Source organism: Micromonospora sp. NPDC050686 (assembly GCF_040654475.1).
Lineage (GTDB): Bacteria > Actinomycetota > Actinomycetes > Mycobacteriales > Micromonosporaceae > Micromonospora.
This window is the reverse complement of sequence record NZ_JBFAID010000055.1, coordinates 1-44,773: the sequence shown is the minus strand read 5'-3', so window position 1 is coordinate 44,773 and position 44,773 is coordinate 1. Positions and strand designations below refer to the sequence as shown.

Sequence of the window (44,773 nt, the reverse complement as noted above, 5' to 3'; positions counted from 1 at the left end):
CCTCGGTCTCGTTGTCGCTGCGTCGCGGTGATCCCGTCGACATTCTTCATCCGCCGGTCCCCCCCGCTCAACAGACGTCTGTTGAGCGGGGCCCTCTCCTATACAGAATGCGTTAACCGGGGCCCCCTCCTTGCACCTGGTAGAAATGCCGGATGGGTGACGATCGGGCGGCGGTACGGGAGCGGGCCGAGGCGGTGCTGCGCCGGTTGGCCGGCGAGCACGCCCGGCTGCGGGAGGACCAGTGGCGGGCGATCGAGGCGCTCGTGGTGGACCGGCGGCGGGTGCTCTGCGTGCAGCGCACCGGCTGGGGCAAGTCCGCCGTCTACTTCGTGGCCACCGCGCTGCTGCGGGAGAGCGGCGAGCATGGCCCGACGGTGATCGTCTCGCCGCTGCTGGCGCTGATGCGCAACCAGGTCGAGTCGGCGGCGCGCGCCGGCATCCGGGCCCGCACCATCAACTCGGCGAACCTGGACGAGTGGGACGAGATCACCGCGGAGATCCACGCCGGGGCGGTGGACGTCCTGCTGATCAGCCCGGAACGCCTGAACAACCCGGACTTCCGCGACTCGGTGCTGCCGAAGCTGGCCGCGACCACCGGGCTGCTGGTGGTGGACGAGGCGCACTGCGTCTCCGACTGGGGGCACGACTTCCGGCCCGACTACCGACGGCTGCGTACCTTCCTCGGCAACCTGCCGGAGCGGACGCCGGTGCTGGCCACCACCGCCACCGCCAACACCCGGGTCACCCAGGACGTGGCCGAGCAGTTGGGCGACGCCCTGGTGCTGCGCGGCACGCTCGACCGGGAGTCGCTGCGGTTGGGCGTGCTCGACCTGCCCAGCCCGGCGCACCGGCTGGCCTGGCTCGCCGATCACCTGGACGGGCTGCCCGGGTCGGGGATCATCTACACGCTGACCGTGGCGGCGGCCACCGAGACCGCCGAGTTCCTGCGCCTCCGAGGCTGGTCGGTGGCCGCGTACACCGGGCAGGCCGAGGACGCCGACCGCCGCGCCGCCGAGCAGGACCTGCTGGACAACAAGATCAAGGCGCTGGTCGCCACCAGCGCGCTCGGGATGGGCTTCGACAAGCCGGACCTCGGGTTCGTGGTGCACCTCGGCGCGCCGCCCTCGCCGATCGCCTACTACCAGCAGGTCGGCCGCGCCGGCCGGGCCGTCGAGCACGCCGAGGTGCTGCTGCTGCCGGGCGTCGAGGACGCGGCCATCTGGCGATACTTCGCCTCGCTGGCGTTCCCGCCCGAGGAGCAGGTCCGGGCGGTGCTCGCCGCGTTGCCCACCGACCGGCCGATGTCCACCCAGGCCCTCGAACCGATCGTCGACCTGCGCCGGGCCCGGCTGGAGCTGATGCTGAAGGTGCTCGACGTGGACGGCGCGGTCCGCCGGGTGCGCGGCGGCTGGCTCGCCACCGGCGAGCCGTGGGTCTACGACGAGGCCCGGTTGCGCCGCGTCGCCCAGGCGCGCACCGCCGAGCAGCAGGCCATGCGGGAGTACGCGGCCACGTCCGGCTGCCGGATGCGTTACCTGCGGGAGTGCCTGGACGACGCCGGGGCGGGCGACTGCGGCCGGTGCGACAACTGCGCGGGCGCCCTGTTCGGCACCGAGGTCTCCGCCGCCGCGTTGACCGCCGCGCAGACCTTCCTCGGCCGCCCCGGCGTGGAGATCGCTCCGAAGAAGCTCTGGCCGACCGGCCTGGAGGCGGTGGGCGTACCCCTGAAGGGCCGGATCCCCCCGACCGAGCAGGCGCTGCCCGGCCGGGCCGTGGGCCGGCTCTCCGACCTCGGCTGGGGTGGGCGGCTGCGCGGTCTGGTCGGGCCGGAGGCGGCGGACGGCCCGGTCCCCGACGACGTGGCGGCGGCCGTGGTCGAGGTGCTCAAGGCCTGGGCGCACGGCGACGACCCGTGGCCGCGCCGCCCGGCCGGCCTGGTGGCCGTCGGCTCCCGCACCCACCCGGCGCTGGTCGACTCGCTGGCCGAACGGATCGCCACGGTGGGCCGGCTGCCGCTGCTCGGCCGGGTCGTCCCGACCGGCCCGCCGGGCGCCGGCGGCCCGCGCGGCAACAGCGCCCAGCGGGTACGCGCGCTGCACGACGCCTTCACCGTCCCGGACGAGCTGGCCGGCGCCCTCGCCGCGTTGGACGGGCCGGTGCTGCTCGTCGACGACCTGGTCGACTCGGGCTGGACGGTGGCCATGGTGGCCCGGCTGCTGCGCCGGGCCGGCGCCCCCGACGTGCTGCCGCTGGCCCTGGCCCTGGCCGGCTGACCCCGCCCTCGGCCTGCCTAACTCGGCCGACTGGCCCGCCCGGCGCGGTGTCGCTCGTGGCACGCCCGCCGTGAAACCTCAGGGTGGGCAGGACGGCCGGACAGTTCCCGGTGGGCGTCGATTGCGACCATCGCCACGACCGGCCGTGGTCGGCGGGACGGGCCGGGCCGCGCCGGTACCGTGAGCCTATGCCCGAGCAGCTCTCCGTCCCGCACCCGCCGGTGGGTGGGGAACGGCCGGCGCCCGCCGACCGCCACCCGGACGACCCGCCGGGCGACGGGAGCCCGCAGCCGGACGGGGTGGACCGGGGCACGCTGCGGTTGGCGCTCACCGTCGGCGGTCTGGTGCTCGCCGTCCTGCTCGGCTTCGGCCTCGGCCGGGCCAGTCCCGGCCCGGATGCGCGGACCGGCGCGACGCCGGCCGGCGCCACGGCCGCCGGGAGCACGTCCGGCGGGGAGCACAGCCACGCGCCGGGCACCGGCGCCCACCAGCACGGCTCGGCCGTCGCCGGCCAGCCGGACCCGGCCGCCGCCGACGGGTTGTCGGTCAGCGCGTCCGGTTACACCCTCGCTCCGGTGAGCGCGGACCTCACCGCCGGCCGGGCCGGCGAGTTCCGGTTCCAGATCCGCGACGAGCGGCGGCGCCCGGTCACCCGCTTCGCCATCGTGCACGACAAGCCGCTGCACCTGATCGTGGTGCGCCGGGATCTCACCGGCTACCAGCACCTGCATCCGGCCATGGCGCCGGACGGCACCTGGTCGGTGCCGTTGACCCTGGCCGAGCCGGGCGTCTGGCGGGCGTACGCGGACTTCACCGCGGTGGCCGACGACGGCCGGCAGACCCCGGCGACCCTCGGGGTGGACCTGGCGGCCCCCGGCGACTACCGGCCCCGCCCGCTGCCCGCCCCGACCACCACCACGACCGTCGACGGCTTCACCGTCGGCTACCGGGGTGTCCCGGAGGTCGGCACGGCGGTGCCGCTGGCCTTCACGGTCCGCACCGGCGACACCCCGGCCGCGCTGGAGCGTTACCTCGGCGCGTACGGGCACCTGGTGGCGCTGCGCGAGGGCGACCTCGGTTACCTGCACGTGCACCCGGAGCCGGCGCCGGCCGGGGACGCGGTGACGTTCTGGCTCACCGCCTCGGGGCCGGGACGCTACCGGCTCTATTTCGACTTCCAGGTGGCCGGCGTGGTGCGTACCGCCGAGTTCACCGTCACCGTGAGCTGACTCGGCGGTCAGCTCGCCCGGCGGATCGGGCGGCGGGCCAGGTAGCGCAGCAGGTCGCGGATGTGGTGCTTCTCCTCGGCCGGCACGGTGGGGTCGGCCAGCCGCTCCAGGATCACCCGCACGTCCGCCTCGACCGGCGAGTCGTCGGCGCGGCGGCGCGGCGGGGTGCCGGCGTCGGGCAGGCCCAGCGCCCGGAACGCGGCCGCCACCGGCAGGTCGAGGGCGGCGCAGAAGCCCCGCACCTTGGCCAGCTCGGGGTAGTCCTGCCAGTCGCCGGCCAGCCAGCGGAAGACCGTCGAGCGGCCGACGCCGGTGTGCGCGGCGAGGTCGGTGACCGTCCAGCCACGCTCGCCGCGCGCGTCGTCGATGGCCCGACGTACGAAACGGGCGAAGGCCATCTGCGGCGATACCTCTGCGGCTGCCATGTCCCTGTGGGATCTTCCCTTTTCGGCCGACCGGACGGTGCGCCTACGAGACTAGTACGGCGTCTCCTTCGCGCAATTGCCCGATCATCCCATCCACTGGACATCGACGCCGTTTGGCCAGGTGTTTGCTTGTCCCGCGTCAACTAGTGTCGGTGGCGACGCCCGCAGGCCGATCGAACCGCGGAGGAGCAGCATGGCCGAAACGACCCGCCCGCTGCCGCACCGCCCGGGTGCGGTGAGCCTCCTCTTCGTGGGGAAGGCCGCCGTCTTCGCCGCCGGATTCTGGAGCTGGCTGCTCGTGCTGGTGCTGGCCGGTGGCCCGGCGACCGGCGCGGCGGTCTTCGCCGCCACCGGCGCCGTCGCCACCACCCTCGTCGGCGTGATCCTCGGGTGCCGGCTGGCCCTGCAACGCAACGCGGCGGAGCGGCACGCCGAGCTGAAGCGGCTGCTGGTCGACATCTCCTGGAACGCCTTCACCGCCGCGGGCAACGCCGACGCCCCCGCCAAGGTGGTGCCGTTCCCGACCCTTTCGCCGGAGGGCGACCGGCCCGCCGAGCGGGCCCCGGGCGAGCGGGTGTCCGCGTTCGACCGGAGCCGGGACCGCCGCCGCTGACCAGGCGGGCTCCGGGGCGGCGACCGCCGCCGCTGACCAGGCGGCTCAGCGCGGCGCGAGCAGCGTCTCCAGGCGTGGGGTCAACTGCCACTGCTCGACCAGCGTCCGGTATTCCGCCCGCTGCTCCGGGGTCGGTGCCGCCCCGGTACGCCGGGCCCGGATCAGCAGGTTGCGCGGGGTGTGCTGGGAGTCGACGAACTCCACCACCTCGGCCCGGTAACCGTGCAGCCGGAGCAGCGCGGCGCGTACCGAATCGGTGAGCACGTCGGCGAAGCGCTCGCGCAGGATGCCCTGCCGGGTGAGCAGCTCGTACGGCGCGGGGGCGGGCCGGGAGCGCAGCTGGGCGGCGAGGTCGTGGTGGCAGCAGGGCGCGGCGAGCACCCAGCGGGCGCCCCAGCGCACCGCCCGGGCCAGTGCCTCGTCGGTCGCCGTGTCGCAGGCGTGCAGCGCGAGCACCAGGTCCGGTGCCGGCTCGACCACCGCGTCGGCGATCGTGCCGGCGACGAACCGCACCCGGTCGGCCCAGCCCAGCCGCTGCGCCAGTTTTGTGTTGCGCCGGCGCTGGTCCTCGCGGACGTCCACCCCGACCAGTTCCACGGCCAGGCCCCGCTGGGCCAGCCAGCGGTACGCGGCGAAGGTCAGGTACGCGTTGCCGCAGCCCAGGTCGACCACCCGCAGCGGCCCGTCCAGGTCGTCCGGCAGGGTCGCCGCCAGCGCCCGGAGGAACGCGTCGACCTGCCGCCGCTTGGCGGCCGACCCGCCGATCTCCGCGAAGAGCGGGTCACCCGGGTCCAGCAGCCAATCCTTGGCCCGGTCGTGCTCCTCGGCGGCCGGCGCCGGCCGGTCCGCCGCCGCCCGGTGGACCTGCGCCTCGCCGGACTTGGTCACCCGGAGTTGCAGGGTGGCGCCGGTCGTCTCCACGTGCCAGTTGCCGAACGGCTCGGCCAGCAGCGCGTCCACCGCCGCGTCGGCCTCCGCGCCGGGGGAGACGTTGCGGGTGTACGGGCGGCTCCCGTCCGAGGTGGAGATCTGGATCCGGGGCCCCGCCTTCAGGGTCACCGGCCGCAGCTCGGCGCGGACCACCGAGGGGCGCTGCCCCTTGCGGCGCCCGGCGGCCACCGCCCGGGTCAGGGCGGGGTCGAGCAGCAGGGCCCGGACCTCGGTCAGGGCGGCGTCCAGTGGTTCCGGCATAGCTCCATCATCCTTCCCGGCTGACGGCTCGCCGTCGCCAGCCGCAGGTGGGTGCGGGTCCCGCCGCCTTTGCACTGCTGCAGCGGAGGCAACACCGCGCGGCCAAAAGTGTTGCGCCGGCTGAAGCAGAGCAAAGCCTGCCGGCTCGGCAGCCCGGCGTCGACGTTCCGCGAGCTGCCCGGCGTCCGCGAGCTGCGGGTCGGGGCCGGATCGCGTCCGGCGGCCACCGGACGCAGAGTGCGACATCCCCCGTACCGGAGCAGCCGGCACGGGGGATGTCAGGATGCGTGGGAGATCAGTCGGCGGTCGACGCCTCGGCCGGCGTACCCGCACCGGAACCGCCACCACGACGGCGCCGGCGGCGGCGCGGCTTCGGCGGCTGCCCGCCCTCGGCGGACCCGGCGGCCGGCTCGGCGGCACCCGCGTCGGCGCTGACCACGGCGGTCGGCTCGCCCGCGACGACCTCGCCGGCCCGGCGGCGACGCCGGCGGCGCGGGGTACGTCCGTCCTCCTCGCCGGCGGTCTCGACCGGCGCCTCGGCGTCCGGGGCGTCGGTGCGGGTACCGCCCTCACCCCGGCCCCGACCCCGGCCCTCGCCCCGACCCCGGCCCTCGCCCCGACCCCGGCCCTCGCCCCGACCCCGACCCTCGCCACGGCCGCGGCCTTCGCCGCGCCGGAACCGGCCGCCGCCGAGGTCCTCCTCGACCTCGGCGGAGAGCCCGGCCCGGGTGCGCTCGGCGGTCGGCAGGGTGCCGGTCACCTCGGTGGGAATGTCCAGGTCGGTGTAGAGGTGCGGGGAGGTGTGGTACGTCTCCGGCGGCTCCGGCATGTCCAGGCCGAGGGTCTTGTCGATGATCCGCCAGCGGGGCATGTCGTCCCAGTCGACGAAGGTCACCGCGACGCCGCTGGCGCCGGCCCGACCGGTACGCCCGATCCGGTGGGTGTAGGTGTCCTGGTCCTCGGGGCAGTCGTAGTTGATGACGTGGGTGACGCCGCTGACGTCGATGCCCCGGGCCGCCACGTCGGTGGCGACCAGCGTGTCGATCTTGCCGGCCCGGAACGCCCGCAGCGCCCGCTCCCGGGCGCCCTGCCCGAGGTCACCGTGCACCGCCGCCACCGCGAAGCCCCGGAAGTCGAGATCCTCGGCGACCCGATCGGCGGCCCGCTTGGTGCGGGTGAAGATCATGGTGAGCCCGCGCTCCTCGGCCTGGAGGATCCGCGCCACGATCTCGACCTTGTTCATCGAGTGGGTGCGGTAGGCCAGCTGCTTGGTCCGCGGGTTCGGGCCGGTCTCGGCGGTGTGCCCGGCGTGGATCGTCATCGGGTGGCGCAGGAAGCGCCGGGACAGGGTGACGATCGGGTCCGGCATGGTGGCCGAGAAGAGCATCGTCTGCCGGTCCTCCGGCAGCATCGCCAGGATCCGCTCGACGTCGTCCAGGAAGCCCAGGTCGAGCATCCGGTCCGCCTCGTCGAGGACCAGGGCGTGCACCCGGTCCAACCGCAGGTGCTTCTGCTTGGACAGGTCCAGCAGCCGGCCCGGCGTGCCGACCAGGATCTCCACGCCCTTGCGGAGCGCCTCGACCTGCGGCTCGTACGCCACGCCACCGTAGATCGGCAGCACCCGGACGCCCCGGGTGCTGCCCGCGGCGGACAGGTCCTTGGCGACCTGGATGCCCAGCTCGCGGGTGGGGACGACGACCAGTGCCTGCGGCACGCCGTCGCTGCCCTCGCCCGGCGCGAAGACCCGCTCCAACAGCGGTACGCCGAAACCGAGGGTCTTGCCGGTGCCGGTCGGCGCCTGGCCGATCATATCGGTGCCGCGCATCGCGATCGGGATCGCGTACTCCTGGATGGCGAAGGCGCGGGTGATGCCGGCGGCGGCCAGGGCCTCGACGGTCTCCTGCCGGGCGCCGAGCGCGGCGAAGGTGGGCGCCTCCGGACGGACCGGGGCGGTGGGGGCCAGTACGGGGCCCTCTGTGAGTTCGGAAATCTGCTCGCTCATCTGGATCTGGGGGTGCCCTCTCGTGGGTGCGCCCCGGCATGTCCAGCAGGGCGCTGTCGGTTTGGCGCGGGCCACACGGTGGGCGGAAACTGCCAACGCCGCACCGGGCCGCACGCGCGCCGGGGGCCGGACTCAAACGATCGGCGCCCACGGCAACTGTTGAATACTACCTGAGCCGCTGGCCAGCGGTCTCGGCCAATGACAACACGCCGTCTGCCGGGCGTGTTCCCTGTTACCTGCGCCACACGCAGGGGTGTCCGGAACGCCCCGCCGGGCGGTAATCTGCGCTCCGTGTCCGCGCTGTCCGAGCACGCCCCCGTCGACCTGCTCGGCCTGGTCGCGTACGGCGAACTGCTCGCCTTCGACCGGCTCGCCGCCGACGCCCGGCTCGCGCCCGACCTGCGCCGACGCGCCGCGCTGAGCGAGCTGGCCGCCGCCGAGATCGGCAACTACCGGCGGCTGGCGGACCAGCTCACCGCCCTGGGCGTGGCGCCCGAGGAGGTGATGGAGCCGTACGTGGCGGCGCTGCGGGCGTACCACGACTCGACCGAGCCGAGGGACTGGCCCGAGGCGGTCACCAAGGCGTACGTCGGGGACGCGATCACCGACGACTTCCTCGGCGAGATCGCCGAGCGGCTCGACGAGCCGTACCGGGGGCTGATCGGGGACGTGCTGCACGAGTCCCGGTACGCGGAGTTCGCCGCGGCGGAGATCAGGGCCGCGATCGAGACCGACCCACGGGTGGCGAACCGGCTGTCGATGTGGGCGCGCCGCCTGGTCGGCGAGGCGCTCTCCCAGGCCGGCCGGGTGGCGGCCGCGGATCGGGGGGCGCTGACCGCGCTGATCAGCCGGGACGGGCTGGACGTGCCGGCGCTGTTCCGGGAGTTGACCAGCCGGCACGCCGCCCGGATGGCGGCCGTCGGGTTGAACAACTGAGCAGCCGTCCCGCAGCGACCCGGTCGCCGCGGGACGGCGGCCGGGTCAGCGGACGGTGAAGCCGACCGCCCGCGGGGACGCCTCCGCGATCTCGACGTAGGCGACCTTGCCGACCGGCACGATCACGCGCCGGCCCTTCTCGTCGGTCAGGGACAGCGTCCCCTCGCCCTTGGCGATGGCGTCGGTCACGATCTGCTCGATCTCGGCCGGCGACTGCGCGCTCTCCAGTACCAGCTCACGCGGCGCGTACTGGACGCCGATCTTGACCTCCACTGTGCCTCCTCATCCGGGCGAAAGTGCCGCCGTGGAAAAGGCTATCCGATCTCGGCGCAGGATGTTCAGGCTGACTCACCCTGCAGGGGGAAGCTGGCGATGCCGCGCCAGGAGAGCGCGGCCACCAGCGCCTCGGCCTCCGCCTTCGGCACCTGCCGGCCACCGGCCAGCCAGAACTGGGCGGCGGTCTCCGCCGCGCCGACCAGCCCGGAGGCGAGCAGTTCGGCGTGCGCCCGGCTCACCCCGGTGTCCGAGATGATGGTGTCGGTGATCGCCGCGATGCAGCCCTGCTCGACCCGCTCGACGCGCTGGCGCACCGCCGGGTCGTTGCGCAGGTCCGACTCGAAGACCAGGCGGAACGCCTCGCTCTCGTGGTCGACGAAATCGAAATAGGCGCGCACCGAGGCGCTGACCCGCTCCTTGTTGTCGCTGGTCCCCCGCATCGCGTCGTGCACCTTGGCCACGATCGCGTCACAGTGCGTGTCCAGCAGCGCCAGGTACAGCTCCATCTTGCCCGGGAAGTGCTGGTACAGCACGGGCTTCGAGACGCCGGCCCGTTCGGCGATGTCGTCCATCGCGGCGGCGTGGTACCCCTGGGCGACGAACACCTCCTGCGCGGCCGCGAGCAGCTGCTTGCGACGTGCCGAACGCGGCAGTCGGGTGGGCCGGCCGGCGGTCTGCGCACCGTTCCCCACAGCGGTCATGGGAACCTCCGAGTTTCTTCGTACGAGCCGGCATCAATCACCCGAACCGGTCAGGGTAGGTGGACCCGTCGCGGAATTGGCCCGCCGCTGTAACTTATCGCCACTGTCACCACACGGTAGCCTCAGCGGGGGCTACCAAGGAGCGCGCGGTGAGTGATTCAGGGCAACCCGGAGCCCCCACCCCGGGAGAGCAGGGCGACGGCACGGGTCGGCAGGACGACCTGGTCCGCCCGGTCAGCGGCTGGGAGCCTCCGGCGGCCGGCTGGACCCGGGGCGGCGACGTCGGCCAGCCCGAGGAGTCGGCGCCGCCCTGGCGGCAGACCGGCCCGGCGGGTGGCTGGGCCGCCTCGTCACCGCGCCACGGCGACCTGCCGGCCGCGCTGCCCGGCCCGCCCGCGGCCACCGCGCCACCGGCCCGGCTCAACGGCCGCCCCCACGTCAACGGCACCGATCACGGCGACGAAATGCCCCCGACCCGCCCCGCCCCGGTCAGCGCTCCGCCCGGGCTCAGCGCCCCGCCCGGGCTCAGCGCCCCGCCCGGGCTCAGCGCCCCGCCCGGGCTCAGCGCTCCGCCAGGGCTCGGTGCGGAGCCGTGGCCGGCCGCCGATCCCCGGTCCGCCGCCGAGGCGTACCGGGAGACGGCCGAGGCGTACCGGGACGGTGGCGGGGACCGGCTGGCCGTTCCGGCGCAGCGCCCGGCGCCCCCGCTGGAGCAGTCGGCCGACCCGACCGCCGGCCCCGCCCGGCACTCCTCGGAGGACCCGCCCGCCAACCGTCCCACCCGCTGGGGCGACGGGACCGTGCCGTCCTCCGCCCCGCCGGCCGTGCAGATCCCACCGGTGGGCACCACCGCCTCCGGCTTCGAGGTGCCGCCCGGCTTCCACGCGCCCACCGTCGACCGGGCCGCGCACGACCGGGCCGCCGTCGACCGGGCCGCGCACGACCGGGCCGCCGTCGACCGGGCCGCGCACGACCGGGCCGCCGACCCGGACGCCGAGTCGCCCGCCTGGGCCGACCGGTTCGCCGCCGATCCGTCCCGCCCCGATCCCGCGCCGGCCCGCCCCACCGAGGAGCCGTGGGCCGCCCCGAACTGGAACCGGTCGAGCTGGGGCGAGGGCTGGGCCCCCGCGTCGTGGTCCGGCGAGGACGAGCCTCCGACCGGGCGCCGGGCCCGTCCGGAGCCGGCCCCCGGGTACGAGCCGCCGCGCGCCGAGCCGGAGCGGCCGTACGAGCCGGTCCGGTCCGAGGCCGGGCGGCCGTACGAGCCGGTGCCCGCGGAGCCCGCGCGGCCGTACGAGGTGCCCCGCACCGACGAGCCGGGCCGGCCGGCGGCGGCGGAGGCGCCGGCGGGGCGGAGCGGGGCGTCCACGGTGGACCGGCCCGCCTGGGCCCGCTCGGCGTCCCGCCCGGCCCCCGCGCCGGAGCCGCCCGGCGACGACCGCACGGTTCGGCCGATCCGGCGCCGGGCGGCCGGGGAGCCGGTCACCGCGCCGCCCGCCGACGCCACCCGGACCGACGGGTCCACCGCCACCCCGCCGCCCGCCAGCGGTGCGTCCGCATCCGGCGACTTCTCCGCCGCGCTCGACGCCGTTCGCGCGTCCGCCGCCGGCGACCCGTCCGACCCGGAACGCCCTTCCGCCCCGACCAGCGCCCCGCCCCACCCCGCCCGCCCTTCCGCCCCGACCAGCGCGCCGCCCTACGCCGGTCGCCGGTCCGCACCGGAGCCGGCACCCGCCCCGCAGACCGTGGCGGACGCGCCCCGCCCGGAGTCGACCCCGGCCGTGCTGCCGCAGCGCGTCCCCGCCGAACCGGACGTGCCCGTAGTGCCGGAGCCGCCAGCCGTGGAGCCATCCGCCGAGACCCCCGAACTCGCTCGCATCGCCACCCACCTTCGTCGGGAGGACGAGCCCGCGCCGCTGCGGGAGCGGCCGGAGGGCTTCGACGTCAACGCCATCCTGGAGGCCGTACGTGGGGTGGCCGGGGTGCGGGACGCGGCGCTGCGCCGCACTCCCGCCGGCGCGCACAGCCTGCGCCTCGATCTTGCCGACGGCGCCGACCCGGCCGAGGTGAGCCGCCAGGTGGCCCGGTTGCTCCAGGAACGGATGGGGCTGGCCGCCGCCCCGCAGAACCTGCCGGGCGCGTCGGCCGCGCCCGCACCCCCGGTCCGCCGCCGGTCCACCGAGTCCCGCGCCGACCAGGGCCGCGGCCCGGCCACCCGGGCCGCCGCCGAGCCGACCACCCCGGCCGCGGAGTCCACCACCGCGGCCGCGGAGCGGACCAGGCCGGCCGTGGAGCCGACCGCCCGGGCCGCGGAGCCGGCCGCCGACCGTCGGCCCGGCCAGCCCGGTGACTGGTACGTCGCCCGGCGTGCCGTCGAGGAGCCGGCGTCGACGACGCCTCCCGCCGAGGTCACCGGTCCGCCGGCCGCCCCCGCCGAGGTGGCCGGGTCGACCACACCTCGCGCCGAGGACACCGGGTCGACCGGCGTCCGGTCCGTGGCCGAGCCGGGCGCGGTGCGGCCGGTCTCCGGCCCGGGCGCCGATCCCGGAGCCGAGCCGTCGGGCCGCCGCCGGTCGGGCGGCCCGCACCGGGGCCGGGCCAGCGTGGCGGAGGCGTTCGCCACGACCGCGCCGGTCACCGCCACCGGCAGCCCGGTCACGGTCGGCGCCTCGTACTCGGGCGGCCAGATGACCACCACGGAGACGGCCCCCTCCCGCCCGCTGGACACCGGCGGCGTGCCCGGGCCGCGGGTGGTGATCGACCATGTGCAGGTCAGCACGTTCGGGCTGGACGCCACGGTCGAGGTGCGCCTGATCGCCGGGGAGGAGACCGCCGAGGGTCACTCCACCGGGCCGGCCGTGGACGGGTACGTGCTGCGGCTCTGTGCGGTGGCCGCCGCCGCGGCGGTGGACGAGCTGCTCGGCGGCGCGCACCACCCCGCCGGCCGGGGGCGCTGCTTCGTGGAGCATGCGGCGGTGGTGCCGTTCGGCAACTGCGAGGTGGCCACAGTGGTCGTGCTCCTGGTCTGCGACGGCTGGGTGGAGCAGCTCGCCGGCTCGGCGCTGGTCGCCGGCGACCAGCGCCAGGCGGTGGTACGCGCGACCCTGGCGGCGATCAACCGCCGGCTCGAGGCGCTGCTGGCCTGACCGGCCCGCGCCACTCGCGCCGGATGCCGGTCCAGGTCGGGCGAACCGGCCTCCTCGACGGGCCGGGACCGGTCGGCGCGGGCAGACTGGGAGGCATGAAGCGCGCCGCCCTGGAGCCCGACCACCTCCTCCCCGCGCACCACGTGCCACCGCCCTGGCCGGGCCGGGAGGTACGCCTCGACGGCACGGTGACCTACGTCCGGGACACCCCGGCCACCCGTTCCGGCGCGGAACCGGCGCTCTACGTGCACGGGCTCGGCGGGTCCGCACAGAACTGGACGGACCTGGCCGGGCTGCTGGCCGACCGGCTCGACGGGCAGGCCATCGACCTGCCGGGCTTCGGCCGCAGCGAGCCGGGCCGGCGCTACACCGTCGCGGCCTTCGCCGACCGGGTGGTCCGCTGGATCGAGCACTCCGGGCGGGGCCCGGTGCACCTGTTCGGCAATTCGCTGGGCGGCGCGGTCGCCGTCCGGGTGGCGGGGCTGCGCCCCGACCTGGTCCGTACGCTCACCCTGGTGTCGCCGGCCCTGCCGTTCCTCGACCCGCGCCGGTCGTTGCAGGGCCGGATGCTGCCGTTGCTGGCGGTGCCGCGCGGGGAACGGCTCGCCGCCTGGCGGCTGGCCCAGATCGCGCCGGAGGTGATGGCCGAGCAGGTGATCACATCGTGCGTCGCGGACGTCACCCGGATCAGTGCCCAGCGCCGGCAGGAGGCGCTGGAGGAGATCAAGGTGCGTTACGAGGCGGCGCACTACGCCGCCGCGTACGTCCGGACCTTCCGCGGGATCGTCTCCTGTTTCCTGCGGGCGTACCTGCCGGGGCCGGGCTCGCTCTGGCGGATCGCGGCGGCGGTGCGGGCCCCGACGCTGGTGGTGGGCGGCCTGGCCGACCGGCTGGTGGACGTACGGGTGGCGGAGCGGACGGCGCGGGTGATCCCGGACAGCCGGCTGCTGATGCTGCGCGGGGTGGGGCACGTGGCGCAGTTGGAGGTGCCCCGGCTGGTGGCCCGCGCGGTGCTGGGTCTGCTCGCCGAGGCGGCGGAGGCGGAAGTCCGGCCGGACATGGCAAGCTGACCGGGATGTCCCCGAATATCCCCCGTCGCGGCGCCGCCGTGCGGCCACCGCTTCGTGAGCATTCTTCCCCCGTCGACCGGGCCCGCGCCCCGGCCGGCCGCTGGCGTCGTTCGCTGCTGCTTGCCGTCGTGGCCGCCACCGCGCTGGCCGGGGCCGGCGTCTCCGCCGCCACGGACCGGTCCGGGGCCGCCGCCCTCGCCGTACCGCCGACGGTGTCGCCGTCCGCCGTGCCGACGCCGGTGCCCGACCCGTTCGTGGCGAGCCCGGCGGTGAGCCCGGCGGGCCCGGCCGTGAGCCCAGCCAGCCCGGCCGTGAGCCCGGCCAGCCCCGGGGTCGGACCGGGCCCGAGCCCTCCGACGAGTCCCGCCGGGGACGGACCGGAGGCGACCCCGCTGGTGGCCGGGGTGGCCGACCCCGCCCCGGTGCTGCGGTTGCCGGGGCCCGTTCCGGCCACCGGTCGCGGCGTCTTCGGGTACGCGGAGCAGCCTGCTCCGGTGCTCGGCAGCTCGGGCGTGCTGCGCCGGTTCCGGGTGGCGGTCGAGGTCGGGGCGGGCGAGGAGGTGCCCGCCTTCGCCGCGGCGGTGCAGGCCGCGCTGGCCGGGCCGGGGAGCTGGGTGGACGGCGGTGGGCTGCGGTTGCAGCGGGTGGGCCCGGCGGTGCGGGCGGACTTCACCGTCTACCTCGCCACGGCGGGGACGGCGGCCCGGATGTGCGCGGCGGGCGGGGTCGACATCCGGGTGGGTGGCCGGCCGTACACGTCCTGCCGGACCTCGGGGAAGGTGGTCCTGAACCTGGACCGGTGGCGTACCTCGGTGCCGCACTTCGTGGCTGCCGGCGTCCCGCTGGACACCTACCGCCGGTACGTGGTGAACCACGAGGTGGGCCACCAGTTGGGGCACCGGCACGAGGGCTGCCCCGGGGCGGGACGGCCGGCGCCGGTGATGCAGCAGCAGACCCTCTTCCTCGGCGGCTGCCGGCCCAACCCGTGGCCCTACCTGAACGGCCGGCGGTACACCGGCCCGCGAGCCTGAGGGGCAAAAGATGGCAATGAGGCGGATTTAGTCCGAATTGCCTGTCATGCTGTTCTCATGCCACCCGTGTCCCCTCCGGGCCCGGCCGTCCGGCCTGACCCGCAGCCCAACCCGTACGTCGTGCGTCGCCGGCTCGGGATGCGTCGGCGCCGTCGCCGCGCCGCGCTGATCGGACTGGCCCTGCTCGGCGCTGTGGTCGGGGTGGTCGAGGTGACCGGGGTCGGCGCAACCGGCGAGCCGGCGGGCGACGAGACGATCGTCGCCCAGGGCGGCGGGGGCGGGGCGACCAACCACCCCGACGCCGTGCCACCGCACCCGGACACCGCCGCCGGCTATCCGGCCACCGGGTCCGGGTCGTTCGTCACCGCGGCCGGCACCTCACCCGTACGGGGCTCCGGCGGGCAGTTGCGCCGCTATCGGGTGGCGGTCGAACGGGACAGCGGCCGGGACCCCGACGCCTTCGCCGCCGAGGTGGACGACGTGCTCGGCGACGACCGGAGCTGGACCGCCTCGGGCGGACTGCGGGTGCAGCGGGTGGCCGACGCGGACACCGCCGACTTCACCGTCTATCTGGCCACCCCCGGCACGTCCGAGCGAATGTGCGCCGAGGGCGGCCTGCACACCGAGGGCTACACCTCGTGCCGGCTGCCCGGCCAGGTGATCATCAACCTGGCGCGCTGGATGGACGGGGTGCCCGACTACGGCGCCCCGCTGGAGGTCTACCGGACGTACGTGATCAACCACGAGGTCGGGCACGAATTCGGCGAGCTGCACCAGGGCTGTCCCCGGCCCGGCGCCCCGGCGCCGGTGATGCAGCAGCAGACGTACGGCCTGGACGGGTGCGTCGCGAACGCCTGGCCGTACGTCGACGGGACCCGGTACGAGGGGGAGCCGACCGAGGGGGTCTGAGTTATTCCCGCTCCCGCATGCCGGGCGGGGTGGCCCTCATCATGGCCGATGGCAGGTGCGGCGAGCGACAATGGCGCGGTCCCACCGCCGAACCCGGGGAGTCCACCGTGTCGTTGCCCCCGCTCGTCGAGCCCGCCGCCGAGCTGACCGTAGACGAGATCCGCCGCTACTCCCGCCACCTGATCATCCCGGATGTCGGGGTCGAGGGGCAGAAGCGGCTGAAGAACGCCCGGGTGCTCTGCGTGGGCGCCGGCGGCCTGGGCTCGCCGGCCCTGCTTTACCTCGCCGCCGCGGGCGTCGGCACCCTCGGCATCATCGACTTCGACACCGTCGACGAGTCGAACCTCCAGCGCCAGGTCATCCACGGCGTCTCCGACGTCGGCCGGTCCAAGGCCGAGTCCGCCGCCGCGTCGGTCCGCGAGATCAACCCGCTGGTCAACGTCGAGATCCACAACACCGCGCTGGACCGGGAGAACGTCCGCGAGATCTTCTCCGGGTACGACCTGATCGTCGACGGCACCGACAACTTCGCCACCCGGTACATGGTCAACGACGCGGCGGTGCTGCTCGGCAAGCCGTACGTCTGGGGGTCGATCTACCGGTTCGACGGCCAGGCGTCGGTGTTCTGGGCCGAGCACGGCCCCTGCTACCGCTGCCTCTACCCGGAGCCCCCGCCGCCCGGCATGGTCCCGTCCTGCGCCGAGGGCGGCGTGCTCGGCGTGCTCTGCGCGTCGATCGGGTCGATCCAGGTCAACGAGGCGATCAAGCTGCTCGCCGGCATCGGCGAGCCGCTGGTCGGCCGGCTGATGGTCTACGACGCCCTGGAGATGAGCTACCGCAAGATCAAGGTCCGGAAGGACCCGAACTGCGTGCTCTGCGGCGAGAACCCGACTGTCACCGACCTGCTGGAGGACTACGAGGACTTCTGCGGCGCGGTCTCCGTCGAGGCGCAGGAGGCGGCGGTCGACGCCACCATCACCGCCCGCGAGCTGAAGGAGTGGCAGGACGCCGGCAAGGACATCTTCCTGGTCGACGTCCGCGAGCCGGCCGAGTACGAGATCGTCCGCATCCCGGGCGCGACCCTGATCCCCAAGGGCGAGATCCTCTCCGGCGAGGCGCTGGCGAAGCTGCCGCAGGACCGGCAGATCGTGCTGCACTGCAAGTCCGGGGTCCGCTCCGCCGAGGCGCTCGCCGCGCTGAAGGCGGCCGGGTTCGCCGACGCGGTGCACGTCCAGGGCGGCGTGCTCTCCTGGATCAAGCAGATCGACCCGTCGCTGCCCGAGTACTGAGCCACACCCTCGTCCCGCCTCGGCGGACCGGCCGGCGCTGGCCGATCCGCCGAGGCGGACTCGCGTTAACCTGCGTTAACGTGTCCGCCGTGGTGGACTTGGACGCGGCCGTCGGCTACGTGGTGGCGCACGGCGACCCGGTGGAACGCGCCCGCCTCTCCCGCCTGCGCACCGGTGCGCCGGTGCCGGCCGAGGTGCTCGACGCGGCGGAGGCCGGGCAGACCCCGGACGGCGGCTGGCCCGCCCTCTCCGACGCCCAGGTCGCCTCCGTCGACGCCACCTGCTTCCGGCTCGTCGAGCTGGACGACCTGGGCGCCCTCGACCGGCCGGCGGCACGGCGCGCGCTGGACTGGCTGGCCGGCCGGCAGTTGCCCGACGGCGGCTGGGACGAGGACGAGCGGCTGGCCGAGGCCGCGCCGGAGTGGGCCCGGCCGGGCGACCCGGCGGCCCGGCTCTACCTCACCGCGGGTGCCGCGTTCTGGCTCAGCGTCGCGGGACCCGCCGACCGGTCCGCCGGCCCGTACGACGACCCCACCGGCGGCCCGTACGCCGGCGTGGTGCGGGCCGCGGCGACGCTGCTCGCCGCGCAGCTCGCGCCCGACGGGAGCTGGCCGTCGTTCCTGGCCACCGGCTGGCTGGCCGCGGCGGTGCTGCACCGCCAGCAGATGTTCTACGAGTCGGCGCGCATCCAGGTGGTGCTCGCCGAGCGGATCCCGCGGCTGTCACCGTCCAACGTGGCCTGGCTGGCCGCCACCCTGCGCCGGATCGGCCTGGGCGACGAGGAGTGGGTGCTGGCCGGGGCGCGCAACCGGCTCGCCGAGACGCAACGCAGCGACGGCGGTTGGGACAGCGACGACGGCCACCGCTTCGACGTGCACACCACCCTCACCGCCATCCGCGCCTGCCGCCCCCGCTGACCCGCCCCCGCGCCGCGCTCCCGGCGCGCGTGGTCCGGCCGCAACTTCCGGGAAGCTGGCCCCTCCCGCGGCCCGGGGGGCCACAACCTCCCTGAAGTTGCGTGGCCGAGCCCGGGGCGGGGCACGGTCAGCGGAGGTGGGCGTCGCCGGTGACGACGTACTTGGTGCTGGTCAGTTCGGGCAGGCCCATCGGGCCGCGGGCGTGCAGCTTCTGGGTGGAGATGCCGATCTCGGCGCCGAAGCCGAACTCGCCGCCGTCGGTGAACCTGGTGGAGGCGTTGACCATGACCGCCGCGGCATCCACCCGGGCCACGAACTCCCGGGCCGCCGGCTGGGAGTCGGTGACGATCGCCTCGGTGTGGCCGGTGCCGTACCGCCGGATGTGCGCGACCGCCGCGTCCAGCGAGTCGACCACGGCGACCGAGATGTCCGCCGAGAGGTACTCGGTGGCGAAGTCCTCCTCGGTGGCCGGCAGCACGGCGGCGGAGTGGGCCGCGACCCGCGGGTCGCCGTGCACGGTCACCCCGGCCGCGGCGAACGCGGCCAGCACCGGCGGCAGGAAGGCGTCGGCGATTCCCGCGTGCACCAGCAGCGACTCGGCGGTGTTGCAGGTCGACAGCCGCTGGGTCTTGGCGTTCAGGGTGATCGCCACGGCCTTCGCGACGTCGGCGGCGGCGTCCACGTAGACGTGGCAGTTGCCCACCCCGGTCTCGATCACCGGCACGGTGGACTCCTCGACCATGGTCCGGATCAGCGACGCCCCGCCGCGCGGGATCAGCACGTCGACCAGGCCCCGGGCGCGCATCAGCTCCTTGACCGAGTCGCGCGAGGTCGCGTCGAGCAGTTGCACCGCGTCCGCCGGCAGCCCGGCCCCGGCGACGGCGTCCCGTAGCACCGCGACCAGGGCGGCGTTGGAGTGCGCCGCGGACGACGAGCCACGCAGCAGCGCCGCGTTGCCGGACTTCAGGCAGATCCCGGCGGCGTCCACGGTCACGTTCGGCCGCGCCTCGTAGATGATGCCGACCACGCCGAACGGCACCCGGATCTGCCGCAGCTCCAGCCCGTTGGGCAGGGTCGAGCCGCGGACCACCTCGCCGACCGGGTCGGGCAGCGCGGCCATCTGGCGCAGCGCGTCGGCGATGCCCGCCACCCGGCCCGCGTCCAGCGCCAGCCGGTCCAGCACGGCCGCGGTCAGCCCGGCCTCTCGCCCGGCCGCCAGGTCCGCCTCGTTGGCGGCCAGGATCTCCGGCGTACGCGCCACCAGCGCGTCGGCCATCGCGTGCAGCGCGGCGTCCTTCACCGTACGGGTGGCGACCGCGAGGGCCGCCGCCGCTTCCCGGGCCCGCCGCGCCTGCTCGACGACACTCATGTGCGCACTCCTTGAGGTGTTTGGCGGGGCCCCCGCTTGACAGACGTGTGTTGAGCGGGGACCCCTGCTTACAGCAGTACCAGGTCGTCGCGGTGGACGACCTCGCGTTCGTAGGCCGGGCCCAGGGCCGCGGCGAGTTCCGTGGTGGATCGGCCGAGCAGCCCGGGCAGCTCCACCGCGTCGTAGTTGACCAGCCCGCGGGCCACCGGCGCACCCTGCGTGTCGACCAGGTCGACCGGGTCGCCGGCGGTGAACGCGCCGTCCACCGCGGTGATCCCGGCGGGCAGCAGCGACTTGCGCCGGCTCACCACCGCCTGCACCGCGCCCGGGTCGAGGTGCAGCCGCCCCCGGGGCGCGGTGGCGTGCGCCAGCCAGAAGAGCCGGGCGGCCGGGCGCCGGCTGCTCGGATGGAAGAAGGTGCCGACGGGCTCGCCGGCCAGGGCCGGCGCGGCCAGCGGCGCGGCGGTGAGCACCACCGGGATGCCGAAGCCGGTGGCGATCCGGGCCGCCTCGACCTTGGTGACCATGCCCCCGGTGCCCACCCCGGTCCGGCCGGCGCCGCCGATGTCGACCCCGGCCAGGTCGGCCTCGCCGCGTACGTCGGTGATCCGGCTGCTGCCCGGCCGGCTCGGGTCACCGGTCCAGAGCGCGTCCACGTCCGACAGCAGCACCAGCAGGTCGGCGTCGACCAGCGCGGCGACCAGCGCGGCCAGCCGGTCGTTGTCGCCGAACCGGATCTCCTCGGTGGCCACCGTGTCGTTCTCGTTGACGATCGGCACCGCCCGCAGGTCGAGCAGCTTGCGCAGGGTCCGGTACGCGTTGCGGTAGTGCGCGCGGCGGGTCACGTCGTCGACGGTGAGCAGCACCTGCCCGACGGTCAGCCGGTGCCGGGCGAAGGCGGCGGCGTACCGGCCGATCAGCAGCCCCTGGCCGACGCTGGCGGCGGCCTGCTGGGTGGCCAGGTCGCGCGGGCGCCGGGGCAGGCCGAGCGGGGCGAGACCGGCGGCGATCGCGCCGGAGGAGACCAGCACCACCTCCCGCCCCTGGGCGGCCAGCGCGCCGAGCGTGTCGACCAGCGCGTCGACCCGGGATTCGTCCAGGCCGCCCGTCGCGGTGGTCAGCGAGGACGACCCGATCTTGACGACGGCCCGCCGGGCCGAGGTGACTGCTTCGCGCACCCGACCATTCTGCGCGCTCGGGTCCGCGACTCCCCTCGCCGTTCCCATACTCTGACAGCTCGTGACACCTGACGAGTACGTCGAGGCGGTGCTGGAGCTGGTCGAGCGGATCCCGCCCGGCCGGGTGATGTCGTACGGGGCGGTGGCCGACGCGCTCGCCGAGCGCTCGGGACGGGCCTCGGCCCGGCTGGTCGGCTCGATCATGGCCCGGCACGGGGGCGGGGTGCCCTGGTACCGGGTGGTGACCTCGGCCGGCCGGCTGCCGCCCGGGCACGAGCGGGAGGCGCGGGCCCGGCTGCGCGCCGAGGGCTGCCCGTTGCGCCCGTCCGGGGTCGACATGCCGGCGGCCGCCTGGCAGCCGGACGAAGGGCTGTGACCGAGGCCATAACATGAGTAGCATTCGGCTCCATGACCGTTTCGGGCCTGCCGCGCCGGGTGCACCTCGGGTACGCGCTGGGCTCCCTGGTCACCGGCGCCTTCGGGACGGTGCCGGGGCTGCTCCTGCTGCCGTACCTGACCGACACGCTGGGCGTCGCGGCGGGCATGGCAGCCCTGCTGGTGCTGCTGCCGAAGGCCTGGGACGTGTTGGTCAACCCGGTCGCCGGGCGGATCTCCGACCGCACCCGGTCCCGCTGGGGGCCCCGCCGGCCGTACCTGCTCGCCGGCGGGCTGGCCCTGGCGGTGCTCTTCGCCTCGATCTTCGCCGCGCCCTTCGGGACCGGGCCGGCCGCCGGGGCGTACGTGGCGGTGGCGTTCCTGGCGACCGCGACGGCGTTCGCCTTCTTCCAGGTGCCGTACGTGGCGATGCCGGCCGAGCTGACCGCCGACCCGGCGGAGCGTACCCGGATGATGGGCTGGCGGATCGCGGTGCTGGCACTGGCCATCCTGGTCTCCGGGGCGGTGGCCCCGGCGGTGGTGACCGGCGGTGGCGGGGGCGTGCCGGGACACCGGTGGATGGGCCTGTTCGTCGCCGCGCTGATCGTGGCCGGCACGGTCGGGGCCTTCCTGGGCACCCGGACCGCGCCCGTCGGGATGGCCGGGGAGAGCGAGCCGAGCCTGCGCGCCCAGCTCGCGGTGGCCGCCGGCAACCGGCCATTCCGTGCGCTGCTGGTCTGCTTCGTGGTGCAGTCGGCCGGGGTGGCGACCGTGCTGGCCGGGGTGAAGTACTTCGCCGACCAGGTGCTGGCCGCTCCGGACACCGGCCCGACCCTGCTCTTCGCCTGCTTCGTCGGCCCGGCGCTGCTGGTCATGCCGCTCTGGACCCGGGTCGGCGCCCGGGCGGGGAAGCGCGCCGGCCTGGTCGCCGCCTCGCTGCTCTTCGCCGCCGGGGCGACCGCCCTGGTCGCCGCCCCGGCGCTGCCGGCCGCCGGGGTGTACGCGGTGGTCGCGCTGATCGGCGCCGGCTACGCCGGCCAGCAGGTCTTCGCCCTGGCCATGCTGCCGGACTGCATCGCCTACGACACCGCCCGCACCGGCCGCCGCCAGGCCGGCGTGTTCACCGGACTGTGGACGGCGGGGGAGACCTTCGGCCTCGCCCTCGGCCCCGGCATCTACGGCCTCGTCCTCCAGTTCTCCGGCTACGTCTCCTCGTCCACCGGGGTCGCGGCGGCCCAGCCGGCCACCGCCCGCCTCGGCGTCCTGCTCGGCTTCACCCTGCTGCCGGCCCTCCTGGTAGCCACCCCGGTGGTGCTGCTCCGCACCTACACCCTCCCTCCCACCCCCACCCCCCGCTCCGACGATCATGGAGTTGTGGTGGGGGAGGAAAGCCGCTGACCGCTACAAGAAGGGCGCCACAAGTCCATGATCGACGAAGAGTGGAGCGCGCTGCCTGAGCGCGGGGTGGCGGCGGGGCGGGTGCTGGACGAGATCCGCGCGCTGCGGGCCGGGGACCGGCCCACCCACGGCGGACGGCTGTTCGCGTACGTCTACGACCCGGGGGTGGGCGGGCTGGACGAGCTGGCGCGGGCCGCGTACGCGGAGAGCGCGCACGTCAACGGGCTCGACCCGACCGCCTTCCCGTCCCTGCTGGCGATGGAGAACGCGCTGGTCGGGGCGGCGGCCCGGCTGCTCGGCGGCGGGCCGGGCACGAGCGCGCCGGAGGCGGTCGGCAGCGTCACCGGCGGCGGCACCGAGTCGCTGATCCTGGCGGTCAAGGCGGCCCGGGACGCCCGGCCCGAGATCGCCGAGCCGCGGCTGGTGGTGCCGGCCAGCGGGCACGCCGCCTTCGCCAAGGCCGCGCACTACCTGCGGGTGGCGCTCGACCGGGTGCCGGTGGACCCGGCCACCCTGCGGCCGGCGGTGGCCGACGTGGCCGCCGCGATCCGCCCGGAGACGGTGCTGGTGGCCTGCTCCGCCCCGTCGTACGCGCACGGCGTGGTCGACCCGGTCGCGGAGATCGCGGCGGTGGCCGCCACCGCCGGGGTGCGCTGCCACGTGGACGCCTGCTTCGGCGGCTGGGCGCTGCCCTGGCTGCGTCGCCTCGGCGAGCCGGTGCCCCCGTTCGACTTCGCCGTCGACGGGGTCACCTCGATCTCCGTCGACCTGCACAAGTACGCGTACGCCCCGAAGGGAGTGTCGGTGCTGTTGCACCGGGATCCCGCGCTGCGCGCTCCGCAGTACTTCGGGTACGCCGACTGGCCCGGGTACACGATGGTCAACCCGGTGATCGCCTCCACCCGCTCCGGCGGCCCGATCGCCGGCGCGTACGCCACCCTGCGGCACCTGGGCGCGGACGGCTACCTGCGGCTGGCGGAGCGGACCCGGGACGCGGTGCGCGGGCTGGCCGCCGCGGTCCGCGCGGTCGACGGGCTGCGGCTGCTGGCCGAGCCGGAGTCGACGGTGGTCTGCTTCACCGCCGACGACCCCGACCTGGACCTGTTCGTGCTGGTCGACGAGCTGGCCGAGCGGGGCTGGCACACCCAGCCCCAGCTGTCGTACGCCGGGCTGCCGGCCAGCGTGCACCTGACCGTGACCGCGGCGGTGGCCCCCCGGGTGGCCGAGTTCGGCCCGGACCTGGCCGGCGCGGTCGCGGCGGCCCGGACGGCCGGGCCGGTGCGGCTGTCGGCGGAACTGCTGGCGCTGGCCGGGGCGCTGACCCCGGAGGCGCTCACCCCGGAGCTGGTCGCCGGGCTGGCCGCCGGCCTCGGCCTGGGCGGCGGCCCGGCGGGCGGGCCGCTGCCGGGGCGGATGGCGGTGGTGAACACGCTGCTCGACGCGGTTCCGGTGGCGGTGCGGGAACGGCTGCTGGTGGAGTTCGTCGGGTTGCTCCAGCGTCCGGCCTGGTGACGGCCGCCGCCGCGACGACGTCGCCCCGGCCGGAGCGGTTCCGGCCGGGGCGAGCGAGCACGGCGGCGGCGAGTCAGTTCGTGGTGCGGACGTCGGCCGCGTTGTCCAGCTGGGTGAGATCGGGCCAGCCCTTGTTCTGCGCGTCGTAGTGGTCGACCCGGACGGCCGTCGCGCCACCGTCGGACGTGGGCCCGTCGACCAGGAAGCGGAACGTCCAACTTCGGCGTTCCCCGGCGGGCAACCCGCCCGTCACGCAGTCGGCCCAGTACGGTCCCACCGCGGGCAGGTCGCGGCACTGCGCGAAGTCCCCGCCGGCCCGCTCGCCCAGCCGGCCCAGGCTGCTGAACCCCAGCTGCGGCACGTCGACCGGGCCCTTGTTCACCACGGTGAGGGTCAGCGAGCCGGTCCGCTTCCCCGCCGCGTCCGGCGTGCCGAGGACCAGCTCGCCGGCCGTCAGGGTCAGATCGGTGAGCCGCCCGTCCGGCCCGAAGGCCGTCGGCCCGCCCGTCTGGGTGAACCGGCCGCCCTGCCACCGGTACGTCCGCCACTGGTCCCGGGTCAGGTACGTCGGGACATCGCAGCAGGGTTGGATGTCGGCCACCCGCACCCGGACCGACCCGCCGCCGGTGACCTCGTACGCCAGGATGTCCCGCTGCCCCTCCCCGGTCCGGGCCACCCGGCCGAGGGTGACGATCCGGCCCGCGGTGTCCCGGTCGAAGGCCACCACCTGCTTCCCGACCGCCTCGCCGTACCGGCAGCCGACCAGGGCCACCGTCTCGTCGGCGCCGTCGGCGTCGACGTCGCCGTGGGCCAGCGAGACCAGGGCCGGCTCGCCGACGTCGTCGTCCGCCTTTCGCAGTCGGACCGCGCCGTCGGCCTGGCACTCGTCGGGGGACCAGGCCGGCAGGGTGACTTTCCCGGCGAGCAGTTGGGCCCGGCTGATCCGGCCGTCCGGCGCGGCCGGCGGCTCCGCGCCGGCGGACCCGGCCGGGGAGCCGGTGGGCGAGGAGGTTGGGGGCGCCGAGGACGGTGCCGTCGACGGGGACGGCGAGCCCGGGCCGGTCGGTGACGGCTCGACGGTCTGCGCGGGTCCCGGATCCGGCGGCCCGGGCTGCCGGTCCAGGGCGGCCCGGCCGGCGACCGGCACGGCCACCGCGAGCACCACGGCCGCGGCGGTGACGGCGATCGCCCGGTGCCGGCGCCGCCGGACGGTGGCCCGGGCGGCGTCCGGCCCGGCCGGCTGGACGGCCGGGACGAGCGCGTCGCGGTACGCGGTGAATTCGGCATCCACCAGCCGGTCCTCGTACTCAGTCACGGTTGTTCACCTCGCTCGTCGCGGCCAACTGGCTGGCCAGCGCCGCTCGTCCCCGGTGCAGCCAGGACTTGACGGTGCCCTCCGCCACGTCCTCCTGGGCCGCGATCTCGGTGATGGACAGGTCGGCCAGGTAGTGCAGCACCACCGCCCGGCGGTGGTTGGCGGGCAGCTGCGCCAGGGCCGCGTGCAGCGCCACCCGGTCCGGGTCGGGACCGGGCACATGCTCCAGCCGCTGCCCGTGCAGGAAGGACTGGGCGGTGCGGAGTCGGCGCCACCGGCTGGTGGCCAGGTTCCAGGCGACCCGGCGGACCCAGGCCACCGGATCGTCGTACCGGGACACCCGGGACCAGCGGGCGAACGCCCGGCAGAACGCCTCCTGCACCAGGTCCTGCGCCTGCGGCAGGTCACCGCAGTAGGCGGTCAACTGGATGGTCAGCGCTCGGAAGTGCGCGTGGTAGAGCTGGTCGAAGTCGACCGTCCCGGACCGCCCGTCGCCGTGCGGCCCGGCTGCGGCCGCACCGGGCGGAGGCTTGTCGAGCCTCGGTTCCCTGGTCACCGTCACCTGATCCTCCCCGTACGCCGCCCGCCCGCGCGGTTGACTCCGGTTACACGCCTCGATGCGGCCTCCGGTTGCGCCGGCCGGGGGTTTCTCGCTGTGGTTGACTGTGTCGGATCGGGGACAGCGGAAGGGGGCCGAGGTGCAGCTGCCGGCGGTGCTCGGCGAGCCGATCCGGTTCGTGCTCAACTGGGGCCGGCGCTACTCGCTGTGGGTGTTCAACTTCGGGTTGGCCTGCTGCGCCATCGAGTTCATCGCGACCAGCATGGGGCGGCACGACTTCATGCGCCTCGGCGTCATCCCGTTCGCGCACGGCCCCCGGCAGGCCGACCTGATGGTGGTCTCCGGCACGGTCACCGACAAGATGGCACCCGCGATCAAGCGGCTCTACGACCAGATGCCCGAGCCGAAGTACGTCATCTCCTTCGGCGCCTGCTCCAACTGCGGCGGCCCGTACTGGGACTCGTACTCGGTGACCAAGGGCGTCGACCAGCTCATCCCGGTCGACGTGTACGTGCCGGGCTGCCCGCCCCGCCCGGAGGCGCTGCTGCACGGCATCCTGCGCCTCCAGGAGAAGATCGCCGCCGAGCAGTCCGGCGTGGGCGGGGTGCCCCGCCCGGACCGGCTGGCCCCGCCGGTGGACCCGCCGGCCCCGCCGGCCCGCTCGGTCGACTCGCTGACCGCGCCCACGGTCCGTCCGCCCGCCGGCTGACCGCCGGCCCGCCTGGTGACCGCCTGCCGGCCGGCCACCCGGGGGGCCCGGCCGACTCGCCGTACCTGGTCGGACGGTCGGCGCAGAGCCACGGTGGCGGGCGGGCACTAGCCTGCCGACCATGAGCCGCTCCGGTGACCTGCGATCCACCCACATCGTCCGCGTCCTCGTCGACGAGTTCGGCGAGTCGATGGCGCAGGACCCGGCGGCGTTCCGGCGCAAGTTCCGCAAGATGGCCGCGTCGCCGTTCGCCTTCTACCGCGGCAGCGCGTCCCTGTTCTACGCCGACCAGCTGGGCGACTTCGCCGACGACCGCTACCTCGACGAGCGGACCAGCCGGGTCTGGATCCACGGCGACCTGCACGCGGAGAACTTCGGCACGTACATGAACGCCTCCGGGCAGCTGGTGTTCAACGTCAACGACTTCGACGAGGCGTACGTCGGGCCGTTCACCTGGGATGTCAAACGCTTCGTGGCCAGCGTGGCGCTGCTCGGCTACGCCAAGGCGCTGTCCGACGGGACGATCAGCGAGCTGGTGGCGACCTTCGCCCGGTCGTACCTGGCCGAGCTGCGGGGGATCGCGGCGGGCGGGGACGACGCGATCGGCTCGATCACCCTGGAGACCGCGGACGGGGTGCTGCTCCGGGTGCTCCAGCGGGCCCGGTTGAACACCCGGGTCGAGCTGCTCGCGGCGCAGACCACCATCGACGCGTACGACCGCCGGTTCTCCCAGCGCGACGGGGTGTACGAGGTCGACGCCGAGACCCGGGAGCGGGTCTGCGCCGCCTACCAGGCATATCTCGCCACCCGCCCGGAGACGGCCCGCCGGCTGCGGCCGGTCGAGGCGCAGGTCAAGGACGTGGTGATGCGCAAGGGGGTGGGCATCGGGTCGGCTGGGCTGCCGTCGTACAACCTGCTGCTGGAGGGGCACACCCAGGCGCTGGAGAACGACGTCATCCTCTACATGAAGCAGGCCCAGGTGCCCGCGGTGGCGCGGCACATCGACGACGAGCGGGTCCGGGGCTACTTCCGGCACCAGGGGCACCGCACGGCCGAGTCGCAGCGGGCGTTGCAGGCGTACGCCGACTCGTGGCTGGGCTTCACCGAGCTGGACGGGGTCGGCCAGCTCGTCGCCGAGGTCTCCCCGTACGCGGCCGACCTGGACTGGGCGGACGTGGACGAGCCGGCGGAGCTGGCCGGCGTGCTCTCCCAGCTGGGCCGGGCGGTGGCCCGGATGCACTCGGTGGCCGACGACGAGTCCAGCCACGACCTGGTCGACTACTCGACCGAGGAGTCGATCGTGGCCGCGGTCGGGGCCGACGACGAGCGTTTCGTGACTCTGCTGGTCGACTTCGCGCACGGGTACGGGGCGCAGACCCGGCACGACCACCAGCTCTTCGTGGACCTGTTCCGCAACGGGCAGCTGCCCGGAATCTGAGCGGCCCGTCAGAGGGTGAAGTCCAGCACCACCTTGATGTCGTCCGGCTGGTGGGCGTACGCCTCGGGGTATGCCTCCACCGGCACCCGGCGGGTGATCAGCGAACCCAGCCAGTCCTGGTCGGCGCGGGCCAGCGCCTCGGCGGCCAGGTCCCAGTGCCGGCGGTTGGCGTTCACCGAGCCGAAGACCACGTTGTTCTCCAGCACCAGCTCCCGGTTGAGCGCCCCGGCGTCGAAGTCGATGCTCCGCCCGCCGCTGGAGACTCCGGTCAGGCAGACCACCCCGGCCGGGCCCGCCTTGCACATGGCGTCCAGCACCACCACCGGCGCGCCGGTGCACTCCACCACGATGTCCGGCTCGAAATCCAACTCGCCGACGGTCCCCGTGTGGTACGTCGCGCCGAGCGCCCGCACCAGGTCCGGTTTCGGGCCGGTGGTGTTCCGGTCCAGCACGTGCACGGCGAGCCCGCGCTGGACGGCCAGCAGCGCCGCCAGCAGCCCGATCGGCCCGGCGCCGGTGACCAGGACGAGCTGCGGCTGCCACTCGGCCCGGCCGCCGATCCGCTCGATGTGGTCCCACGCCTTCGCCACCACGCTCGCCGGCTCCAGCAGCATGCCGACCGGGGCCAGGACCGGGTCCAGGCCGACGGCGAACTTCGGCTGCAACCGCCAGCGGTCCCGGGCGAAGCCGGGCAGCGCCTTGATCCCGTGCTCGGTGTACTGCCCGTTGCGGCACATGTCCCACTCGCCGACCGCGCAGTTGGCGCACGGCACCGGGTCCGGATGCCGGACGATGCCGGCGACCAGGTCACCGCGTTGCAGCGTGCCGCTCGGGTCCTCGATCACCCGGCCGAGCGCCTCGTGCCCGAGGACCAGGGTGTCCCCGCCGGGCGGCGCCTCGCCGTAGTGGCCCTCGATGATCTCGTGGTCGGTGCCGCAGATGCCCACGGCGAGCGCCTCGACCAGGATGCCGCCCTCCTCGGTCGGCGGCTCCGGGTGGTCCCGGGTCAGGCGCAGCGAGCCGGGGACACCGGGGGTCACAGTCACAGCGCGCACGATGCTCATCTTCCCCCGCCCACCGGCCGCCCGCCGGAAAAGCCCGCGAAAGCTCGTTTGTCAGGAGGGGCCCCTCCTTGCACCCTCGGGCGCCGGCCGGGGCGGCGCGCGGGTCGGTCGGGCGGGTGCGGGCCATAGGATCAGCGGCATGACTCCCGAAGAGGTCGGCCGCCGGCTGGCGACGCTGCTCGGGCCCGTCGAGCTCACCCCGTCGGTCTCCGGCGGGCAGTCGTACGCCCGGGCCACCGTCGATGTACCCCCGGCGAGCTGGCGGGACGCGCTCCGTGCGGCCCGGGACGACGCCGAGCTGGGCTGCGACTTCTTCGACTGGCTGTCGGCGGTGGACGAGCTGACCGACGGCTTCGACGTGGTGGCCCACCTGTGGTCGACCACCCACCGGCACGGGCTGCTGATCCGCACCCGGATTCCCCGGGACACCCCGGTGGTTTCCTCGGTGGTCGACCTCTATCCCGGTGCGGCCTGGCACGAGCGCGAGACGCACGAGATGTTCGGGATCGACTTCACCGGCCACGGCGAGCTGCGGCCGCTGCTGCTGCCCCCCGAGTTCGAGGGGCATCCGCTGCGCAAGGAGTTCGTACTCGCCTCCCGGGTGGCCAAGCCGTGGCCCGGGGCTAAGGAGCCGGGCGAGTCCGAGGCCGGTGGCGGGCGTCGGCCGATCCGCCCGCCGGGCGTGCCCGCACCGGGGGAGTGGGGCACCACGCCCACGCCGGCCGGGGCCGGTGGCGCCGGCGAGGGGCCGCGCGGCGGCACGCCGGCCCGCCCGGCCCGGGAGCGCCCCGCCCGGCCCGCGCCGGGCGCCCGTGGCCTGCGTACGCCCCGGCCTGCCGGCGGGGCGACGACCGGCGCGGCCCCGGGACCGGCCTCGGCCGGCGCCCCTGACCCGACGGCCACCGACGCGGCCCCGCCCGCGACCAGTGCTCCTGACTCCGCGCCCACCGACGCGGCGGGTCCGCTGCCCGGCGCCACCGGTGGCCCCGGGGACGGGCCGGCCCGGTCCGGTCCGCCGGCCGACCGGCCGTCGGCGCGCGGGCCGGCCGCCACCGAGCGGGCCGACCACGAGGGAGGAACGGACTGATGCCGACCTGGTTGGAGCTGGTGATCCGGGTCGGTGGCGTGCTCGTCGCCTTCCTCACCCTGCCGCTGATCGTCGGCCAGGCCGAGCACAAGGTGATGGCCCACATGCAGGGCCGGCTCGGCCCGATGTACGCGGGCGGCTTCCACGGCTGGGCCCAGCTGGTCGCCGACGGGGTCAAGTTCGTGCAGAAGGAGGACGTCACCCCACGGGAGGCGGACCGGGCGGTGTTCCGGCTGGCCCCGGTGGTGGCCCTGGTGCCCTACCTGCTGGCCCTGCTGGTGATCCCGCTCGGCCCGAACGACCTGGTCGGCCAGCCGCTGGACATCGGCCTGTTCTTCGTGCTGGCGGTGGTCGGCGTGGGCGTGGTGGCGGTGCTGATGTCGGCCTGGGCGTCGGCCAACAAGTACAGCCTGCTCGGCGGCCTGCGCGGCGCGGCCCAACTGCTCGGGTACGAGCTGCCGCTGGTGCTGGCCGCCGCGTCGGTCGCGATGGCGGCCGGCACGCTCAGCCTGCCCGGCATCGTCGAGGCGTGGCGGCCGTGGTGGCTGCTCTGGCAGGCGCCCGCGATGATCGTGTTCTTCCTGGCCGGGCTGGCCGAGATCCGCCGGCCGCCGTTCGACATGCCGATCGCCGACTCCGAGCTGGTCTTCGGCTACCTGACCGAGTACACCGGCCTGCGCTTCGCGTTCTTCCTGCTCGCCGAGTACGTCGGCATCGTGGTGATCGCCGCGCTGACCACCGTGCTCTTCCTCGGCGGCTGGCAGGGGCCGTTCGCCGACGCCCAGCTCGGCTGGCTCTGGACGCTGCTCAAGGTCTTCGCCGTCTCGTTCGTGATCATCTGGCTGCGGGTGAGCTACCCGCGGCTGCGGGAGGACCAGCTCCAGCGGCTCTGCTGGCTGGTGCTGGTCCCGGTCTCCCTCGGCCAGCTCGTCCTCACCGCCGGCGTCCGGCTGGCGCTGTGAGGAGGGGCCCCTTGTTAACGCCTGCGGTATGGGCGGGGCCCCCGGTCAACACCGCGCTCAGCCCAGCGGGGTGTGCGCGGGGTCGACGCGCTCGGCCGGCGGGGGAGGTGGCGGCGGCGTGCCGTCGCCGAAGGGGCGTCCGCCCAACTCCTCCCGCCCGTGCGGGGTGAGCCAGTTGGACAGGTCGGGCCCGAGCGGGACCACGCCGGTCGGGTTGATGTCCCGGTGCACCTCGTAGTAGTGCCGCTTGATGTGGTCGAAGTCGACGGTGTCGCCGAAGCCGGGCGTGGTGAACAGGTCCCGGGCGTACGCCCAGAGCACCGGCATCTCGGACAGCTTCTGCCGGTTGCACTTGAAGTGCCCGTGGTAGACCGGGTCGAAGCGGACCAGGGTGGTGAACAGCCGTACGTCCGCCTCGGTGATCGTGTCGCCGACCAGGTACCGCTGCCCGGCCAGCCGCTCGGTCAGCCAGTCCAGCCGGTCGAAGAGCCGGTGGTACGCCCGCTCGTACGCCTCCTGGCTGCCGGCGAAGCCGCACCGGTACACGCCGTTGTTGACGTCCGCGAAGACCACCGCATTGACCTCGTCGATCTCGCTGCGCAGCGGCTCCGGGTAGAGCTGCGGCGCGCCCGGGCGGTGGTACGCCGTCCATTCGGTGGACAGGTCCAGGCTCATCTGCGCGTAGTCGTTGGTGACCACCTGTCCGGTCGGCACGTCCACGATCGCCGGCACGGTGATGCCGCGCTCGTAGCCGGGGAACCGCTTGAAGTACGCCTCCTGGATCCGCTCGATGCCGAGCACCGGGTCCCGCCCGCCCGGGTCCAGGTCGAACGTCCAGCTCCGGGCGTCGTGGGTGGGGCCGGCGACGGCCATCGAGAGGGCGTCCTCCAGGCCGAGCAGGCGCCGGACGATGATCAACCGGTTGGCCCAGGGGCAGGCCCGGCTGACCGCGAGCCGGTACCGGCCCGGCTCGACCGGCCACCCGTTCCGCCCGTCGGCGGTGATCCGGGTCGCGATGTAGCGCTGGTCCCGGGTGAACTCGCCGCCCGGCTCGACGTACTTGCCACCTGTCTGCTCGGCCACGCCGCCCCCTCGAAGGTCCCGTCGTCGGTCTCCGCCCCATCTTGGCCGATCTCCGCCCGGCCGGCCCGCCGAGCGCCGGTTACGCTGCCCGGATGATCGACGTGGAGGCGGCGGCCCGCCGGTTCGTCGCGGACGTGTGGAACGGCGGGCGGGAGGAATCGGCGTACGAGCTGGTCGCCGCCGGCTGCCCGGGGCTGGGCGGGACCGGGCCGGTGGCGACGCTGGCCTGGCACCGGGACCGGCGGGCGGCCTTCCCCGACCTGCGCTACAAGATCGTCGACCTGGTGGCGGCCGGTGACCGGGTGGCGGTGCGCTGGCGGGCCGCCGGCACCCAGGCCGGGCAGTTCGGCCCGGTGCCGCCGACCGGCCGGGTGGCCAGCTACTCGGGGGCGACGTTCCTGCGGTTCGACCCGGACGGGCGAATCGCCGACGTGTGGAGCGTCAACGAGCTGTTCCAGACCCTCCAGCAGCTCGGCGTGGAGATGCTTCCTCCGGTCACCGGCCCCGGGGCGTGATCCGGGCCCGTTCGGTGCGCCCTTCTCCCCGGTTGGCGCGGTATCGCCGCAAAGCGCAGGGTGGTGGTCGCGCGCGCCGTGGGCACAGGGCAGGATGAGCGGCATGAGCGAGCGCAGCGGCACGAGCGAGCGCAGCGGCATTCCCGGCGAGGGGCTGGTGAAGGGGCTGGCGGTCACGCTGAAGACGATGACCCGCCGCTCGACCACCCAGCAGTACCCGGACGTGGCCCCCGAGCTGCCGCCTAGGTCCCGCGGCGTGATCGCGCTGCTGGAGGAGAACTGCACCGTCTGCATGCTCTGCGCCCGGGAGTGCCCCGACTGGTGCATCTACATCGACTCCCACAAGGAGGAGATGGCGGTGCCCGGCGCGGCCCGCCCCCGGCAGCGCAACGTGCTCGACCGCTTCGACATCGACTTCTCGCTCTGCATGTACTGCGGCATCTGCATCGAGGTCTGCCCGTTCGACGCGCTCTACTGGTCACCCGAGTTCGAGTACGCCGAGTACGACATCAAGGATCTGCTGCACGACAAGGAGCACCTGGGCGAGTGGATGGGGACCGTCCCGCCACCGCCGGCGCACGACCCGAACGGCGAGCCTGCCAAGGAGGTGTCCGTCGCGGCACGCAAGGCCGCATCGCCGGCGGCCCGGCCGGCCGTACCCCCGGCGGGCGAGGGCGAGGGCGGGGCCTGATGACCGCCGCGGACGTGCTGCTGCTCGCCCTCGGCGCGGTGGCGGTCGGCGCGGGCCTGCTGGTGGTGGCCACCCGGCACCTGGTCCGGGCCGGCCTGCACCTGGTGGTCTGCCTGGGCGCGCTGGCCGGCATGTATCTGGTGCTCACCGCCGAGCTGGTCGCCTGGGTGCAGGTGCTGATCTACGTCGGTGCGGTGGTGGTCCTGCTGCTCTTCGCGGTGATGCTCACCCGCGCGCCCATCGGCGCCTCCGCCGACCTGGACCGGCCCGGCTGGCCCGCCGCGCTGGTCGGTGGCGGTGCCGGGCTCGGCCTGGCCGCGCTGCTGGTGGACGCGTTCCGCTGGTCCCGGGTGGACCTGCCGGCGGCGGGCACCGCCGAGCGCCTCGGCGAGCAGGTCTTCCGCTCCTGGGTGCTGCCGTTCGAGGTGCTCTCGGTGCTGCTGCTGGCCGCCCTGGTCGGCGCGGTGGTGCTGGCCCGGCCGGAGATCGGCCGCCGGCCCGGCGCCGACGGCACCCCGCCCGCGCCGGGCCGCCGCACGCCGCCGGCCCTGCCCCGGGCCGACGAGGGCGGCCGCCGGTGAGGCCGGTCATCCCGTACGTCACCGCCGCGCTGCTGTTCGGCCTCGGCGCGTACGGCGTGCTGCGCCGGCGCAACGCCGTGCTGGTGCTGATGGCGGTCGAGTTGATGCTCAACGCGGTCAACCTGATCCTGGTCACCGCCGACACCACGGTCCGGGCCCAGCTCCCGCACGCCGGGCAGGTCTTCGCGCTCTTCGTGATCGTGCTGGCCGCCGCCGAGGTCGGGGTGGGCCTGGCGATCGTGCTCCAGCTCTACCGGCTGCGGTCCAGCGTGGTGGTCGACGAGGTGCCGCTCGACGAGGCCGCCGTCGAGCCGGTGCCGGCCACCGTGGAGGGGGACCGGTGACCGGGCTGCTGGGCGCCGCGCTGCCGGCCGTACCCTTGCTCGCCGGCCTGCTCGGCCTGCTGCTGCCGCCGTCACCGCGCGGCGCGGCCACCGGCGAGGGAGCGGCCCGCCGGCTGGCGATCGGGCTCGGCGTGGCCGGCGCGGCCGGCGCGCTGCTCGTCGCGGCGCTGCTGGCGCTGCGGGTCGGCGCCCCGGTCGAGACGTCCGCCACCTGGATCGACCTCGGCGGCCTGCGGGTGACCCTGGGGGTACGCCTCGACGGCGCGGCCGCCGTGGTCGCGGTCGCGGTGAGCGCGGTGGCCCTGGCCGTGCAGGTCTACTCGGTCGGCTACCTGCGGCGCGGCCCGCACGACGACGTCGAGGTGGACCACCGCTACCCGCCGTACGCGGCCCAGATCAGTCTCTTCACCGCGGCGATGCTGACCGTGGTGGTCGCCGGGGACCTGATCCTGCTGCTGGTCGGCTGGGAGGTGATGGGCCTCTGCTCGTACCTGCTCATCGCGCACGACCGGCGGCTGCCCGAGGCGCCCGCCGCGGCGGTGAAGGCGTTCCTGGTCACCCGGGTGGGTGACGTCGGCTTCCTGCTCGGCATCGCCCTGCTCGGCGTGTCGGCGGGCAGCTTCCGGATCGCCGACGTGTTGGCGCACGACTACCCCACCGGCACCCTCACCGCCGCCTGCCTGCTCCTGCTGGCCGGGGTGGCCGGCAAGAGCGCCCAGTTCCCGCTGCACACCTGGCTGCCGGACGCGATGGCCGGCCCGACCCCGATCTCCGCGCTGATCCACGCCGCCACCATGGTCGCCGCCGGCGTGTACGCGGTCACCCGGCTCTTCCCGCTCTTCGCCGCCGCCCCGGTGGCGCTGACCGTGCTCGGGGTGCTGGCCGCGATCACCATCCTGCTCGGGGCGTTCGCCGCCACCGCCCAGGACGACCTCAAACGGGTGCTGGCCTGGTCCACGGTCTCCCAGATCGGGTACATGACCGGCGCGCTGGCGGTCGGCTCGCCCAGTGCGGCCCTGTTCCACCTGCTCACCCACGCCGCGTTCAAGGCGCTGCTGTTCCTGGCCGCCGGCGCGGTCATCCACGCCGTGGGCACCACGCTGATGTCCCGGATGGGCGGGCTGCGGGCCGCCATGCCGGTCACCTTCTGGTGCACGCTGATCGGGCTCGGGGCGCTCGTCGGGGTGCCGCCGCTGTCCGGCTTCTGGAGCAAGGAGGGCGTGCTCGCCGCCGCCGAGGCCGCCGCGCTGGACGGCGCCGGGCCGACCCCGTCCTGGCTGGGCTGGCTGGTCTGGCTGGCCGGGCTGCTCGGCGTCGCCGTCACCGCCTGGTACGCGACCCGCCTGCTGCTGCGTACCTTCTTCGGCGCCACCCGCATCCCGCTGGCCCACCCGCACGATCCGCCGGCGGTGCTGCGCTGGCCGGTGCTGCTGCTGGCCGTGCCCGCCGCGCTGCTCGGCCTCGCCGGGTTCGTCCAGCCGTTCGCGCACCGCCTGCGCTACCCGGCGGAGCCGGCGCTGCCGCCGGGTGAGCTGGCGCTCGTGCACCTCGCCCCGGCGGTGCTGCTGCCGCTGGCGCTGCTGGCCGTCGGGGTCGGGCTGGCCTGGGCCGGCTGGCGCCGGGACCCGGCCGCCGACCCGGCCCGCTTCCTGGGCCCGCTGCGGCCGGTCTTCGCCCGGGCGTTCCGGCTCGACGACGTCCAGCACGCCCTGGTCGTACGCCCCGTCACCGCGCTGGCCGCGGTGAGCCGCCACGGTGACGAGCGGATCGTGGACGGGGCGGTCGAGGGCAGCGGGCGGGGCGCGTACCGGCTCGGCGGCGGGCTGGCCGCGCTGCACCGGGCCGCGCTGCCCCGGGCGGCGACCGCCGTGCTGGCCGGCGCGTTGCTGATCGGCGTGGCCGCCGTCCTGATCGGAGGCTGGTCCTCATGACCTTCGGACAGTTCCTGCTGGTCTCGCTGCTGGCGCTGCCGGCGCTGGGCGCGCTGGCGGTGGCCGCCACCCCCGGCGACCGGGCCGCCCGCGCGGTCGGCACCGCCGTCGCCGCGCTGGCCCTGGTGCCGGCGGTGCTGCTGGTCACCGGCGACCACGGCTGGTTCGGCTACGGGCCGCGGCCCGCCGTGCAGCCCTGGCACCAGCTCGACCTGCCCTGGGTGCCGGGGTTGGAGCTGCGCTTCCACCTGGGGGTGGACGGCATCTCCTGGCCGCTGGTGGTGCTCACCGCGCTGCTCACCCTGCTCTGCTGCGGGTACACGCTGTGGCGGGTGCCCGAGGGCGCCGGCGGCGGGAAGGCCCTGGTCGCGCTGCTGCTGGTGGTCGAGGTCGGCATCCTGGGCACCTTCCTCGCCCTGGACCTGGTGCTGTTCTTCCTCTTCTTCGAGGTCGTCCTGCTCCCGATGTACGCGGTCATCGCCGGCTGGGGCGGCCCGGACCGGCGCCGCGCGGCCCGCAAGTTCGCGCTCTACACCCTCTTCGGCTCGGTGCTGTTACTGGTCGGCGTGTACGTGGTGGTGGCCGCCGCCGGCACCGCCGACCTGGTGGCGCTGACCGGCGGGTCCGGCCTGTCCCGGGGCACCCAGCTGGCGGCGTTCACCCTGCTGGCGCTCGCCTTCGCGGTGAAGAGCCCGCTCTGGCCGCTGCATTCCTGGCTGCCCGACGCGCACACCCAGGCGCCCACCGTGGGCAGCGTGATCCTGGCCGGGGTGCTGCTCAAGATGGGCACGTACGGCCTGATCCGGGTGGCGGTCGGGGTGGCGCCGGAGGGGGCCCGTTGGGCCGCCCCGGTGCTCGGCGTGCTCGCCGTCGCCGCGATCATCGTCGGCTCGCTGGTCTGCCTGGCCCAGGACGAGCTGAAGCGGCTGATCGCGTACTCCAGCGTCGGGCACATGGGCTTCGTGCTGCTCGGGGTGGCCACGCTGACCGCCACCGGCATCCAGGCGGCGCTGATCGGCAACGTGGCGCACGGGGTGATCACCGGCCTGCTGTTCTTCCTGGCGGGCGCGGTCAAGGACCGGGCGCACACCGGCGCGCTCGCCGAGCTGTCCGGGCTGCGGGAGACCGCGCCCCGGCTCGCCGGCCTGCTCGGCTTCGCCGCGGTGGCCTCGCTCGGGCTGCCCGGGCTGGCCGGTTTCTGGGGGGAGGCGTTCGCCGTGGTGGCGGCCGTCCAGCGGGGCGGGCCGCTCTGGACCACGCTGGCGGTGCTGGCCGCGATCGGCGGGGCGCTGACCGCCGCGTACTTCCTGCGGCTGCTGCGCCGGGTCACCCACGGCCGGCCCAGCCCGGCGGTGGGGCGGATCGGGCCCGGGGTGGCGGTGGCCGAGCTGACCGCCTGGGCGCCGCTGGTGCTGCTCGCGCTGGTGGTCGGCCTGGTGCCGGCCCTGGTGCTCGGCTACGCGTCCGGACCGGTGAACGCCCTGCTGGGAGTGGTCCGGTGAGCGCGAACGAAGGCAGGCTCCCATGAGTGTGGTGCAGAGCGTCGACAACGTGGCGCTGCTGTCGGCGTACCTGGCCGCCGGCACCGCCGTACTCGTGCTGCTGGCCGACCTGGTGCTGGCCCGCGCGGGTGTCACGGTGGCGGTGGCCGCCGGGGGCGCCGCCGCGACCGCCGTCGGCGCGGCGCTGGTCGGCGCGGGTCAGACCCGGCGGACGTTCTGCGTGGGCGCCGACTGCTCCTGGGTGTACGACGACCGGGCGGCCCTGGTCGGGGCGCTGTTCGCGCTGCTCACCCTCGGCGTGCTGGCGATCTCCGGCCCGCTGCTGCGGGCCGGCGAGACGCCGGTGGGGGAATACTGCTTCCTGCTCGCCTGTTCGCTGACCGGCGGGGTGGTGCTGGGCGCGGCGGGGGATCTGATCACTCTGATCGTGGCCCTGGAGACGCTGACCCTGCCGCTGTACGTGCTGGTCGGGTTGCGCCGGGGCAGCGTGGCCGGCGCCGAGGCGGCGGTCACCTTCTTCGTGGTGAGCGTGGTGGCGACGACGCTCACCCTGCTCGGCGCGGCCCTGCTCTACGCGGTGACCGGCGGGCTGCACCTGGGCCGGATCGGCGCGCTGTTCGGCGAGCGCCCGGAGCTGCTGGACGTGCCGCTGACCACGGCGGCGGTGGCGCTGGTGGTGCTCGGGCTGGCCTTCAAGGTGGCGGCGGTGCCGTTCCACGCCTGGGCGCCGGCCACCTACGACGGCGCCCCGCTGCCGGTCGCGGCCTACCTGTCCACCGCGTCGAAGCTGGGCGGGGTGGTCGCCCTGCTGGCGGTGACCGGGTTGGCGTTGCCGGCGGCGGTCACCGGGCCGGTGCTGGCCGTGCTGGCCGTGCTGACCATGACGGTGGGCAACCTGGTGGCGCTGCGCCAGCGGCGTACCGTCCGGCTGCTGGCCTGGTCGTCGGTGGCCCAGGCCGGTTACATCCTGGCCCCGCTGGGCGCGCTGGCGCTGGCCGCCGGGCGCACCGACGAGGCGCGGGCCGGGGCGTACGCCGCCGCCGTCGCGTACACGATCTTCTTCGTGCTGCTGGAGCTGGCGGCCTTCGCGGCGGTGGTGGCGCTGCGCCCGGCGGGTGCGGACGGCGGCACGCTCGACGAGCTGCGCGGCGCGGCCCGCCGCCACCCCTGGGTGGGCGGGGCGCTGGCGCTGGCCCTGGTCGGGTTGGCCGGGTTGCCGCCCGGCCTGGCCGGGCTGTTCGCCAAGGTCACCGTCGTCCGGTCGTTGCTGGACGGCGGGGCCGGCTGGCTGGCTTTGGTGGTGGCCGTCAACGCCGTCATCGGGCTGGCCTACTACCTGCGGTTCGCGGCGGTCCTGTGGGCTCCGGGCACCGGCCCGGCCCCCACCCGCCCGGCCCGTACCGTGGTCGCCGCGCTGGCGGTGGCCACCGCGGTGGCCGTGGCGGTCGGCTTCGCCCCGCAGGTGGTGCTGGATCTCGCCGTCCGCTGACGGTCTGTCCCGACTCCTCCCCGCTGTCCGGTTCCTACAGCGGGTTCACAGGATTCCCCAGTCAGCTTTCAGCCATGAGCAGGATGGTTGGCGGGTACCGGGTTGTTGAACCGGTCGGCGGACCCTGCGATCCGCGCACCGAAGGAGCCATCGTGCATCACAACCGTCTGAAGACCGCAGCGCTGCTCGGCCTCCTGACCTCGCTGATCCTCGCGGTCGGCTACTGGTTCGGCGGCAGTGGCGGCCTGGTCGTCGCCGTCGTCGTCTCGTTGCTGATGAACGGCGTCACCTACTTCTACTCCGACAAGCTCGCCCTGCGCTCGATGCGGGCGCAACCGGTCAGCGAGGCCCAGTTCCCCGAGCTGTACCGGATGGTGCGTGAGCTCTCCACCGAGGCCGGCCAGCCGATGCCGCGCCTCTACGTCAGCCCGACCGCACAGCCCAACGCGTTCGCCACCGGCCGCAACCCGCAACACGCGGCGGTCTGCGTCACGCAGGGCATCGTCGAGGTCCTCGACTACCGGGAGCTGCGCGGCGTGATCGGGCACGAGCTGTCCCACGTCTACAACCGGGACATCCTGATCTCCAGCGTGGCGGCCGGCCTGGCCGGCATCATCACCATGCTGGCGAACATCGCCTGGTTCATCCCGCTGGGCTCCTCCGACGACGAGGACGGACCGAACCCGGCGGTGCTGCTGCTCACCCTGATCCTCGGCCCGATCGCGGCGACGCTGATCCAGCTGGCGATCAGCCGCAGCCGCGAGTTCCAGGCCGATCAGTCCGGTGCCGAGCTGAGCCGGGACCCGCTGGCGCTGGCCAGCGCCCTGCGCAAGATCCACATGGGTACGCAGACCCGCCCGCTGCCGCCGCAGGGACAGCTCACCAGCACCGCGCACCTGATGATCGACAACCCGTTCAAGCGGGGCGGCGGCATCGCCGCGATGTTCGCCACCCACCCGCCGATGGAGCAGCGGGTGGCCCGGCTGGAGCGGATGGCCGCCAGCAGCGGCCCGGTGCAGTTCCAGCGCTGACCCACCGGGCACGGGCCCCGGCCGCCGCGGACGCGGTGACCGGGGCTCAGCCCTGCTTCTGGCAGAGCCGCTGCGGGGTGAACGGTGGCCCGGGCGATACCTTCCCCCGCCAGACCGGGTTGATGGCGGGGGCCAGACCGGGGGCCTGCCAGGCCGCGCCGACCAACTGGTAGAGGCTGTACTCCCGGCGTGGCGCGTTGATGTGCTCGCCGGCGAGGAAGTCGACCAGCCGGTCGTTGACGACGTCCCGGCTGAGCAGGCCGCCGTGCAGCGAGGGCACCTCGAACACCGGGATGTTCGCGAACGGGCCGGGCGGCAGTTCGGCTGCCGTGACCGTCGGCAGGAAGGCGATGGCCCGGACGTTGGGAATCGTGCACATCGCCTCGAACCGGTAAAACGGCCCCTCGTCCTGCAGCGAGCGGATGAACGGCTCGTCCGGACTGTCCGCACCACCGGTGACGAGGTTCACCGCGGCGAAGATGCCACGGAGCTGCCAGCCGGCCGCCAGCCCCCAGCCACGGTCCGCGTCCGGCGGCGGGTAGTAGACGCGGGCGGCGCGGACCAGCGGGCTGAACATCAGCAGGGCCCGGACCGGGGTGTTCGGACGGTTGCGCAGGTAGGTCCGCGCCACCATCGCCCCCTCGCTCTCGCCGAGCAGCGCCACCGGCCGGCGGGTCCGGGCGTGCAGCGCGTCCACCTGCCGGGACAGCAGGTCGGCGCTGGACTCCAACGACTGGTGGGTGTTGAGCGTGTCGTACGGCCGGGGTTGCCCGGCGTCGTCCAGGCCGGCGTAGGAGAACTGCTGCACCGCCGGGTCGACGGCCGGCACGCCGTCGTACGCCGAGTTGTGCCCGCCCAACACGATCACCGCGTACGGGACCGACGGCGGCAGCCGCGCGGTGAGCACCGGCGGCCGGAAGTTGTTCCGCTGCCGGGCGCCGCCCGAGGTCACCCCCTGCATCACCAGCGGGGTGACCAGCGCGATCACGATGGCGATCGGGGCCACCGGCACCCGCCGCCACCGGACCCGGGCCGGGTGGACGGCCGCCCGCACCGACCGGTTCCACAGCAGGCCGTTGACCGCCCCGCAGGCGGCCGCGATCAACACCGTCCACCAGCCGGGCACCCGCCAGACGATCGCCCCGGCGAAGGTGATCACCACGAAGTCGAGCAGTGACCAGCCGACCAGCGCCGCCGACGGCAGGCCACGCCACCAGCCCGGGCCGACCGCCGCCCGTTGCAGGAACGGCGCGAGCAGCAGCATCGGCCCCACCGAGGCGAAGACGAACCAGGACAGCGACACCACCCCGGCGGCCACGGCCAGCGCCGCGAACGGGCTGACGATCGCTGCGGTCATCGCCGCGACGCCGAGGTTGCGCAGCAGGATGCGCCGGAAGCCGGGATGGGGTACGGCGCCGGGCCAGGCGAGGCTCACCAGGGCGCCGGAGAGCAGCCCGCGCAGCCCGACGGCGAGGACCAGCCCGCCCAGGTACGTCGCCCACGAGTTGTGGTAGACCAGCAGCCACCGCATGTCGTTGTACGAGTCGTACGGCCAGACGGCCGAGGCCTGCGGCGAGAGGCCCTCCGCCCCCATGAAGTTCACGGCCACGAAGAGCACGGCCTGCAGGGTCGGGAAAGCGGCAGCGAGCCCGAGCAGCCCGAGGAATCTGCCCCTCTGGTGACGCACCATCTCCTCCTCGGCCACCGCGACCCCTGCCATTCGACTCTTCCCTGATCACCCCTGGTGCCGGGACGGAACGCCGGAAATGCCGGGTGCTGTCCCGGTGGTGACTCGCGCCGCAGACCGTTCCACCCGAGGCACCGTCGGCGTTAGGGTCGAAACCTCTCTCACCCATTACATCGGAGGTCGACGGTGGCCGGACTGCGCCAGTACGCGGGCGTCTGGCGGATCCCCGGAGCCCCGCTGCTGCTGATCCTCGGCATCGTCGGGCGGCTCGGGATCGGCATGACACCGCTGGCGCTGCTGCTGGTCGTGCAGCAGGTCACCGGCCGGTACTCGCTGGCCGCCGTCGCCGGTGGCATCTACGCCCTGTCCGGCGCCGCACTCAGCCCGATCGCCGGACGCATCGCCGACCGGGCCGGCCCCACCCCGGTGCTGCTGACCACCGCCGTCGCCCACCCGCTGGCCCTGTTCGGGCTGCTCTGGGCGAGCCGCGCCGAGGCGGGCAGCCTGGCGCTGATCTACCTCGCCGCCGGTGTCGCCGGCGCCACGTACCCGCCGCTGACCGCCGCGATCCGCGGCGCCTGGAACGACCTCACCGGCCCCGCCACCGGCCGCTACCAGCTCCGCAACACCGCGCTCGCCGCCGAGACCTCGCTCTTCGAGGTCGTCTTCGTGCTCGGCCCGCTGCTGGTCGCCGGCTTCGTGCTGGTCGCCGACGCCGCCGCCGCGCTGATCGGCTCCGCCGTGGTCACCCTGGTGGGCACCGTCGCAGTGGCCCTCGGCCGGGTGATGCGGGGCTGGCGACCGCACCCCCGGGAGCAGCACACCCGCGGGCTGGGGCCGCTCGGACTGGGCGGCTTCCCCGCCCTGCTGATCTGCGTGGCCGGCCTGGGCATCGCGTTCGGCGCCGCCGGAGTCATCGTGCCCGCCTACGCCGCCGGGCAACCGACGGACGACCCGGAGAGCCTGGCCGGCCTGCTGCTCGCCGTCTGGGGGGTGGGCAGCGCGATCGGTGGTTTCTGGTTCGGTGTACGCCGGCCGGCGCCGAACATGACCCGCCAGTTCGCCTGGCTGCTCGCCGCCGTCGCCACCAGCCTCGCCGTGTTCGCGCTGATGCCCGGCCCGCTGGCGCTGGGCGCGGCGCTGACGGTCGGCGGGGCCACCATCGCCCCCGCGCTCACCCTGGAGAACACCCTCGTCGGCCGGATCACCCCGGCCAGCATGCTGAACGAGGCGTACACCTGGGTGGTCACCACCTCGATCGGGGCGAGCGCGGCCGGCGGCGCGGTGGCCGGCCTGATCGTCGACCACGCGGGCGGCGTGCCCTGGGCGTTCGTCTTCGCCGGCGGCGCGGTGGCGGTCGGCGCGGTGGTGGCCGCGCTGCCCGCCGGCCCGATCGCCCGGGCCGAGGCGGCGGCGCTCCGCGCCGAGCAGCCGGTCACCGTCTGATCCACGCGTCGAGCGGCCACCCGGGAACGGGCGGCCGCTCGACGTGAATGGCCGGGTGGGAATGCGGTCTCAAACCGCTCCCGGCGGGTACTGCACCGTCATGTTCGTCTTCTTCTCGAACCGGATCGGCTGCCTGGGCTCGATCCTGGTCAGCGCGATCCTGACGGTGATCCTGCTGTTGATCTTCTCGCGCTGACCGGCTCAGCGGTAGTTGGTGAACTGCAGGGCGACCCCGAAGTCCTCTCCCTTGAGCAGCGAGATGACGGCCTGGAGGTCGTCCTTCTTCTTGCCGGTGACCCGCAACTGGTCGCCCTGGATCTGGGCCTGGACGCCCTTCGGGCCCTCGTCGCGGATCTTCTTGCTGATCGCCTTGGCCTTGTCCTGGTCGATGCCCTGGATGACCTTGGCGTCGATCTTGAAGATCTTGCCCGACGGGCGCGGGTCGCCGGCGTCCAGCGACTTCAGCGAGATGTTCCGCTTGACCAGTTTCTCCTTGAAGACGTCCAGCGCGGCCCGGACCCGCTCCTCGGTCTCCGCCTGGAGGCTGATCGCCTCCTCACCCGACCAGGAGATCTCCGCGCCCGTTCCCCGGAAGTCGAACCGCTGCCCGAGCTCCTTCCCCGCCTGGCGGAGGGCGTTGTCGACCTCCTGCCGGTCGACCTTGCTCACGATGTCGAACGACGGGTTCGCTGCCATGCTCATGCTCCTGCTGTCCGGCGGTCTGTACCGTTCTGTCGCCCACTGACCAGCGTTGCGACCCCCTGACGGTACCCGGTTGCGTCCGGCCCGGGGGCGACCGCTATCCTTGCTTCCGCCGCCGCGTTGCGACACGGTGGTACGCCCTGGCGGGTTGCCCGAGCGGCCAATGGGAGCGGACTGTAAATCCGTCGCGAAAGCTTCAGAGGTTCGAATCCTCTACCCGCCACCAGGGAACGGCAAGGCCTCTGACCTGCGGAAACGTAGATCAGAGGCCTTCGTCGTATCCCCGCCCATTTGAGCGCCCCGTCAACTGTGTTATCGGGCACGTAGCGGGCACGTTGAGCGTGAGGTGTCGGGATGGCGCTACGGCCAGCGAACGAAGATCAGGTGCACCACGCCGTAGATGAGGTGAGGGTCTACCTGGATGACCTGACTGATCTGGTCGCCAACCTAGCCGACTATGGCCCCATCCAGGTGGACACGACCCACCAAGACGGGGAGAGGTCCCTCGCTGACACGATCGATGATCTGGCTGGCCGCACGGACATCTGGCAGGTGGCAGTCAGCGTCTTGGAGCCGAGTGAGAACCCGGTAGTCGTCCCTGATTCGGTCCTCGTGGTTGACCTGGGCACCTACGGCGTCAGCTACACCGTCCATCACGCGCGGCCCGACCTCCGGCGCATCGCCGATCACTTCATCAAGACGCTAGTACTGCAGCCGCCGTTCGGGATCATGGCTGGAGCTCGAGGTTGAGGCGTCGGGCGTAGTGGGATCGTCGGGCTCGGGCCTGGTGGCGGCGC

At 74.8% G+C, this 44,773-nt stretch carries 38 protein-coding genes, 1 tRNA gene and 2 pseudogenes; 28 read left to right on the top strand and 13 right to left on the bottom strand.

The window, feature by feature from the left end; translation table 11 throughout:
• The first annotated feature begins 152 nt into the window (after nucleotides 1-152).
• Nucleotides 153-2,273: a RecQ family ATP-dependent DNA helicase gene (locus AB0H57_RS27025; protein WP_357511146.1), complete on the top strand. Its 2,121-nt coding sequence runs from the start codon at nucleotides 153-155 to the stop codon at nucleotides 2,271-2,273.
• 188 nt (nucleotides 2,274-2,461) lie between these two features.
• Entirely contained in the window at nucleotides 2,462-3,502 is a 1,041-nt protein-coding gene (locus tag AB0H57_RS27020; RefSeq protein WP_357511144.1) for a hypothetical protein, read from the top strand.
• An 8-nt stretch (nucleotides 3,503-3,510) separates the two neighbouring features.
• On the opposite strand, the gene AB0H57_RS27015 is transcribed toward AB0H57_RS27020, so the two are convergent.
• A complete protein-coding gene (locus tag AB0H57_RS27015) occupies nucleotides 3,511-3,927 on the bottom strand; it encodes a helix-turn-helix domain-containing protein (protein ID WP_357511142.1) in 417 nt (138 codons plus the stop codon).
• Nucleotides 3,928-4,120: 193 nt separating this feature from the next.
• On the opposite strand from AB0H57_RS27015, the gene AB0H57_RS27010 reads away from it, so the two are divergent.
• On the top strand, nucleotides 4,121-4,540 hold the full coding sequence (locus AB0H57_RS27010) for a hypothetical protein (protein ID WP_357511140.1): 420 nt from the start codon (nucleotides 4,121-4,123) through the stop codon (nucleotides 4,538-4,540).
• Between the two features lie 45 nt (nucleotides 4,541-4,585).
• On the opposite strand, the gene AB0H57_RS27005 is transcribed toward AB0H57_RS27010, so the two are convergent.
• Together AB0H57_RS27005 and AB0H57_RS27000 are read right to left on the bottom strand one after the other, a co-directional pair.
• Entirely contained in the window at nucleotides 4,586-5,731 is a 1,146-nt protein-coding gene (locus AB0H57_RS27005) for an SAM-dependent methyltransferase (protein ID WP_357511138.1), read from the bottom strand.
• Between the two features lie 295 nt (nucleotides 5,732-6,026).
• Complete coding sequence (locus tag AB0H57_RS27000; protein ID WP_357511136.1) at nucleotides 6,027-7,733, bottom strand: DEAD/DEAH box helicase; 1,707 nt, start codon at nucleotides 7,731-7,733, stop codon at nucleotides 6,027-6,029.
• Nucleotides 7,734-8,024: 291 nt separating this feature from the next.
• Between AB0H57_RS27000 and AB0H57_RS26995 the strand changes: the two genes are divergently transcribed.
• Nucleotides 8,025-8,669, top strand: coding sequence for a ferritin-like fold-containing protein (locus tag AB0H57_RS26995; RefSeq protein WP_357511134.1), 645 nt, complete (start codon nucleotides 8,025-8,027; stop codon nucleotides 8,667-8,669).
• 45 nt (nucleotides 8,670-8,714) lie between these two features.
• Here the strand turns inward: AB0H57_RS26995 and AB0H57_RS26990 are convergent, their stop codons facing one another.
• Both AB0H57_RS26990 and AB0H57_RS26985 read right to left on the bottom strand, forming a co-directional pair.
• Entirely contained in the window at nucleotides 8,715-8,942 is a 228-nt protein-coding gene (locus tag AB0H57_RS26990; protein ID WP_357511132.1) for a DUF3107 domain-containing protein, read from the bottom strand.
• A gap of 65 nt (nucleotides 8,943-9,007) precedes the next feature.
• Entirely contained in the window at nucleotides 9,008-9,646 is a 639-nt protein-coding gene (locus AB0H57_RS26985) for a TetR/AcrR family transcriptional regulator (protein ID WP_354964845.1), read from the bottom strand.
• A gap of 1,268 nt (nucleotides 9,647-10,914) precedes the next feature.
• Here AB0H57_RS26985 and AB0H57_RS26980 point away from each other — a divergent pair.
• The 6 genes and pseudogenes from AB0H57_RS26980 to AB0H57_RS26955 all read left to right on the top strand — a co-directional run.
• Nucleotides 10,915-12,792, top strand: coding sequence for a Daple (locus tag AB0H57_RS26980; protein WP_357511148.1), 1,878 nt, complete (start codon nucleotides 10,915-10,917; stop codon nucleotides 12,790-12,792).
• 95 nt (nucleotides 12,793-12,887) lie between these two features.
• A complete protein-coding gene (locus AB0H57_RS26975) occupies nucleotides 12,888-13,862 on the top strand; it encodes an alpha/beta hydrolase (RefSeq protein ID WP_357511130.1) in 975 nt (324 codons plus the stop codon).
• A 5-nt stretch (nucleotides 13,863-13,867) separates the two neighbouring features.
• Nucleotides 13,868-14,893 carry a DUF3152 domain-containing protein gene (locus AB0H57_RS26970; RefSeq protein ID WP_357511128.1) on the top strand — a complete coding sequence of 342 codons (1,026 nt, stop codon included), beginning with the start codon at nucleotides 13,868-13,870 and terminating at the stop codon, nucleotides 14,891-14,893.
• Nucleotides 14,894-14,950: 57 nt separating this feature from the next.
• Entirely contained in the window at nucleotides 14,951-15,802 is an 852-nt protein-coding gene (locus AB0H57_RS26965; RefSeq protein WP_357511126.1) for a DUF3152 domain-containing protein, read from the top strand.
• Nucleotides 15,803-15,843: 41 nt separating this feature from the next.
• Nucleotides 15,844-17,091, top strand: a complete 1,248-nt coding sequence (moeZ, locus tag AB0H57_RS26960) for an adenylyltransferase/sulfurtransferase MoeZ (RefSeq protein WP_357511124.1) — start codon at nucleotides 15,844-15,846, stop codon at nucleotides 17,089-17,091.
• Nucleotides 17,092-17,168: 77 nt separating this feature from the next.
• Nucleotides 17,169-18,008, top strand: a pseudogene (locus AB0H57_RS26955) (prenyltransferase/squalene oxidase repeat-containing protein); the annotation flags it as partial.
• A 127-nt stretch (nucleotides 18,009-18,135) separates the two neighbouring features.
• Here the strand turns inward: AB0H57_RS26955 and AB0H57_RS26950 are convergent.
• Together AB0H57_RS26950 and proB are read right to left on the bottom strand one after the other, a co-directional pair.
• Nucleotides 18,136-19,377 (bottom strand): glutamate-5-semialdehyde dehydrogenase, encoded by a 1,242-nt coding sequence (locus AB0H57_RS26950; RefSeq protein WP_357511122.1) that lies wholly within the window; start codon nucleotides 19,375-19,377, stop codon nucleotides 18,136-18,138.
• Nucleotides 19,378-19,445: 68 nt separating this feature from the next.
• Nucleotides 19,446-20,555 (bottom strand): glutamate 5-kinase, encoded by a 1,110-nt coding sequence (proB, locus tag AB0H57_RS26945; RefSeq protein ID WP_357511120.1) that lies wholly within the window; start codon nucleotides 20,553-20,555, stop codon nucleotides 19,446-19,448.
• A gap of 61 nt (nucleotides 20,556-20,616) precedes the next feature.
• Between proB and AB0H57_RS26940 the strand changes: the two genes are divergently transcribed.
• Genes AB0H57_RS26940 through AB0H57_RS26930 form a run of 3 tightly spaced genes read left to right on the top strand, consistent with a single transcriptional unit; the run spans nucleotide 20,617 to nucleotide 23,840 of the window.
• On the top strand, nucleotides 20,617-20,931 hold the full coding sequence (locus AB0H57_RS26940) for an MGMT family protein (RefSeq protein ID WP_357511118.1): 315 nt from the start codon (nucleotides 20,617-20,619) through the stop codon (nucleotides 20,929-20,931).
• A 32-nt stretch (nucleotides 20,932-20,963) separates the two neighbouring features.
• Nucleotides 20,964-22,328: an MFS transporter gene (locus tag AB0H57_RS26935; RefSeq protein ID WP_357511116.1), complete on the top strand. Its 1,365-nt coding sequence runs from the start codon at nucleotides 20,964-20,966 to the stop codon at nucleotides 22,326-22,328.
• Between the two features lie 27 nt (nucleotides 22,329-22,355).
• A complete protein-coding gene (locus AB0H57_RS26930) occupies nucleotides 22,356-23,840 on the top strand; it encodes an aspartate aminotransferase family protein (RefSeq protein WP_357511114.1) in 1,485 nt (494 codons plus the stop codon).
• A gap of 73 nt (nucleotides 23,841-23,913) precedes the next feature.
• Here the strand turns inward: AB0H57_RS26930 and AB0H57_RS26925 are convergent, their stop codons facing one another.
• Together AB0H57_RS26925 and AB0H57_RS26920 are read right to left on the bottom strand one after the other, a co-directional pair.
• Nucleotides 23,914-25,155 (bottom strand): hypothetical protein, encoded by a 1,242-nt coding sequence (locus AB0H57_RS26925; RefSeq protein ID WP_357511112.1) that lies wholly within the window; start codon nucleotides 25,153-25,155, stop codon nucleotides 23,914-23,916.
• Entirely contained in the window at nucleotides 25,148-25,717 is a 570-nt protein-coding gene (locus AB0H57_RS26920) for a SigE family RNA polymerase sigma factor (protein ID WP_357511110.1), read from the bottom strand. Before AB0H57_RS26920 ends, AB0H57_RS26925 begins: the two co-directional genes overlap by 8 nt.
• Nucleotides 25,718-25,853: 136 nt before the next feature.
• Here AB0H57_RS26920 and AB0H57_RS26915 point away from each other — a divergent pair, with 136 nt between their 5' ends.
• Both AB0H57_RS26915 and AB0H57_RS26910 read left to right on the top strand, forming a co-directional pair.
• Nucleotides 25,854-26,423 carry an NADH-quinone oxidoreductase subunit B family protein gene (locus AB0H57_RS26915; RefSeq protein ID WP_357511108.1) on the top strand — a complete coding sequence of 190 codons (570 nt, stop codon included), beginning with the start codon at nucleotides 25,854-25,856 and terminating at the stop codon, nucleotides 26,421-26,423.
• Between the two features lie 121 nt (nucleotides 26,424-26,544).
• Entirely contained in the window at nucleotides 26,545-27,861 is a 1,317-nt protein-coding gene (locus AB0H57_RS26910) for a DUF2252 domain-containing protein (RefSeq protein ID WP_357511106.1), read from the top strand.
• Between the two features lie 8 nt (nucleotides 27,862-27,869).
• Here AB0H57_RS26910 and AB0H57_RS26905 read toward each other — a convergent pair whose 3' ends face one another.
• Nucleotides 27,870-28,916 (bottom strand): glucose 1-dehydrogenase, encoded by a 1,047-nt coding sequence (locus tag AB0H57_RS26905; protein WP_357511104.1) that lies wholly within the window; start codon nucleotides 28,914-28,916, stop codon nucleotides 27,870-27,872.
• 148 nt (nucleotides 28,917-29,064) lie between these two features.
• Between AB0H57_RS26905 and AB0H57_RS26900 the strand changes: the two are divergent.
• Together AB0H57_RS26900 and AB0H57_RS26895 are read left to right on the top strand one after the other, a co-directional pair.
• Nucleotides 29,065-29,712, top strand: a pseudogene (locus tag AB0H57_RS26900) (NADH-quinone oxidoreductase subunit C); the annotation flags it as partial.
• 299 nt (nucleotides 29,713-30,011) lie between these two features.
• Nucleotides 30,012-30,974 carry a complex I subunit 1 family protein gene (locus AB0H57_RS26895; RefSeq protein WP_357511102.1) on the top strand — a complete coding sequence of 321 codons (963 nt, stop codon included), beginning with the start codon at nucleotides 30,012-30,014 and terminating at the stop codon, nucleotides 30,972-30,974.
• Nucleotides 30,975-31,031: 57 nt separating this feature from the next.
• Here the strand turns inward: AB0H57_RS26895 and AB0H57_RS26890 are convergent, their stop codons facing one another.
• Nucleotides 31,032-32,057, bottom strand: coding sequence for a glutathione S-transferase C-terminal domain-containing protein (locus AB0H57_RS26890; protein ID WP_357511100.1), 1,026 nt, complete (start codon nucleotides 32,055-32,057; stop codon nucleotides 31,032-31,034).
• A gap of 92 nt (nucleotides 32,058-32,149) precedes the next feature.
• Here AB0H57_RS26890 and AB0H57_RS26885 point away from each other — a divergent pair, with 92 nt between their 5' ends.
• From AB0H57_RS26885 to htpX, 8 genes are all read left to right on the top strand, one after another.
• The gene (locus AB0H57_RS26885; RefSeq protein ID WP_357511098.1) at nucleotides 32,150-32,572 is read left to right on the top strand and encodes an ester cyclase; all 423 of its coding nucleotides are present in this window, start codon (nucleotides 32,150-32,152) and stop codon (nucleotides 32,570-32,572) included.
• A 94-nt stretch (nucleotides 32,573-32,666) separates the two neighbouring features.
• The gene (locus AB0H57_RS26880) at nucleotides 32,667-33,263 is read left to right on the top strand and encodes an NADH-quinone oxidoreductase subunit I (RefSeq protein WP_357511096.1); all 597 of its coding nucleotides are present in this window, start codon (nucleotides 32,667-32,669) and stop codon (nucleotides 33,261-33,263) included.
• The gene (locus AB0H57_RS26875) at nucleotides 33,263-33,844 is read left to right on the top strand and encodes an NADH-quinone oxidoreductase subunit J (protein ID WP_357511094.1); all 582 of its coding nucleotides are present in this window, start codon (nucleotides 33,263-33,265) and stop codon (nucleotides 33,842-33,844) included. The genes AB0H57_RS26880 and AB0H57_RS26875 overlap by 1 nt, the downstream gene beginning before the upstream one ends.
• Nucleotides 33,841-34,188 (top strand): NADH-quinone oxidoreductase subunit NuoK, encoded by a 348-nt coding sequence (nuoK, locus tag AB0H57_RS26870; RefSeq protein ID WP_357511092.1) that lies wholly within the window; start codon nucleotides 33,841-33,843, stop codon nucleotides 34,186-34,188. The genes AB0H57_RS26875 and nuoK overlap by 4 nt, the downstream gene beginning before the upstream one ends.
• Nucleotides 34,185-36,119, top strand: a complete 1,935-nt coding sequence (locus tag AB0H57_RS26865) for an NADH-quinone oxidoreductase subunit L (RefSeq protein WP_357511090.1) — start codon at nucleotides 34,185-34,187, stop codon at nucleotides 36,117-36,119. The genes nuoK and AB0H57_RS26865 overlap by 4 nt, the downstream gene beginning before the upstream one ends.
• A complete protein-coding gene (locus tag AB0H57_RS26860; protein WP_357511088.1) occupies nucleotides 36,116-37,621 on the top strand; it encodes an NADH-quinone oxidoreductase subunit M in 1,506 nt (501 codons plus the stop codon). Before AB0H57_RS26865 ends, AB0H57_RS26860 begins: the two co-directional genes overlap by 4 nt.
• 22 nt (nucleotides 37,622-37,643) lie before the next feature.
• Nucleotides 37,644-39,110 carry a proton-conducting transporter membrane subunit gene (locus AB0H57_RS26855; protein ID WP_357511086.1) on the top strand — a complete coding sequence of 489 codons (1,467 nt, stop codon included), beginning with the start codon at nucleotides 37,644-37,646 and terminating at the stop codon, nucleotides 39,108-39,110.
• Nucleotides 39,111-39,262: 152 nt separating this feature from the next.
• Nucleotides 39,263-40,141: a zinc metalloprotease HtpX gene (gene htpX, locus AB0H57_RS26850; RefSeq protein WP_357511084.1), complete on the top strand. Its 879-nt coding sequence runs from the start codon at nucleotides 39,263-39,265 to the stop codon at nucleotides 40,139-40,141.
• A 46-nt stretch (nucleotides 40,142-40,187) separates the two neighbouring features.
• On the opposite strand, the gene AB0H57_RS26845 is transcribed toward htpX, so the two are convergent.
• Nucleotides 40,188-41,861, bottom strand: a complete 1,674-nt coding sequence (locus AB0H57_RS26845) for a hypothetical protein (RefSeq protein WP_357511082.1) — start codon at nucleotides 41,859-41,861, stop codon at nucleotides 40,188-40,190.
• Between the two features lie 153 nt (nucleotides 41,862-42,014).
• Between AB0H57_RS26845 and AB0H57_RS26840 the strand changes: the two genes are divergently transcribed.
• The gene (locus AB0H57_RS26840; RefSeq protein ID WP_357511080.1) at nucleotides 42,015-43,274 is read left to right on the top strand and encodes an MFS transporter; all 1,260 of its coding nucleotides are present in this window, start codon (nucleotides 42,015-42,017) and stop codon (nucleotides 43,272-43,274) included.
• A 201-nt stretch (nucleotides 43,275-43,475) separates the two neighbouring features.
• Here AB0H57_RS26840 and AB0H57_RS26835 read toward each other — a convergent pair whose 3' ends face one another.
• Nucleotides 43,476-43,970: a YajQ family cyclic di-GMP-binding protein gene (locus AB0H57_RS26835; RefSeq protein ID WP_357511078.1), complete on the bottom strand. Its 495-nt coding sequence runs from the start codon at nucleotides 43,968-43,970 to the stop codon at nucleotides 43,476-43,478.
• A gap of 148 nt (nucleotides 43,971-44,118) precedes the next feature.
• Between AB0H57_RS26835 and AB0H57_RS26830 the strand changes: the two genes are divergently transcribed.
• Together AB0H57_RS26830 and AB0H57_RS26825 are read left to right on the top strand one after the other, a co-directional pair.
• A tRNA-Tyr gene (locus tag AB0H57_RS26830) sits at nucleotides 44,119-44,202 on the top strand.
• Between the two features lie 128 nt (nucleotides 44,203-44,330).
• Entirely contained in the window at nucleotides 44,331-44,726 is a 396-nt protein-coding gene (locus AB0H57_RS26825; protein WP_357511076.1) for a hypothetical protein, read from the top strand.
• Nucleotides 44,727-44,773: the final 47 nt, after the last annotated feature.

Excerpts from the sequence above, each read along its gene's own strand:
- AB0H57_RS27025 (WP_357511146.1), top strand. The coding sequence starts at position 153 with ATGGGTGACGATCGGGCGGCGGTACGGGAGCGGGCCGAGGCGGTGCTG.
- AB0H57_RS27020 (WP_357511144.1), top strand. The coding sequence starts at position 2,462 with ATGCCCGAGCAGCTCTCCGTCCCGCACCCGCCGGTGGGTGGGGAACGG.
- AB0H57_RS27015 (WP_357511142.1), bottom strand. The coding sequence starts at position 3,927 with ATGGCAGCCGCAGAGGTATCGCCGCAGATGGCCTTCGCCCGTTTCGTA.
- AB0H57_RS27010 (WP_357511140.1), top strand. The coding sequence starts at position 4,121 with ATGGCCGAAACGACCCGCCCGCTGCCGCACCGCCCGGGTGCGGTGAGC.
- AB0H57_RS27005 (WP_357511138.1), bottom strand. The coding sequence starts at position 5,731 with ATGCCGGAACCACTGGACGCCGCCCTGACCGAGGTCCGGGCCCTGCTG.
- AB0H57_RS27000 (WP_357511136.1), bottom strand. The coding sequence starts at position 7,733 with ATGAGCGAGCAGATTTCCGAACTCACAGAGGGCCCCGTACTGGCCCCC.
- AB0H57_RS26985 (WP_354964845.1), bottom strand. The coding sequence starts at position 9,646 with ATGACCGCTGTGGGGAACGGTGCGCAGACCGCCGGCCGGCCCACCCGA.
- AB0H57_RS26975 (WP_357511130.1), top strand. The coding sequence starts at position 12,888 with ATGAAGCGCGCCGCCCTGGAGCCCGACCACCTCCTCCCCGCGCACCAC.
- AB0H57_RS26970 (WP_357511128.1), top strand. The coding sequence starts at position 13,868 with ATGTCCCCGAATATCCCCCGTCGCGGCGCCGCCGTGCGGCCACCGCTT.
- AB0H57_RS26965 (WP_357511126.1), top strand. The coding sequence starts at position 14,951 with ATGCCACCCGTGTCCCCTCCGGGCCCGGCCGTCCGGCCTGACCCGCAG.
- moeZ (WP_357511124.1), top strand. The coding sequence starts at position 15,844 with ATGGCCGATGGCAGGTGCGGCGAGCGACAATGGCGCGGTCCCACCGCC.
- AB0H57_RS26950 (WP_357511122.1), bottom strand. The coding sequence starts at position 19,377 with ATGAGTGTCGTCGAGCAGGCGCGGCGGGCCCGGGAAGCGGCGGCGGCC.
- AB0H57_RS26935 (WP_357511116.1), top strand. The coding sequence starts at position 20,964 with ATGACCGTTTCGGGCCTGCCGCGCCGGGTGCACCTCGGGTACGCGCTG.
- AB0H57_RS26930 (WP_357511114.1), top strand. The coding sequence starts at position 22,356 with ATGATCGACGAAGAGTGGAGCGCGCTGCCTGAGCGCGGGGTGGCGGCG.
- AB0H57_RS26910 (WP_357511106.1), top strand. The coding sequence starts at position 26,545 with ATGAGCCGCTCCGGTGACCTGCGATCCACCCACATCGTCCGCGTCCTC.
- AB0H57_RS26895 (WP_357511102.1), top strand. The coding sequence starts at position 30,012 with ATGCCGACCTGGTTGGAGCTGGTGATCCGGGTCGGTGGCGTGCTCGTC.
- AB0H57_RS26885 (WP_357511098.1), top strand. The coding sequence starts at position 32,150 with ATGATCGACGTGGAGGCGGCGGCCCGCCGGTTCGTCGCGGACGTGTGG.
- AB0H57_RS26880 (WP_357511096.1), top strand. The coding sequence starts at position 32,667 with ATGAGCGGCATGAGCGAGCGCAGCGGCACGAGCGAGCGCAGCGGCATT.
- AB0H57_RS26875 (WP_357511094.1), top strand. The coding sequence starts at position 33,263 with ATGACCGCCGCGGACGTGCTGCTGCTCGCCCTCGGCGCGGTGGCGGTC.
- AB0H57_RS26860 (WP_357511088.1), top strand. The coding sequence starts at position 36,116 with ATGACCTTCGGACAGTTCCTGCTGGTCTCGCTGCTGGCGCTGCCGGCG.
- AB0H57_RS26855 (WP_357511086.1), top strand. The coding sequence starts at position 37,644 with ATGAGTGTGGTGCAGAGCGTCGACAACGTGGCGCTGCTGTCGGCGTAC.
- AB0H57_RS26845 (WP_357511082.1), bottom strand. The coding sequence starts at position 41,861 with ATGGCAGGGGTCGCGGTGGCCGAGGAGGAGATGGTGCGTCACCAGAGG.
- AB0H57_RS26835 (WP_357511078.1), bottom strand. The coding sequence starts at position 43,970 with ATGGCAGCGAACCCGTCGTTCGACATCGTGAGCAAGGTCGACCGGCAG.
- AB0H57_RS26825 (WP_357511076.1), top strand. The coding sequence starts at position 44,331 with ATGGCGCTACGGCCAGCGAACGAAGATCAGGTGCACCACGCCGTAGAT.